The organism is Pseudomonas sp. MMS21 TM103, from assembly GCF_022132145.1.
Lineage (GTDB): Bacteria > Pseudomonadota > Gammaproteobacteria > Pseudomonadales > Pseudomonadaceae > Aquipseudomonas.
Genome location: NZ_JAJISP010000001.1, coordinates 1,428,974 through 1,485,482 on the forward strand (window position 1 = coordinate 1,428,974; position 56,509 = coordinate 1,485,482).

The window sequence follows — 56,509 nt, forward strand, 5'->3', positions numbered from 1 at the left end:
GTAAGCGCGCTTACGCAGGAAAAGGCGCAGGAAAAGGGGACTGATTTATTTTTCATATTTTTACGGCCTGGCCGCCGCTTCTGGCCGGTTGCTGCCTTCCTCCCACAAGCCATCCCCCACGATAACCGGCGACGCTCCGCTTCACGTGCCTGCTAAGGTGAAAGGCAGGATGTGCTCGTATCACCTCGGCGGCAGGAGGGCGGTAGATGGCCAAGCGCGCGGGCGGCAGTTCGGCAGCGGCCGCGGGGATTGCCCTGCAGGCCGCGGCGCTGGATATCTGGGCGCAAAAGTATTGCCTGCGCGACCGCGACGGCACGCCGCTGGATGCCGATATCGATGGCACCTGGCAGCGCATCGCGCGGGCCCTGGCCGAGGTGGAGGCGCCGCAGTTGCGCGAGCATTGGTATGCGGAGTTTCTCTGGGCGCTGCGCAATGGCGCAATTCCGGCCGGCCGGATCGTCGCCAACGCCGGCGCGGAGGCCTACAAGCCGGCCACCTCGACCATCAATTGCACGGTCTCCGCGACCATCGAGGACTCGATGGAGGACATCCTCGGCAAGCTGCTCGAGGCCGGGCTGACGCTCAAGGCCGGCTGCGGCATCGGCTACGAGTTCTCCACCCTGCGCCCGCGCGGCGCCCTGGTGTCCGGCGCCGGGGCGCAGACCAGCGGGCCGCTGTCGTTCATGGATATCTTCGACAAGATGTGTTTCACCATCAGCTCGGCCGGCGGCCGCCGGGGGGCGCAGATGGCCACCTTCGATATCGCCCACCCGGATGTGCGCGCGTTCATCGACGCCAAGCGCGAGGATGGCCGTCTGCGCCAGTTCAACCTGAGCCTGCTGGTCGGCGACGACTTCATGCAGGCGGTGGAGACCGACGCCGACTGGCCGCTGTTGTTTCCGGTGCATGCCAAGGAGCGCGCCGCGCTGGATCTCGATGACCCGGCCCAGGTGCGTTGGCGCGACTGGCCGCTGCACCAGGGCTATTGCGTGCGCGAGGACGGCCTGGTGGCCTGCAAGGTCTACGGCACGCTGCGCGCCCGCGAACTGTGGGACGCGCTGATGGCGACCACCTACGACTATGGCGAGCCGGGCTTCATCCTGATCGACCGGGTCAACCAGCAGAACAACAACTGGTGGTGCGAGGACATCCGCGCGAGTAATCCCTGCGGCGAGCAGCCCTTGCCGCCCTACGGTGCCTGCCTGCTTGGCTCGCTCAACCTGACCGCCTTCGTCGAGGCGCCGTTCGCCGCCAACGCGCGCTTCGATTGGGACAAGTTCCGCCGCGTGGTGCGCATCTTCACCCGCCTGCTGGACAACGTGGTGGAGATCAACGGCCTGCCGCTGGCGCCGCAGCGCGCGGAGATCTTCGCCAAGCGTCGGCATGGCATGGGTTTTCTCGGCCTGGGTTCGGCGCTGGTGCTGCTCAAGCTGCGCTATGGCAGCCCGCAGGCCTGTGCGTTCACCGAGGAGGTGGCGCGCGAAATGGCCCTGACCGGCTGGCAGGTGGGGCTGGAACTGGCCGAGGAAAAAGGCCCGGCACCGCTGCTGGCCGAGCAGTTCGAGGTGACCGCGGCGATGCTGCGTCGGCGCCCGGAGATGCTCGCCGACGGCCATAAGGTCGGCGACCGCCTGCCGGGCCGGGTGCTGCACGCCAAGTATTCGCGCTACATGCAGCACCTGGCCGAGCATGCGCCGCAACTGGTGGCGGCGCTGGCCGAGCGTGGCGCGCGCTTCACCCATCACAGCTCCATCGCGCCCACCGGCACCATCAGCCTGAGCCTGGCCAACAACGCCTCCAACGGCATCGAGCCGAGCTTCGCCCAGCGCTATTCGCGCAACCTGATTCGCGCCGGGCGCAAGGCCAAGGATAGGGTCGAGGTGGTCAGCTACGAGCTGCTGGCCTACCGCGCGCTGGTCAACCCGCATGCCCAGCCCGGCACTGACGACCCGGCCGAGCAGCTGCCGGACTACTTCGTCAGCAGCGAGGACATCAGCCCGACCGAGCATGTGGACATGCAGGCCGCGGCGCAGCAGTGGGTCGACTCGTCGATCTCCAAGACCGCCAACGTGCCCGCCGATTACCCCTTCGCGGGGTTCAAGGACATCTACCGGTACGCCTGGCGCCAGGGCCTCAAGGGCTGCACCACCTTTCGCTTCAACCCGGTGGCGTTCCAGGGCGTACTGGTCAAGGAGGCGGACCTGGCGCGTACCCGCTATCGCTTCGAGCTGGAGGACGGCAGCCTGGTCGATCTGGCAGGTAATGAGGAGGTCGAGTACGACGGCGAGGTGCACAGCGCCGCCAACCTGTTCGAAGCCCTGAAGGAAGGCTATTACGGCAAGTATTGAGCGCCCGGCGCGCAGGAGACGTCCATGGTGGTGAAGATCGAGCAGCGCATCACCGGCTTCCAGGTAATCGACGAGGTCGAGGCGATGCAGCGCGCGGCCGCCGCCGAAACGCCAGCGCCGGTGCAGATGGACGAAACCCTGCAGCGCCCGGAGAGCCTGTTCGGCGTCACCTACAAGATCAAGTCGCCGCTGTTCGAACATGCGCTCTACGTCACCATCAACGACATCCTGCTCAACGCCGGCACGCCCCACGAGCAGCGCCGGCCGTTCGAGATTTTCATCAACTCCAAGGGCATGGAGCATTTCCAGTGGATAGTGGCGCTGACCCGGATCATGTCGGCGGTGTTCCGCAAGGGTGGCGACTGCACCTTCCTGGTCGAGGAGCTGAAGGCGGTGTTCGATCCGCGCGGCGGCTACCTCAAGCGCGGCGGCGTCTACATGCCGTCGCTGGTGGCCGAGATCGGCGCGGTGCTGGAGCGCCACCTGATCGCCATCGGCCTGCTCGAGGGGCATGCGCTGGATGAGGCGCAGCGCCGCTTGCTGGCGGAGAAGTGGGCGGTCTACCAGGCCAGCCAGGATGCCAGCGCGGTGGACCCGGGCGAGGGCTTCCCGCCCGGCGCGCTACTGTGCAGCAAGTGCCAGACCCAGGCGCTGGTGCACCTGGAAGGTTGCGCCACCTGCCTCAACTGCGGGTATTCCCGGTGCGGCTGAGGCGCCCGCGTGATCCGGCGCAAGCGCTGGACTAGAGGGCGAAGGGCAGCGCCACCTCGACCTGCTGCCGCTGCAGCAGGCGGTGCTGGAACTCGCCCGGATCATGGATCAGCACTTCCTGGCCGGCGAAGGAGTCGGCGGCGATCAGGCGCGACAGCCAGAAGCGCACGCAGGCGATGCGCAGCATGGCCGGCCAGAGTTCGGCCTCGGCCGGGGTGAAGGGACGCAGGGCGGCATAGGCACCGAGCAGGGCCTGGGCGCGGTGCGGGTCGAGACTGCCATCGGCGTCCGAACACCAGTCATTCAGGGTAATTGCCAGGTCGTAGAGCATCGGGCCGGCGCAGGCGTTATAGAAGTCGATCACCCCGGACAGGTGATTACCGTCGAACAACACGTTGTCGCGGAACAGGTCGGCGTGCAGGTTGGCTCGCGGCAGAGCGAGGATGCGTGGCTTGAGCGCATGAATCTCGGCCAGGGCATCGCGCAGCAACGGCAATTGCGCCTCCGGCAGTTTCAGCGCCAGGCTGGGCCCCTCTTCGAGCATCCAGTCCAGTCCGCGATCACTCTTGCGTTCCAGCACGTGGGCGCGGGTGGCCAGGTGAATGTGCGCCAGCAGGCTGCCGACTTCCTGGCAGTGGTGCGGGTTGGCCAGGCTGACGTGCTTGCCCGGCAGGCGCGGCTGCAACAGCGCCGGTTTCTCCGCCAGGCTGCGCAGCGCTTCGCCGCTTTCGGTGCGCAGAGCGTAGGGCACCGGCAGACCGGCCTCATGCAGGACATCGAGCAGTTCGATAAAGAACGGCAGGTCGGCGCTGGGGCCGCGCTCGATCAGGGTCAGGACGAACTCGCCCTGCTCCAGGCTGACGAAGAAGTTGCTGTTCTCGCTGCCCGCGGCAATGCCCTGGAAATCGCGCAGGCGACCCAGGCCGTAAGGCGCGAGAAAGGCTTCCAGCTCGTGACGCTCTAAGGGGGTGAATACCGACATATCAGAACCGCCAACTTACCATTTGAAGATTTCCCAGGATGGAATCAGCATGTCCGGCGAGTCCGAGCGGACGAAGTTGCCGTCACTGCCATCGGCGCGCACCAGGAAGTAGGGCTTGCCGGTCTTGGGGGTGATTTTAATTGCATAGAGGAAGCCATTGACCCGGTATTCCTCAACGGTGCGGTCGCCTTCCTGGCGGATGGTCACATCCGGCTCGGCCGAGGGTGCATCATCGGCAAATGCCGCAAGCGGAATGACTGCCAACAGGCTGGCCAGCAACAAGCGATTGAGTGTGCGCATGGTAACCTTGTCCCTTTGTTTTCAATGGTGCGGTCATTCTAACGCCGCCCCCGCCGAAAAGGTTGATCCTGCTCATGAGCCAAGCTCCTCTCGTCCTGGTCGACGGTTCTTCGTACCTCTACCGCGCCTTCCATGCCCTGCCGCCGCTGACCACCTCCAAGGGCTTGCCCACCGGTGCGGTGAAGGGTGTGCTGAACATGCTCAAGAGCCTGCGCAAGCAGTACCCAGACAGCCCCTTCGCGGTGGTCTTCGATGCCAAGGGCGGGACCTTCCGCGATGCGCTGTTCGCCGAGTACAAAGCCAACCGGCCGTCGATGCCCGATGACCTGCGCGTGCAGGTCGAGCCGTTGCACGCCAGCGTCAGGGCGCTGGGCTTCCCGCTGCTCTGTGTCGATGACGTCGAAGCCGATGACGTGATCGGTACCCTGGCCCGCCAATGCGCCGGCGAAGGCCGCGACGTGGTGATTTCCACCGGCGACAAGGACATGGCCCAGCTGGTCTGCCCGCACGTTACGCTGGTCAACACCATGACCGGTAGCATCTATGACATCGATGGCGTGAAAGCGAAATTCGGTGTCGGTCCTGAGCTGATCATCGACTACCTGGCCCTGATGGGCGACAAGGTCGACAACATCCCGGGAGTGCCGGGGGTCGGCGAGAAAACCGCCCAAGGCCTGCTGGTCGGTATCGGTGGCGGTCTCGACGTGATCTACGCCAACCTCGACAAGGTGGCCGGGCTGCCGATTCGCGGGGCCAAGACCCTGGCGGCCAAGCTCACCGAGCACCGCGACATGGCCTACCTGTCCTACCAGCTGGCGACCATCAAGCTGGATGTGCCGCTGAACCTGGAAGTCGAGGCGCTGCATCCCGGCGCCGCCGATGTGCCCGCGTTGCTCGAGCTGTACGACGAGCTGGAATTCAAGAGCTGGCGCGATGAGTTGTTGCGCCAGAACAAGGGCCAGGTTGCCAAAAGCGCCAAGGCCGCCAGCGATGCGCCAGCGACCGATGAGCTGTTTAGCCTGACCGCCAGCGCGGTGCCGCAAGCCGAACCGGCCGTGGTGATCCCGGCCTCGCCTGGCTACCTGACGATTCTCGAGCAGGCACAGTTCGATCGCTGGCTGGAGAAGCTCAAGGGCGCCGAGCTGATCGCCTTCGACACTGAAACCACCGGCCTCGATGCACAGAAGGCGCAGCTTGTGGGCTTGTCGTTTTCGGTCACGGCTGGCGAGGCAGCCTATATTCCGCTGGCCCACTCCTATATGGGCGTGCCGGCGCAGCTCGACCGGGACCAGGTGCTGGCCGCGCTCAAGCCGATTCTCGAAGACCCGCACAAGGCCAAGGTCGGCCAGCACGCCAAGTACGACATCAATATCCTTGCCAATGCCTCGACGCCGATCGACGTGCAGGGCGTGGCCTTCGACACCATGCTCGAGTCCTATGTGCTCGACTCCACGGCCACCCGCCATGACATGGACAGCCTGGCGCTGAAGTACCTCGAGCACAGCACCATCCGTTTCGAGGACATCGCCGGCAAGGGCGCCAAGCAGCTGACCTTCGACCAGATCGCCCTGGAACTGGCCGGGCCTTACGCGGCGGAAGACGCCGATGTGACCCTGCGCCTGCACCAGTGCCTGTGGGCCAAGCTCGAAGCCGAACCGGGCCTGGCCAAGGTCTTGCGCGAGATCGAGATGCCGCTGGTGCCGGTGCTGGCGCGCATCGAGCGCCAGGGTGCGCTGGTCGACGCCAAGCTGCTCGGTGAACAGAGCGTCGAGCTGGGCGACAAGCTGGTGGCGCTGGAGCGTCAGGCCTTCGATATCGCCGGCGAGGAATTCAACCTGTCATCCCCCAAGCAGCTCGGGGTGATTCTCTACGAGAAACTCGGCCTGCCGGTCATCAGCAAAACCGCCAAGGGCCAGGCATCGACCGCCGAGGCGGTGCTCGCCGAACTGGCCGAACAGGACTACGAACTGCCCAAGGTGCTGATGCAGTACCGCAGCCTGAGCAAGCTCAAGAGCACCTACACCGACCGCCTGCCGGAGCAGATCAACCCGCGCACCGGGCGTATTCACACCTCTTATCACCAGGCGGTGGCGGCCACCGGGCGCTTGTCGTCCTCGGACCCGAACCTGCAGAACATTCCGATCCGCAGCGCCGAGGGCCGGCGCATTCGCCAGGCGTTCATCGCGCCCAAGGGCTACAAGTTGCTGGCGGCGGACTACTCGCAGATCGAGCTGCGCATCATGGCCCACCTGGCCCGGGATGAAGGGCTGCTGGAGGCCTTTCGCCATGACCTCGACGTGCACAAGGCCACCGCCGCCGAAGTGTTCGGCGTCAGCCTGGACGAGGTGAGCACGGACCAGCGGCGTAGTGCCAAGGCGATCAACTTCGGCCTGATCTACGGCATGAGCGCCTTCGGTCTGGCCAAGCAGATCGGCGTCGACCGCAAGCAGGCGCAAGCCTATATCGACGTCTACTTTGCCCGTTACCCCGGCGTGCTCGCCTACATGGAGCGCACCCGCGCGCAGGCCGCCGAGCAGGGCTATGTCGAGACCCTGTTCGGCCGTCGCCTGTACCTGCCGGAGATCCGTTCGGGTAACCCGGGCCTGCGCAAGGGCGCCGAACGCACCGCGATCAACGCGCCGATGCAGGGCACCGCCGCGGATATCATCAAGCGCGCCATGATCGCGGTGGACAACTGGCTGAGCGAGTCAGGCTTGGATGCCAAGGTGATCCTGCAGGTGCACGACGAACTGGTGCTGGAGGTGCGCGAAGACCTGGTCGAGCAGGTGCGCGAGCAGATCAAGCAACTGATGAGCGGCGCGGCCGAACTGGCTGTGCCCTTGTTGGTGGACGTGGGCGTGGGCAATAACTGGGACGAAGCACACTGATAAGGCGGCTGGCCGGGTGACTCCGGCAGCGGGCGGTAGGGGCCGCTGTCGGGGATTGTTAACTTTTAAAACCGATAGGCATTAAACCTAAGGGTTTTATGGTCAATAGATTCTAAGAAGTGGCTGAACTTTGCGTTTGCCCCGGTAGTCAGAAGTTTTGAATGGCCCAGAAAGCCTTTCAATGCTCCTTGTTGTGTTAAGTGTTGGCAGATATCTGAACCCCGCCCTAGCGGTTCAGACCTTTAAGCCCCGAGCTTCTCTCTCCCCATCTGAGGCTCGGGGATTTTTTTGTCCGCAGAAAAGTACTCGGCCGCCTCTCAGTCTTCGGTTTCCGCCTCGCTGAGCGCGAACTCACCCAGTTGCAGCCATTCGGCCAGCACCGCCTGGGCTTCTTCGATGCCCTGACGCTTGGGTGCGGAAAACAACTGAATGCTCACCCGGTCGCCCCAGCGCTGGCGGATGTCCTGCTGCACCTTGAGCAGTGTGGTCTTGGCCGCGCCGAAAGCCAGTTTGTCGGCCTTGGTCAGCAGAATGTGCATCGGCATCTCGCTGGCTGCCGACCAATCCAGCATCAAGATGTCGAACTCGGTCAGCGGCTTGCGGATATCCATCATCAACATCAGCCCGCGCAGGCACTCACGGCTGCCCAGATAGGCTTCCAGGTGCTTTTGCCAGTGCAGCTTCAGCGGGATCGGGACCTTGGCGTAGCCATAACCGGGCAGGTCGACCAGGCGTCGCTCATCGTCCAGGCGGAAGAAGTTCAGCAGCTGGGTACGCCCCGGGGTTTTCGAGGTGCGTGCCAGGCTGGCGTGGGTCAGGGTGTTCAGCGCGCTGGATTTGCCGGCGTTGGAACGGCCGGCAAAGGCCACTTCGTAGCCCAGGTCATCCGGACATTGGTCGACCTTGGCGGCGCTGATCTGGAAGGTGGCTTGTTGGCACAGGCCGATAATGGGGTTCTTAGCTTGCATCAGGGTATCCGGTGAGGGCGGGCATAATGGAAATTTCAGGCGCGCAGCCCTTGCGACATTTGCGCACATCCTGCCGGGCGCTACGCGGCGCGGCAAGCGGTGTCGTTTCCGTTTCAGTGGTGCCAGTATATAATGCCGCAGATTTTGTGTGCGCTTTGTCCCGTGCGCTGGATGATTATTGCGGGGACGAATTAGACCTTGGTGTCCATAGAGGGCGGTGCGTTGCCTTCCCTGATGAGGCTGATCTGATGAATAAAATGCTGCTTGCCGCTGCTGTGTTGGTGTTCTCCTACAACAGCCAGGCTGCCCAGGATCCACAAACGGTGTTCAATCGCGCTTGCGGGGCATGCCACAATGGGCAACTGCCAATGGCACCGAAAAAAGGCGACAAAGCTGCCTGGGAGCCACGTTTGGCTAAAGGCATGGATACGCTGGTCACCAGCGTCACCAATGGTTTTAATGCAATGCCGCCGCGTGGTCTGTGCATGGACTGCACCGCCGAGGATTACCAAGCCGTCATACAGTGGATGACCGAGTAAATCCGGCCCATAACTCTTTCTCTCTTAGCCGTAGTTGGATTAGCTGATGAACAAAATACTCGTGAGTCTGCTGTTGACCCTAAGCATCACCGGTTTGGCCCAGGCCGCCGGTGATGCTGCCGCAGGTCAGGGCAAAGTTGTCGTATGTGGCGCTTGCCACGGTGCCGATGGCAACAGTGCTGCACCGAACTTCCCGAAGTTGGCTGGTCAAGGCGAGCGCTACCTGCTCAAGCAGCTTAACGACATCAAGGCCGGCAATCGCCAGGTCGTGGAAATGACCGGCCTGCTGAATAATCTCAGCGATCAGGATCTGGCCGATATCGCCGCCTACTATGCCAGCCAGACGATGAGCGTTGGCGCTGCCGACCCGAAACTGGTCGCCCGCGGCGGAGAACTGTTCCGTGGTGGCAAGTTGAACGAAGGCATGCCAGCCTGCACCGGTTGCCACTCGCCCAACGGCGCCGGCCTCGATGCGGCAGGCTTTCCGCAAATCGGTGGCCAGCATGCGGCCTATGTGGCCAAGCAGTTGACCGATTTCCGTGAAGGCAATCGGACCAACGACGGTGACGGCAAGATCATGCGCAGCATCGCCGCCAAACTGAGCAACAAGGATATCGAAGCGGTATCCAGCTTCATCCAGGGCCTACACTGAGGCACTTGGCGGTTGTGAAAAAAACCTCTCGATACGTTCACAGCCGCTGAGCCTGGCCGCGGGGGACGTAAGAACCTGCAATGAAAAGGGTGGCCTCGGCCACCCTTTTTCGTTTGTCAGCCCGCTACAATGGTGGGAACCTGCCCTGCGGCACAGGGTCTGAATACCGACTCGCCGTTGCGCGACGCCTAACATCCAAGCAAGGAGTACCTCATGCGTAAACTGATCCTCGGCGCTGCCCTGGCCATCAGCAGCCTGTTCGCGCTGACTGTTCAGGCAGAACCCGAAGCCGGCAAGAACTATGTCGAACTCGCCAGCGCTGTGCCGATATCCAAACCCGGCCAGATTGAGGTGGTTGAATTGTTCTGGTACGGCTGTGGCCATTGCTATCAGTTCGAGTCGTCGATCAACCCGTGGATCGAGCAGTTGCCGGACGACGTCAATTTCGTCCGCATTCCGGCCTTGTTCGGTGGCCTGTGGAATGTGCATGGCCAAGGCTTCATCACCCTGGAGGCGATGAAGGTAGAGTCCAAGGTGCATACGGCCATATTTGACGCTATTCACAAGCAAGGCAAGAAGCTGGCAACGGCAGAAGAAATGGCCGAGTACCTCGCTACCCAGGGTATCGACAAGGACACCTTTCTCAAGACTTACAATTCCTTCGGCGTGAAGAGCCAGATGGAAAAGGCCAAGAAACTGGCCATGGCTTACCAGATCAGCGGTGTGCCGGTGATGGTCGTCAACGGCAAGTACCGTTTCGACATCGGCATGGCCGGCGGTGCCAAGCAGGCTCTGCAGGTGGCCGATTACCTGATCGACAAAGAGCGCGCCGCGCAGTAGGCGGCCGCCACGAGCGTCGCGCATGTTGCGTCGATGGACCAACAGCCGCCAGGTTGGCCTGTGTGATCCACAGGTCAACTCGCAGTGCACTGCTGCCGTCGATTGGCCCCGCGGCGGGCTCCTGCGTCTGCTCAGCTTCAATATCCAGGTCGGCATCACCACCCAGCGTTACCACCACTACCTGACGCGCAGCTGGCAGCACTTGCTGCCCCATATCGGCCGTGCCGGCAATCTGCAGCGCATTGGCAATCTGCTCGAAGATTACGACCTGGTTGCCCTGCAGGAAGTCGATGGCGGCAGCCTGCGTTCCGGCTACGTCAACCAGGTCGAACACCTGGCCCACCTCGGTGCCTTTCCTTACTGGTACCAGCAGCTCAATCGCAATCTTGGCCGCCTGGCCCAGCACAGTAACGGCGTGCTCAGCCGGTTGCGCCCCAGCCTGTTGGAGGATCACCCGCTACCTGGCCCGCCGGGCCGCGGTGCGATGCTGTTGCGCATCGGCGAAGGCGAGGATGCGATTGTCGTGGTGATGATGCACCTGTCGCTGGGGGCGCGTACTCGCACCCGGCAGTTGGCCTATATTCGCGAACTCATCGGTGGCTACCGGCACCAGATACTGATGGGCGACATGAATACCCACGCCAGTGACTTGCTGCTGAAATCGCCCTTGCGCGACCTCGGCCTGGTGGCGCCACAGATCGAAGCGACGTTTCCCAGTTGGCGGCCGCAGCGCTGCCTCGACCATATCCTGCTCAGCCCTGGCCTGGCGCTGGAACGCTACGAGGTGCTGGCTCTGCCGATTTCCGATCATCTGCCAGTGGCCGTGGAAATTCGCCTGCCGCAAGCATTGGGTCGCTCGTCGCTGCCTGTACTTGACCTGTCTGCCGCCGAAAACGCGCCATGAGCAACGACGTCCAGCGCTGGAAAGACAAATACCTGGCCAGCCTCGAGCAGCAGGAGGTCCTCGAACGGCGTTGGGATGCCCGCGTCGACCTGCTGCGGCGTGGTCTGGTGCGCAGCAGCCTGGCGGCTGAGGGTGCCGATAAAGGGGTCGATCAGTGCATGCAGGACCTGCGCGAGATCCTTCGTCGTGATGACATGGACGCGGGCCTTGCTGCCTTGATCCCGCGGCTGGAAAAAGCCGTTCTGGATTCCGAGCAACGCCGCCAGCAACGAGTCGGTCAGGTTTCCAGCGCTCTGGTTGCGTTGGTTGGCCAGCTGCTTGAGCTGGAGCTGCCCCGCGACGTGCGTCGGCCGCTGAAAGACTATGCCAAGCAGCTCGATAGCCGTGCCGAGCAGGTCCGTGAGTTGCCGCTGCTGCTGGCCGAGTTGAGTACCCTGCAGCAACAGGCACTGGCAGTGCTGGGGCACGAGCAGATCGAGCGACCGGGCTTGCTCAAACGGCTGTTCGCTGGCCGCGCCCCGGCCATTAGCGACATGCCCGCTGCGCTCGAGCCTGTGCCGCCGCCGATAGTGCCACTGGCCGTCGCCTCCCTGCCGGCGCAGGCGCTTGCCCACCTCGCAGTCGTGGAAGCGACGGCTGTTGCGGCTAGTCAGGCCCTCTCGGCCGATGTTCCTGCTCCCGCTCCCGCTCCCGCTCCCGCTCCCGCTCCGGTAGCCAGCGTGCTCGACAGCTTGCCACTGCCCGCTGGCTTGTTACCGCCGGCGGCGAAGCCTGGCACCCTCGAAGAGCCGGTTGAGAGCGCCGAGACGGACCCCGAGTACGCCTTGCCGCCGCCACCAGAGCCTGGTTATAGCGCCATCGCCAATCATGTCGAGAAAACCCTGCTCGGTCTGTTGGACGACTTGGTATTGCCGGAGCGCCACCAGGATCAGGCCGACTTGTTGCGCGAGCGCATTCTGGCCGGTTTGAACCTGTATGAGCTGGTGCCGGTGCTGGACGATCTGGCCGTGCTGATGCTGGCCATTTCCGATGTCGGGCAGCGCGAGTTCGAGGGTTACCTCAAACAGCTCAATGAGCGCCTGGCGACCTTTCAGGGCGGTTTGCAAGATGCCCACGATGGCTACGCAGATTCGGTCAGTGCCGCGCGTCAGCTCGACAGCGAGCTGCGCCAGCAGGTCGATGGACTGCACAACAGTGTGCAACAGGCAACGGATTTGCCGAGCCTCAAGGAATTGCTGGAAAACCGCCTGGACGGTTTGCTGGGCACCATGGAGCAATACCAACGCCAGCGTGACGAGCGTGAACAGCTGGTGGCCGGGCGCTTGCAAACCCTGGTCGAACGGGTGGCGAACATGGAGCAGGAGGCCAAGGGCTTTCGTCAGCACCTCGAAGAGCAGCGGCAGAAAGCCTTGCTCGACCCGCTGACCGGACTACCCAATCGCGCGGCCTGGAACGAGCGCCTGGATCTGGAGTTGGCGCGCTGGCAGCGCTACGGTGGCGAACTGCTGATGGCGGTGGTCGATATCGACCACTTCAAGCGGATCAACGACGAGTACGGCCACCTGGCTGGCGACAAGGTGCTGAAAATCATCGCCGGCGAACTGCACAAACGCCTGCGCAAGACCGACTTCATCGCCCGCTTCGGCGGTGAGGAGTTCGCGCTGCTGATTCCGGCGACCCCCTTGGCCGGTGGCTTGCAACTATTGGAAACCCTGCGTGCCGGCATCGAAGCCTGCCCGTTCCACTTCAGGGGCGAGCGGGTGACCATCACCCTGTCGGCCGGGATTAGTGCATTCGCCAGCGCAGAGCGCAGCGATCAGGTATTCGAGCGCGCCGACCAGGCGCTATACCAGGCCAAGCGCGGCGGCCGCAATCGTGTCGTGGCCGGCTGAGCACGGCCTCTGCGTGCGGAAGCTGGCGCTTCAACCTTGAAACCCGCCAAGCGATACCCTGGGTTGCGCCACAACGGCTCTTGCTGAGCCGACTGCAATCGGCAGTGGGTCCTGACTCCCCTACGCAAGACCGTTCAACCGCTGATGGCTCGGTGTCGCGACACCCGTCGCAGGAGTGGCCCAATGACCTCAGGCCGCCCTCGGCAGGTAGGGTCGCCAGGTCTCGGGAATCTGTTCCAGGCGCGGGTAGTTGAGCGCGTCCAGTTGCCGTTGCGAGAGCAGAAACGGCGTATGGCGTAAATGCGGCGGCACATGGCGCAATTCCGGCAGCCAAAGGCTGACATAGCGGGCGTCCGGATCGAAGTGCCGGGCCTGGCGCAGGGCGTTGAATGCCCGTTGCTGCTGCGGGTCGCAGCCGACGCCGGCCAGGTAGACCCAATTGCCCCAGTTGCTCGCCGGGTCGTAGTCGATCAGGTGTTCCTCGAACCAGGCGGCGCCATATCGCCAATCCTGTTGCAAGTCGTTGATCAGGTAACTGGCGACAACTTGCCGGCCACAGTTGGACATGAAGCCGGTGGCGGCCAGTTCGCGCATGTTGGCGTCCACCAGCGGCATGCCGGTACGGCCTTGGCACCAGCGCTCGAAGCCTCGGTCGAGCCGTTGCGGGGCATGCTCCGTGGCTTTCACACCGCCCGCCTTGAACAGGGCGCTGCCGTGACGAACCAGGGTCCAGCGAAAGAAATCGCGCCAGAGCAGTTGCAGCCACAAGCAATAGGTTGAATCGTTGCGGCCGAATTGCGCCTCATGGCGGCGCAATTCGGCCACCACCCGGCGCGCCGAGAGGCTGCCGTTGGCCAGCCAGGGCGAGAATTTCGACGAATACTCACTGCCGATCAGACCGTTGCGTGTGTCCTTGTAGTGGCGCACCCCCTGGCTGATCCACAGGTAGTCGCGCAGGCGTGCCTGGGCCGCAGTTTCGCCGCCTGAGAAGGGAAAGGCGCCGGCGGCCACGCTGAGCGGCTCACCCAGGCCCAGTCGCGACAGGCTTGGCAGCTCTTGCAGCAGCGCCTGCGCCCCGTCCGGTAAGGGTGGCAGCACCTGTGGTGCGGAGCGGGGCTGGAACACGTGCAGGCGTTCCTCGACCAGGTTCTTGAACGGGGTAAATACCTGCGGCAGTAGTTCGGCTGGGCAGCGCAGTTCCTCGGCGTGCAGCAGGTTATCGCCGGGTACCTGCTGGAGGGCGATGCCGGCAAGCGCACCTTGCACACGGGCGAGTTGCCTGCGTTCGTCCGGGGCGATTTCTTCCAGGGTCAGCACCCGGTCCAGGCCGAGCTGGCCGACCAGCCGGGGGATCACCTGCTCTGGCGTCCCCGGCAGAACCAGCAAGTGCGAGCCGCGCTGGCGCAGCGCCACATCCAGCGCCATCAGGCTCTCCAGGAGAAAGCGTGCACGGTGCACGCCCAGCCGGCGGGTGCCCAGGGCGCAGGTCTGCAGCTGCGTCGGATCGAAAACGAACACCGGCAGCAGGTACTCGGCACCCTGCGTGGCCTGCAAGGCCGGGTGATCGTCGAGGCGCAGATCCTGTTTGAACCACAGCAGTGCGCGCATGATAGGTTCCTCGAGCGTCGGCCCGACAGCGTCGCGAAAGTGGCTTGCCGCCGATTCGCCTGACGAAGGCGTTTTGCCGACAGACGCACGCCTACTAGAACATTAGACTGTCGTGACCTGTCGAGGAGTGCTGCATGGATATTTTCGGGATCGCGGTATTGATCTTTCTGGTGACCGATCCGTTCGGCAATATCGCCATCTATATCGCCGCCCTGAAGAATGTCGCACCCAAGCGCCGGCTGTGGGTGGCGGGGCGCGAGTTGCTGTGCGCGCTGATCCTGCTCCTGCTGTTCCTTACCTTCGGTGACAAAATGCTCAGCGCCCTGGGGCTGTCGCGCGAGGCCACCGCGATTGCCGGCGGGATCATCCTGTTCGTGATTGCCATGCGCCTGATCTTTCCCGGACCGCAGGGCGTGCTCGGCGATGTGCCGGATGGCGAGCCGATGCTGGTGCCACTGGCCACCCCGGCGGTGGCCGGGCCCTCGGCTCTGGCGGTGTTGATGACCCTGCGCAATACCCACGAGGGGCCGCTCTGGGAACTCTACCTGGCGGTCATCCTGGCGTGGGCGGCGACCGCTTTTATCCTGTTGCAGTCCTCGTTCCTGCAGCGTTTCCTCGGCCCTCGCGGGCTGACCGCAATAGAGCGACTGATGGGCATGCTGTTGATCATGCTCAGCGTCGATATGCTGCTGGATAACCTGCAAAGCGTGTTGCATATCCGTCCATGAGAGTTATTTGCCTTGCCCTGTTGCTCTGCCTACTGGCCGGTTGTACCGGCGGTCCGCGGATTGACAACCGCTACACGGCGATCGGCCAGAGCAGCCGTGTGCAGTACATCGTCCTGCACTACACCTCGACGAATCTGCCGAACTCTTTGCGTCTGCTGACCGAGGAGGAGGTCAGTAGCCATTACCTGATCGGTGACACGCCGGCGACCATCTACCGTCTGGTCGATGAAAACCGGCGTGCCTGGCACGCCGGGGAGAGCCAGTGGCAGGGGCGCACCTGGCTGAATGCCAGCACGATCGGCATCGAGCTGGTCAACCGTGGTTATTCCGACGGACCCAACGGGCGTCAATGGCAACCCTTTGCCCCGGCGCAGATCGATGCGCTGGTCGAGTTGCTCAAGGACATCATGCGCCGCCATGAGCTCCCCCTCGGCAGCATACTCGCCCACAGTGACGTGGCGCCGCAGCGCAAGGTCGATCCGGGGCCGCTGTTCCCCTGGCAACGCCTGGCCGATGCCGGCCTGCTGCCCTGGCCGGATGCCCACGCCGTGGCGCAGCAGCAGGCGTTATTCAGCAAGAGCCTGCCCACGGTGGCCTGGTTTCAGCAGCAACTGCAGCGCCAGGGCTATCTGGTGCCCGAGCATGGCGAGCTGGATGAGGCCACGCGCAATGTGCTGGCAGCCTTCCAGATGAAGTACCGCCAGACGCGCTACGACGGTGAGCCGGATGCCGAGACGGCGGCGCTGCTGCTGGTTTTGGCTGGCCCTGCGAGCTAGCCAACCAGCGCTCGTCGCCAGTGTCCCCTTTCGCTGTCCCCTAACCCTCTTGCGTTTGCGTGCCTGCACCGCGGCCTGTCGCGGCTGCTTGCCGGGCGTCATTGGCTCGTGTGCAACGCGCTACCGCCTGCAGCAATTACCCCGGGCCGTTATGAAAATGACGGTCAGGTACTGCTGGACAAAAATTGTATACAAAGAATAGGATGTTTATCGACACGGTTGTCTACAACCCGCATACAAGAATAATAGCGAGAACCCCAGCATGACGACTTCACCTGATACGCCGTCTTCTGCGCCGCGCCCGGAAGACGAAAATCTCGGCATCGGTGCCAGCCTTGCTTATGGCCTGCAGCATGTCCTGACTATGTACGGCGGTATCGTGGCCGTACCGCTGATAGTCGGCCAGGCCGCCGGCCTGTCGCCGGCGGATATCGGCCTGTTGATCGCCGCCTCGCTGTTCGCCGGTGGTCTGGCGACGCTGCTGCAGACCCTGGGTCTGCCGTTCTTCGGCTGCCAGTTGCCGCTGGTGCAGGGCGTCTCCTTCGCCGGTGTGGCGACCATGATTGCGATCATCAGCAGCGATGGCAGCGGTGGCTTGCCGGTCGTCTTTGGCGCGGTGATTGCCGCGGCGTTTATCGGCCTGCTGATCACCCCGGTGTTTTCGCGTATCACCAAATTCTTTCCGCCGTTGGTCAACGGCATTGTCATCACCATCATTGGTCTGACCCTGATGCCGGTGGCGGCGCGCTGGGCGATGGGCGGTAACAGCCAGGCGGCGGATTTCGGCAGCATGGCCAACATCGGCCTGGCCGCGCTAACCCTGGTAACGGTGTTGGTGCTGAGCAAGCTGGGCAACGCGAGCATCTCGCGCCTGTCGATACTGCTGGCCATGGTGATCGGGACCCTGGTAGCCGTGGCGCTGGGCATGGCAGATTTTTCCAAGGTCAGCGAAGGCCCGTTGCTGGCGTTTCCGACGCCCTTCCATTTCGGCATGCCGACTTTCCAGGTGGCAGCGATCATCTCGATGCTGATCGTGATCATCGTCACCCTGGTGGAAACCTCGGCGGACATTCTCGCGGTGGGTGACATCATCGAGACCAAGGTCGATTCCAAGCGCCTGGGCGACGGCCTGCGTGCCGACATGATCTCCAGCATGTTCGCGCCGATCTTCGGCTCGTTTACCCAGAGTGCGTTCGCCCAGAACGTCGGCCTGGTGGCGGTCACCGGGGTCAAGAGCCGTTATGTGGTGGCCAGTGCCGGGCTGATTCTGGTAACCCTGGGCCTGTTGCCGGTAATGGGGCGGCTGATTGCGGCGGTGCCGACCTCGGTGCTGGGTGGCGCCGGTGTGGTGCTGTTCGGCACGGTAGCGGCGAGCGGCATTCGCACGCTGTCCAAGGTCGATTACCGTAACAACATGAACCTGATCATCGTGGCCACCGCGATCGGTTTCGGCATGATTCCCATCGCCGCGCCGACCTTCTACCACCAGTTCCCGGCCTGGTTCGAAACCATCTTCCACTCCGGTATCAGCTCGGCGGCGATCATGGCGATCCTGCTGAACCTGGTGTTCAATCATGTCAAGACCGGTAACTCGGACCAGCAATCGGTCTTCGCTGCGGGCAGCGAACGCACCCTGTGCTACCAGGATATCGCGGCGTTGAACGATGGGGACTACTTCAAGGGCGGTAAGTTATTCGACGCCGAGGGCCGGGAGGTTCCGTTGCAGGTGGCCAGCGCGCCGGCGAGCCGCTCAGGTGGCGAGCAAGTGCTGGCCGCGGTAGCCGACAGCTAGGTCCGCGTTGCCAGCCTTCAGCGCCTGCGTTGAGCCAGTCACGAAGCGCCAGGCATCGTCTCGACAAGGGTGGCCAGCTGTTCCCGAGCGGGTTTGATGCCGGGCATCCGCCTGACTGCGCAATCAGACAGCGACATCAGCCTGGACCGGCTGCTGTCGCTAGTCGATTGCCCTCCGCGCCGCCCAGGCAGCCGCTCAGAGCGGCAGTTCCAGATAGAAGCGCGCGCCCTGGCTCGGCCGCGACTGCACGCCAATGCGGCCACCGTGCAGTTGCACGATTTCCTTGCACAGCGCCAGTCCCAGGCCTGCGCCACCGGTCTTGCGGCCGACCTGGACGAACGGCTCGAATATCCGCGCTTGCTGGCTGTAGGGAATGCCCTCGCCATCATCCTCGACGCTCACGATCACCCGCTGACCCTGGCGCCGTGCCTGCAGACGGATCTGCCCCTCGGCGTGGCTGTGGCGCAGGGCGTTACCGAGCAGGTTGTCGAGGGCGCGTTCGATCTGCAGACGATCCAGGTCGATCTCCGGCAGTGCGCCGTCGACCTCGACGCTCAGCGTGACCCCGCGTTCGGCGGCCTGGGCGGTGAACCGCTGTTGCGCCTGCTGCAGCAGTTGCTCGAGGTTGCACGGGCGCCTGTCGAGCTGTTGCAGGCCGTTCTGGTAGCGCGAGAAATTCAGCAGGTCATTGATCAGCAGGAGCAGGCGGCGCATTTCTTCGTCGACGGTGTGCAGCAGCTGGCTCTCGCGCGCCTCGTCGGGGAAGTGCAGGCGTTCCTGCAGCAGGCCGAAGGCCATGAGCATGCCGGTCACCGGGGTGCGCAACTCATGCGAGGCGCGCAGGACGAACTCACTGCGTACGCGCTCGAAGGCGCGTTGCTCGGTGACGTCGTGCAGCACCATCACCGCACCGTGAATCCGTTCGTCGCTGAGGCTGACCGGGGTCAGGCGATAGGTCAGCAGGCGAGTTTCGCCGTCGGCTTCGACTTCCAGGTCTTCCGGTACCTGTTCCAGGCCTTCGCCGCGCATGACGCGTTGCAACTGCTCTTCCAGTCCCGGGCGCTGCAGGGCCTGGCTGATGCTCACGCCGCGCGGTTGGTCGTACCAGCCGAGCTGGCGCTGGGCAACCTGATTGAAGTGATCGAGCAGACCGCTGCGGTCGAAAATCAGCAGGCCGTCGTCGATGCTGTCGAGCACCGCCTGCAAGCGCCGCTGCTCGGTGAGCAGGGTCTCGACATCGCTGTTCTTGAATTGCCTGAGCGACTCGGCCATCACCCCGAAACGCAGGCTCAAGGCAGACAGCTCGGCGACCGGGGAAGGCGGCAGGTTGACCTGGAAGTCGCCTTGGCTGATCCGCTCGGCCGCCAAGCCCAGGGCCTCCAGCGGCTGGCCCAAGCGCTGGGCGATACTGTGCGCGGTGACGAAGCCGACCAGCAGCACGGCCACACCGATCAGGCCGAGCAGTCCGACAATCAGGGTGGCGCGCTCCTGTGAGCGCTGTTCGGAGCTTTGCAGCTCGGCGAAATAGCGCAGTTGCACAGTATTGATGCGCTCGCGCAGGTCCTCCACCGTCTGGCCGAAAGTGGCGGCGCCGAGCAACTCCTGGCGCTCCGGCAAGGGCTTGGCCAGCAGCTGCTCATACAGGGCATACGCGCGCCCGATCTCGCTCACGGCCTGGCGGTCGCGGTCGTCCTGGGCGCCTGCGCGGGTCTGCTCGAGCCAGTCGTTGAAGCGCCGGCCGGAGGCCTGCAAGGCCTGGCGGTCGAGGTTTTCCGGCAGCAGCAGGACCAGTTGCTTGCCCAGTTCCAGGCGCAGGCCGAGGGTGGCGTCGAGCATGCTCAGGTTGTGGGTCATCGCCTGGCTTTGCGTCTTGGTCAGCTGCAATACGCTGAACATCCCCAGCAGCAGGCCGAGCAAGGCCACGGTGATCAGTGCGCTGCTGTTGAGGAAGAACCGGCTGCGCAGCTTCACAGGTTGAACTGCTTGCGTTTGCGGTACAGGGTCGAGGCATCGATGCCCAGGGTCTTGGCCGCCTGGTCGAGGGTTTCGCTGCTGGCCAGCACCGCGCCAATATGGGCTTTCTCCAGTGCTTCCAGGCTCATCGCGGCGCCGACTCGCGGACCGCTGCCGGGCAGCTGCCCACCGAGGCCGAGGTGGCTGACCTCGACCAGTGGCTGGGTGCAGATGATGCTGGCGCGCTCGATCACATTGCGCAGTTCGCGAATGTTGCCCGGCCACTGGTAGGCCAGCAAAGCCGCGCGTGCCGCATCACTGAAATCCCGCGCCGGACGGGCATATTCCTCGACGAAGTGGGCGAGGAAACGCTCGGCCAGGGGCAGCAGGTCTTCGCTGCGCTCGCGCAGCGGCGGCAGGTTGAGGGTGATGACGTTGAGGCGATAGAGCAGGTCTTCACGAAACTGACCGTCCTTGACCATCTCGCCGAGGATGCGATTGGTGGCGGCGAGGATGCGCACGTCGGCCTGGCGCGTCACCGGGTCGCCGATCCGCTCGTATTGCCGGTCCTGGATGAAACGCAGCAACTTGGGTTGCAGGGTCAGCGGGAAATCGCCGATCTCGTCGAGAAACAGGCTGCCGCCGTCGGCCTGGTTGACGCGGCCCAGGGTGCTTTCGCTGGCGCCGGTGAAGGCGCCGCGGCTATGGCCGAACAGTTCGCTTTCCATCAGTTCGGCGGTCAGCGAGGGGCAGTTGATGGTCACGCAGAACTTTTTCGCCCGCCGGCTCCAGCCATGGATGGCCTGCGCCAGCTCACCCTTGCCGGTGCCGGACTCGCCGAGAATCAGGATGTTGGCGTCGGTAACGGCCACCTGGCGCGCGGTTTCCAGGATTGCCATCATGGTCGGATTGTTCGAGTCGAGATCCTGTTTGCGGTTGCGCACCTGGCCTTCCAGGGCTTCCAGGCGGGTGGACAGGTAGCGAATTTCCAGTTGTTTGGTCGCTGCCATGCGCAGTTGCTCGGGGCTGCAGGGTTTGACCAGGTAATCCGCCGCGCCGGCCTGGATGGCATCCACGGCGATGTCCACTGCCGACAGCGCGGTGACGATCACTACGCGCATCCACGGCGCCTGCACGCGCATCTGCGCCAGGACGTCGAGGCCGCTGTCCTCGCCCAGGCGCAGATCGAGGAAGCACAGGTCGAACACCTGGCGTTGCAACAGCGCTTCAGCCTGATGGGCACTGCTGGCCGTGGCAACCTGATGGCCGGCGTCCTCCAGGCAGTAACGGAAGGTGCGCAAAATCGCCGCCTCGTCATCGACCAGCAGGATGCGCCCGCCGGGTTGTGCTGCGTCCATGTCCATCTCCAGAGGCTGAATGCGAGGATTAGTCCCAGCGATCTCGTGCAAGTTGCATGATGAGTATGCGGCGATCTTGCACATTGCATGCTGGGGCTTTTGGATATATTTAATAAGGTGCTGATATATATAGGATTAATTTAATCGAAAGAGCTGGCACAAGGGCTGCAAGAGTCCACCTAGATAAAGCTGCCGCAGGTAGCTCGTAAGTGGATTCAATAGGAGTTCTGCCATGCATCAGTTGAAAACTCTGGCCCTGGCCACCGCGACCGCCGGTTTGTTCGCCTTCATGCCCATGGCGGCCTACGCCGAGCAGGGCGATTTGAGCAGCCAGCTCAGTGAAGCCCGTCAGGAAGGCTCGATCTGGACCGCGTTCGCCCTCAACCGTCACCTCAGTCCGTTCAAGATCGATGTGGATGTCGAGAATGGCAGCGCACTGCTCACCGGCAGCGTGGAAACCGCTGTCGAGCACGACCTGGCCGAGCAGGTCGCGTTGGGCATCGACGGGGTGAACAAGGTCGATAACCAGCTGCAGATCGATCCGAAGATCGAACCCATAGTCAGCAGCGAACCGACCCTGGCGCAGCGTTTCGACGACGCTACCCTGGTCGCCACGGTGAAATCCAAGCTGCTGTGGAACAGCAACACCGAAGGCCTGGACATCAAGGTGACCAGCGAGAACGGGGTGGTGACCCTGACGGGCAGTTCACAGACTGCAGCGGCCAAGGAGCTGGCCGGACGCCTGGCAGCCAATACCGACGGTGTGCGCCAGGTGCATAACCAGCTGACCGTCAGCGCCGCCGATACCAATGCGGCAAAAGCCCAGCAGGCTGCGACTGATGCCAAGGCGGTGATCAGCGATAGCTGGATCACCAGCAAGGTCAAATCCAGCCTGCTCTACAGCCGCAACACCTCGGGCCTGAATATCTCGGTAGTGACCCAGGACGGACAGGTCACGCTCGGCGGCAGCGTACTGAGCCAGGCCGAGAAGCAGCTGGCGATCGAGACTGCCCGCAACATCCGCGGCGTGCGGTCGGTGAAAGCCGCAGGCCTGAAAGTCACGGGTTAAACGTTCAATGCCGGGCGCTTCCTCCGCCGGCCGTCGTGCAAAACGCCCGGCGGCCGGCACCGGATCGTGCAGGATGCCCGTATCCGTTGCCGGATTTATTTTTATCTTGTTGATTTAAAAGATTTTTTATTTTCAGTTCAGCTGGCACGACCGCTGCACTAGTTACGCTATCAGCCCCAGCGCCCGCATCCATGCCGGCCGGGCACCGGACAACCCAGGCAAGACTGGGAGGAGTTTCAGGATGAGCCGCCGTCATTTCGATCTCGCGTCAAGCGATAAGTATTTGTTGATCGGCAGCGCCTTTTTGCTGGCGCTGATCGGCTTGGTGTTGAGTCGGGATGCCGAGGTGGCAGCCTCTCATGCGGCGATGCTTGCTCCAGCCCTGCCGATAGCGGCTGCGACCGGTGGAGTGGTGATGGTTCGACGCCTGCAGCAGATCAGCAGCGATAGCCTGGCGCCAACCTGGAGCGACTCCTCGCGCAAAGTCAGTTGGGTGTTCTAGCCATGTACATGCAGCTGCAGGCGAGCAAGACGGCCCTCTGTGCGGTGGTCTTGTTGCTGGCGATTCTGCTGGCCCTGTCAGGCGTGATGTTCGGCGGCACGGTGCTGGCCGGCCAATGGCTGTGGGGCAATCATGCCGAGGAGCATGTCATGCCGTGGCAGCGATGCAACGACGGGTTAGATCGCGCCGGGAAAGTGTTTGCAATGCCCGCGCGCGGCAGCACGACTGTAAATTCGACACATATTTTGCAAGACCTCACGCACCAAGGAGAAACGCCATGTTGAGCTGGGCCATAACTTTTCTGATCATCGCCATCGTCGCAGCCGTATTGGGTTTCGGTGGTATCGCGGGCACTGCCACAGGCATTGCGAAGATCCTCTTCGTGGTGTTCCTGGTGATGTTTATCGTGTCGTTCATCATGGGCCGCCGTCCACGGCGCTAGCGCTCCGCGTCGCGGGCTGGCGCCCTGTGGTAGGAACCTGCCGGAAGCTGGCGCCCTGCTGAAGCGAAAAAGCAGGGCGCCAGCTTTCGGCCGGGCCGCGTCCAGTCACCACACAAGCTGGGCGCGGCCACCTTGAGCCGCGCTATCATCCGCCCATCGATCGGGGGTGGAAGATGCTGAACGGCTTGTGGCTGGGATTTTTCGTGGTGGCGGCAGTGGCGGGATTGTCGCGCTGGTTGCTGGGTGACGATCCGGCGGTGTTCGCCGCGATGGTCGAAAGCCTGTTCGCCATGGCCAAGCTGGCGGTCGAGGTGATGGTGGTGCTGTTCGGCACCCTGACCCTGTGGCTGGGCTTTCTGCGCATCGCCGAGAGGGCCGGCCTGGTCGACCTCCTGGGGCGTGCGCTGGGGCCGTTGTTCGCGCGGCTGATGCCCGAGGTGCCGCGCGGCCATCCGGCGCTGGGCTTCATCACCCTCAACTTCGCCGCCAACGGCCTGGGCCTGGACAACGCCGCCACGCCGATCGGCCTGAAAGCCATGCGGGCGTTGCAGGAGCTGAACCCGAGCAAGGTGGTGGCGAGCAACGCGCAGATCCTCTTCCTGGTGCTCAACACCTCCTCCCTGACCCTGCTACCGGTATCGATCTTCATGTACCGGGTACAGCAGGGCGCCGACGACCCGACCCTGGTGTTCCTGCCGATCCTCCTGGCCACCAGCGCTTCGACCCTGGCCGGCCTGCTGGCGGTGGCCCTGGTCCAGCGTCTGCGCCTGTGGGATCCGGTGGTGCTGGCCTACCTGGTTCCCGGTGCATTGCTGCTCGGCGGCTTCATGGCGCTGCTGGCCGGCCTCTCGGCCACGGCGCTGGCGGCGCTGTCCTCGCTGCTCGGCAATCTCACCCTGTTCGGCCTGATCCTGCTGTTTCTGCTGGTCGGTGCGCTGCGCCGGGTGCCGGTCTACGAGAGCTTTATCGAAGGCGCCAAGGAAGGCTTCGACGTGGCCAAGAGCCTGTTGCCCTACCTGGTCGCCATGCTCTGCGCGATTGGTGTACTGCGCGCCTCCGGTGCCCTGGACTTTGGCCTTGATGGCGTACGCGCCGTGGGGCAATGGCTGGGCTGGGACACCCGTTTCATTGATGCTCTGCCCACCGCGCTGATGAAGCCGTTCTCCGGCAGCGCGGCGCGGGCCATGCTGATCGAGACCATGCAGAGTTTCGGCGTGGACAGTTTTCCCGCCTTGTTGGCCGCCACGGTGCAGGGCAGTACCGAGACCACCTTTTATGTGCTGGCGGTGTATTTCGGCGCGGTGGGCATCCAGCGTGCCCGGCATGCCGTGGCCTGCGCGCTGTTCGCCGACCTGGCCGGGATCCTCGCCGCTATCGGCGTGTGTTACTGGTTCTTCGGCTGATCCGCTGTTTCGGCTTGGCCGCCCAGATCGGGAGCCGTGGCGGCTGCTGACTCCAGCACCTGGAAGCTCAACACGCCGATCATCTGCCCGGCCTCGGTGAGCACCTGGATCTGCCAGCGGCCAAGTGGGTCGTTCGGGAAGTTCTGCTTATGGGTCCAGGCGCGATAGCCTTCCTTGCGTCCACCGGAAATGTCCAGAGCGATCCGCTCGACTTCCTCGCCGTTGTGCCGCCAGACATGGTAGATGCGCTCGTTCAGGCCCCGCGGTGCATTGATCGCGGTGTAGGCGAACAGCCCCTGGGCACGCAATTGGGCGATGCCGAGCTGCTTGAGTCCGGCGCCTGGCGAGCGGTTGCGGTCGTTGAATTCCTGGCTAACCGCCACCTCGGTCAGCCACAGCGTTGCCGGCGGCACCCAGACCCTGGCCAGCCAGCCGGTCGCACCCAGCGCCAGGGTCAAGCCCATCAGCAGCACGCCGCGCCACCACCGCTGCATCGTGATGATCCCCATCAGGCTGGGAACCGACAGGATCACCGCGGTGACCAATGCCAACTGATAGCTCTGCGGAGTCGTCAGCTTGAAGATGATCGGCAAGGCGGTGAGCATGACCGCGAACAGCGCCAAGGTGTGATAGGCGAGGAACAGCCAGCGCCGCGGCGCCAGCCACTTGTAGTACAGCGGATCAATGATCGAGACCAGCGCCGCTATCGCCAGCACACCGCTGAACAGCGCCTGGCCGCTGTTCCAGGTGGTGGTGATGAAGAAGAACGGCAGGACGAAGAAGAGGCTTTCCTGGTGGATCATCTGGGTCGCGTAGCGCAGCAGCGGCGGCGGCAACTCGAAGCCAAACCAGCGGGCGATCTGCGCGCGCAGGGTATTTTCCAGAATCAGCCACAGCCAGCTGACCAGCATCACCGTGGCCAGCGCCTGGGCCAATTCGGCCTGGCGCTCGACCAGCAGGAAGCTTGCCAGTCCAGAGGCGAAACCGAAGATCGCCACCAGCCCGGGGTGGCGCTGGAGCAGGGCGAATAGGCTGAGCAGCTGGGTTTTCCCGCGTGCGAGTAGGGTCAAGGGTAGGCTCATGGCAATGGTCAGGGTCGGCGAATAGCGGAGAATACTCCTTGTGCGCGACGCTTGTATCCAGACCCGCCTGCCGGTCATCAGTGATTGCGCTTCTGCCCCCAGAAATGCTCGACCAGGGACTGCAGGCGCTCGGCCAGGGCCGCGACCTGGTTGGCGCTGCTGCGGCTCTGGCTGCTGGCCACGACATTGCTCTCGCTGGCCAGGCGGATACCGCTGAGGTTGCGCTGGATATCGTCGCCGACGGCGCTCTGCTGCTCCACGGCGGCGGCGATCTGCAGGTTCATGTCGCTGATCTGGCTGACTCTCTGGTTGATGCCTTCGAGTGCCTGGGCGGCTTGTAGCGCATGGGCAACGCTGGCCTCGGCCTGTTGCTGGCTACGGCTCATGGCCGCCACGGCGTTGCCGGTACCCTGCTGCAGGTTGCTGATGATGCCGTGGATTTCCGCGGTGGACTGTTGGGTGCGCGAAGCCAGGCCGCGCACCTCGTCGGCGACCACGGCGAAACCACGACCGGCCTCGCCGGCCCGCGCTGCTTCGATCGCGGCGTTGAGGGCGAGCAGGTTGGTCTGTTCGGCAATGCTCTGGATCACTTCCAGGGCGCGATTGATCTCCTGACTGTGCAACTCCAGTTGGTGGATCACCTGGCTGCTCTGCTGTACTTCGCTGGCCAGGGCGGCGATCGACTGCCGGGTGTGTTCGACCAGCTGCAGACCGCTGCCGGTTTCCAGGTCGGCGGCGCCGGCAGCGCTGGCGCTGAGCTGTGCATGCCGCGCCACCTCTTGCACGCTACTGGCCATTTGGCCGATGGCGCTGGCGACCTGATCGGTTTCGCCCTGTTGCTGCATGGTCGCCTGGCTACTGCTGTCCACCGCGGCGACCAACTGCCCGGCTTCGACACTCAGCTGCCGGGCGGAGTCTGCCATCCGGCCGACCACGGCACCGGTTTCGGCCTGCAGGCTGTGCAGGGCGAAGGCAATCTGGCCGAAACAGTCGTTGCGGCCGGTATAAACCAGCTGGCTCAGCGGGTTGTCGGCAATCGCCCGGGCCTGCTCGGTCAAGCCCGCCAGCGGCCGCAGGCCAAGGTGCAGCACACCGGCCAGCAGCCCGGCGAGCACCGCGGCGCCGCCGAGGGCGGGCAGCAGCGGCAGGGCGCCGCCGACCCCGAGCAGCGTGGCCACGATTAGCCCGGGCGCTGCGCAGAGCAGACTGAGACGTTGCGTGAGGCTCAGCCGCGGCGCTCGTAACCGTGGCGGGGTGCGTCCGGCGCGCAGTTCGCCGTACAGGCCCTCGGCGCGCTTGACCCCCGGTGCCGATGCCAGCGTGCGCACCGATTGGTATTCCACCACCTGGCCATTGCGCAGCACCGGGGTCGCATAGGCACTGACCCAGTAATGGTCGCCGTTCTTGCAGCGATTCTTCACCAGGCCCATCCATGAGCGTCCCGCCTTGAGCGTGCGCCAGAGGTCGGCGAATGCCTGCGGCGGCATGTCCGGGTGGCGCACGATGTTGTGGTTGTGGCCGAGCAACTCGGCTTCAGTGAAGCCACTGATGGCGATGAAGTCCGGATTGACGTAGGTCACCGCCCCCTTGAGGTCGGTGGTGGAAAGGATATTGGCTTGGGCGTCGACTGCGATGGCACGGCCACTGACGGGCATATTGAGTTTCATGGGGGCGGTTCTCTCGCGCGTTATTGTTATGGGAATGAGGGTGCGGGGTCGAGCTGGGGGTGCAACCGGTAGTCGAGACCTTCGAAGCAGTCCTCGCCGCTGAACAGGCGCTCCAGCCCGGCCGGTGCTCGCGGGCGGCTGAACCAGTAGCCCTGCGCCAGACGACAGCCTTCGGCGCGCAGGAAGTCGAGGTGTTCGCTGCGCTCCACGCCCTCGGCCACCACCTCCAGGCCAAGGCTCAGGCCCAGGCCGATGATGGCGCGGCTGATCAGCTGCGAGTCGCCAGTCGCGGACGTGCCGCTGATAAAGCTCTTGTCGACCTTGAGGATGTGCAGCGGAAAGCGTTTGAGGTAGCCGAGCGAGGAGTAGCCGGTGCCGAAATCGTCCAGCGCCAGCTGGATGCCCAGGCTGGCCAGTTCACGCAGGCAGGACAGGGTCTGGGCGCTGTCTTCCATTAGCTGGCTTTCGGTGATCTCCAGCACCAGGGTGGCGGGCGGCAGGCCGCTTGCGCGCAGGATATCGGCCACCCGCACGGCGAAGTCGGTCTGTTGCAGTTGCCGACTGGACAGGTTGACCGAGCAGCGCAGAGACGCCTGGCCGGCCAGTTGCCAGTGGCGCACTTGCGCACACGCCTGGCGCAGCACCCAGTCGCCGACCGCCAGTATCCCTCCGGACTCTTCCAGGCAGGGGATGAACTCCAGCGGCGAAACCGCTTGGCCCTTGTGCTGCCAGCGCAGCAGGGCTTCCACGGCCACCAGGCAGGGCTGCTCCTGATCCAGCTGGCAGATGGGTTGATAGACCAGGCTGAACTCGTCCCTGGCCAGTGCCTGACTCAGCGCGCCCTGCAGTTCCAGCTGATGCTGGGCCTGGGCCTGCATCTCGCTGCTGTAGCGGGCGAACTGCGCCTTGCCGGCGGCCTTGGCGCGGTACAGGGCGAGGTCGGCGGCTTGCAGCGAATCGAGGCCGGCGTTTTCCTCGCTCAGCGCGGCGATGCCGATGCTGATACTGACCATCAGCTGGTGTTCCTGCACTTGCAGGGGTGGCTGCAGGCTGTCCAGCATGCGTTGGGCCACCCGCTCGGCGTCGGCACTGCAGGCGAGATCGTCGAGCAAGACCACGAACTCGTCGCCGCCGAAGCGGATCAGATGATCGCCGGGGCGCAGGCAATGGCCGAGGCGGCGTGCCACTTCTACCAGTACATGGTCGCCGATGTGATGGCCGAGACTGTCGTTGATCAGCTTGAAACGGTCCAGGTCGATGAACAACAGGGCGGCTTCGCGCGCACCGGGCCGGCCCTGGCGCTGCAGGGCCAGGGTCAGCAGCTCTGTCAGGCGGTCGCGGTTGGCCAGGCCGGTGAGCGGGTCGTGACGGGCAGCATGCTGCAGTTGCTCCTGGGCGGCGCGGCGTTGGCTGATGTCGGTCTGCGAACCGGCCATGCGCCGCTGGCCCTCAGCGACCTGCTCGGCAACACCGCGCACCAGCACCCAGAGATAGCTGCCGCTCTGCCGGCGAATGCGGTACTCGTGGTGCAGCGAAGCCGTGCTGCCCTGCAGGTGCGCGTCTATGGCCCGGCGCAGGCCGCCGAGATCGTCCGGGTGGACGCGGGCAAACCAGCCGGCGCTGCCGCTGCCGAGCTGGTCGCGGTGCAGGTCGAGCATGCTCGCCCAGCGTTCGGAGAGGTACAGCTGGTCGTGGTCGACGTGCCAATCCCAGAGTCCGTCGTTGGCGCCGCGCAGGGCGCGGGCGAAACGTGCCTCGCTGCTCTCCAGGGCCTTGCGCTGTGCCGCGCTGTAGGTGTCCAGGGCCAGGCCGATGTCGAAGAACACCGCCTTCAGCAGGCTGGCGAAGCCGGCGCAGGCCGGGTGCTCGCCGAGCAGGCCATCGAGCATTTCATGCAGGTAGAGGCGGTAGGCGCCCAGGTACCACTTGAGGTCGACACCGATCTTCTGGTGGACCCAGCCGATGCGCAGGCGATTGAGTACGTAACTCTGGTCGTAAGGACCATTCCACAGGCGCTGGTAATAGTCGCTCTGGCTGTGCTTGAGGCGAGTGATGGTGGACGGGTCGTTGACGATGGCGGCGGTCGCCGGAAATTCGCCAAGGCGCTGGTAGAGCTGGTCGAGAAAATCGGAGTGGGCCGGCAGCAGCGCTGCGCTGTGCCGGCTGAGCTGCTCGACGTCGGCAGCGCTCCAGTCGAGAAAGCGCAGACGCTGGCTGATTTCTTCGTGGTCGAGACCGACATGCTGGAGCAGTTCCTGGAATTCTTGTTCGTTGCCCATGGAGAGTCCCTTACATTTCTCGGCGCAAAAAAAAGCGTCGAGGTTAGTCATCTGAAAAAATGACTAACCTCGACGCTCTGTCTTGCAGGCCCTTATGTCCTGCCCGGCAAAGCTGGTTATCGCCGAAGCGAAAACCACTACTAAAAGTGTGGTTTTACCTTATTCAGGATTTTCCGACAAGGTTTCCAGCATGCGCATCGTCCGTTTGCGTAGCTGCGCCAGTTGCGCCGACTTGAAGGCATGTCGGGTCTGCTCCAGTACCTCCACGGCATCGCGCAGCAGGGCTTGCACTTCACCGGCCTGATGCGGCGGCAGCGCCCGCAGCCAGCGACAAGACGCAGCTTGACTGCAGTCCCCCGGCTGGCCGAGTACTTCGCAACCGGGCGCCTGGTCGTGCAGTAATTGCCGGACGCGGCTGGCGCATTGCGGTTTGGGCAGGGTCACGAGCAGGCAGTTCTGGTGCATGGCAGTCACTCGATGGCGAATTGCCATCAAGGCTAGCGCGATGGGCCAGTGCTGCTATTGACCAGTGTCAGTATTGCGTGGGCTTGCACTTGGCTGGTCCATTGCGCAGCACAGACTTTGTCCGAGCGTCTGGACGTTCTTGCTGCCGGCCCTAGTCAGCAAGGTCCACGCGGCGAACAATACCTACGGGCAGCTTCAGGTTCTATACCACAGCCCACTGGCCGTGCAGACTGGCTCCCTCGATCCGCCAAAGCCAGTGGTGGGCGGCGGCATGGGCATGCGCTATATCGATCACGGGATAGAGCATCCTCATGCATGGCTCCAGCGACGGCCGGTTTATCAGTGACCGCTACAGCGCCATTGCCGTTAGCCCAGGCCAGCTACAACCTAAGGACGCGATGTGGCTGATCACGCCGGCGAAGTAGAACAGAGCTTGCTCTGGAAGCAGGAGCTCCTGGCCCCTTTGCCCATCCCCACCGGCCAGCCCGCCAGCGATCTGATGAATATCATCTGGCGCAAGAATGAGGTCTATCTGGATATCGGCAGTTTCGCCATGGCAGCGGGTTGGCGGACACTGCATATGGGTACTGTCTTAGTGGTGGCGACCTCTGCTTGGGTTGCTTCAACAGGAGACTATTGGCTAAGCCTGCGATGCTTGCTTTCATGGGGGGGTTAATGGGCACCCTCTGGTACTTCTTTATCAAACAATGGCGCAAGCCCCTGACCCCGCCGATTCGCTTCAACCGTCAACGCCGCGAGGTATGCATTACCGAGCCAGACGGCAGCTACTGGTTCGTACCCTGGGAGCGCGTATATGCCATCGCCCCCAGCGTCACCAACCTGTGTACCTATGGCGCGACCAAGCATGGCAGCCTGCTGCTGTGGTTTCCGCTCAAGGACCAGGAGCATCAAGCCTATGGTCTCGACAAGAAGGGTTGGGTGCTGATGGTCAATCCCGGCGGCGGTATCACCTCCATGGCGCAGTCGAAATGCATCCGTAGTTTTATGGAGATAGGGACGGATGCCGTGCCTGACAGCTCCCATGCGGAAAGGAGTAGCAAAGTGGAGCAGCAGGGATACCTCGGCGTTTGGCGATGTCTTTTCGGCCAATTTTTCGATGAATTGAAAGCCAAAGAGTATGGGGCAGCCTTCTCAGCCTTCACCGGGCTGACTATTTTTGGGTGCGCCTTGGATCGCCGTTCTACTGACCAAGAAACTCGCCCATATCCCCGGCCTCACCGCCCCCGAAGTCGTCGAGTGATCCAAACCTCTGCCGCCCGCGCAATGGGGCAAACGCTCACTTGAGCTAGAGCTGGCCATCACTGAGCGCGAGGCCGAACTGGCCGCGCAATAAGCCTCTGATGATCGCCACGGTTATGCGCCATAGCCCAGCTATCGCGTCTGTCAGCATGCTGCGCCAGAGTAACGATCTCTTACTGTTCGCCCCGGTAGTCTGGCTACACACCGGCGGGCGAAATCGAAACCGAGACAGTTGCCGTAGGCAGTTGATGGATGCTGCACCGCTACGGCGACTTCGTCTGCCTTGGCTTATCGGCTACTCGCCACCCACTTCCTCCGCGTGCAGCGCACCTGTCTCTCTGCTTTCCAGCACCGCATAGGCACTGCTGCAGAACAGCGAGTTGAGGCGTTTCATGTCGCCGATCAGCTCCATGTGCAGCGAGCTGGTTTCGATGCTTTGCACCACCTGGCGATGCAGGCGGCCGACGTGGGCGTGGGCCAGACGGCGCTCCTGGGCGCGGAAGCGGCGTTTCTCATGGAGCAGTTGGCGGGCGCTCTCGGAGTCGCCGGTGAGAAACACGTTGAGGCCCAGGCGCAGGTTGGCCATCAGCTGGGCATGCAGGCCGGTCAGTTCTTCCAGGCCGCTCTCGGAGAAGGCATGGCGTTGCGCGGTTTTTTCGTCCTGTACCTTGCCGAGCATGCGCTCGATGATGTTGCCGGCCTGTTCCAGGTTGACTGCCCATTCGAGAATTTCCGCCCATCGCCGGCTGTCCTGATCGCTGAGTGCCTCACGCGGCACCTGAGCCAGGTACAGCTTGACCGCGCTGTAGAGGGCGTCGACATCGTCATCCAGGCGGCGCAACTCCTTGCTCAGCGCCGGCTGGTTGCTGCGCAGGACTTCCAGCAGGTGGCTGAGCATGGTCTCGATCAGGTCGCCGATGCGCAGGGTTTCGCGCACCGCATTGGCCAGCGCCAGGCTCGGCGTGGCCAGGGCCGTGGGGTCTAGGTGGCGCGGGCGGGCGACGCCGCCGGTGTCGGCGCGATCTGGCAGCAGCCAGTTGCAGAAGCGCGCCATTGGCCCGACGCTGGGCAGCATCAGCAAGCAGCGCAGGCTGTTGTAGAGCAGGTGGAAGCCGATTACCAGCTCGGCCGGGCGCCAGTTCAGGCTGTCCAGCCAGCTCACCAGCGGATTGAGCAGGGGGATTACCAGGACCAGACCTATCAGCTTGTACAACAGGCTGCCGAGTGCCACCCGCCGCCCCGCCGGGGTCTGCAGGCTGGAGGTCAGGAAGGCCAGCAGGCCGCTGCCGATATTGGCGCCGATCACCAGGCCAATAGCCACCGGCAGGCTGATCAACCCGGCGCCGGCCAGGGTCGCGGTGAGCAGCACCGCCGCCAGGCTGGAGTAGGAAATCAGGGCGAACAAGGCGCCGATCAGGGCGTCGAGCAGCAGGTCGCCGGTCAGTGAGGCGAACAGCACCTTGATCCCGTGGGCCTGGGTGATAGGTGTGGCGGCGACCACGATCAACTCCAGCGCCAGGAGCATCAGGCCCAGCCCTATGCCGACGCGGCCCAGCTGGCCGGCGCGGGTTTGCCGGCGCGAGAGGAAGAAGATCACCCCGAGGAAAATCAGCAGCGGCGACAGCCAGCTCAGGTCGAAGGTCAGTACCCGCGCCATCAGCGCCGTGCCGACGTCGGCGCCGAGCATGATCGCCAGGGCCGGTGTCAGCGCCATCAACCCTTGGCCGACAAAGGAAGTGACCAGCAGCGCGGTGGCGTTGCTGCTCTGTACCAGGGCGGTGACGCCGATTCCGGCGGCAAACGCCAGGGGCCGCTTACTGACGTTGTGGCTGAGGACCTTGCGCAGCTGCGAGCCGTACACGCGCAGGATGCCGGTACGGACGATATGGGTCCCCCAGATCAGCAGGGCAACAGCAGAAAGCAGATTGAGCAGGGTCAGCATCGTGCATCTCCCTGACAGGGGCGCCCACGCGCGGGCAGCCAATGGCTGTGGAGCAGGTTACCCGTGACGCTGGGCCCGGGTCGATAGCGTCGGCCCAGGATCGAATAGTTTTTACCGGGCCTGCCTTAAGCTGTAGTCGGCGATTGGCCTTCGCGCCAGCCGCCGAGAGCAGCGCGGCGGCTCAGTCGGGCAGGCGTTCGGCCAGTTGTAGCAAGCTGGCGACCTGCAAATCCGGCTCGATGCCCCAGGGGTCGAATTGGGCTTGTTCGCTGCGTCTGACCCAGGCGCTGCGCAGGCCGGCGTGGTTTGCACCGAGTACGTCGAAGGGGTTGCTGGAGACCAGCCAGGTCGTTTCGGCGGCGCTGCCGGTGCGACTCAGCAGGTGCTGGTAAACCTGCGGCGCCGGCTTGAAGCTGCGGACTGCCTCGACGCTGACAATTTCGTCAAAGAAGTCCGCCAGACCGGCCTGTTCGAGCAGGGCGCTGACTGCCGCCTGGCTGCCATTGGAGAAGGCATACAGGCGAATCCCGCGTTGCTGCAGGGCGGCCAGGCCAGGGGCGCTGTCGGCGAAGGCCGGCAGGTGGCTCCAGGCATCCAGCAAGCCTTGTTGCGCCGCGGCGTCGAACGGGGCCTGGGTCTGCGCACAAACAAAAGCCAGGGCCTCACGGGTGCACTGGGCAAAATCCACATAGGCGCCCATCAGGCCGCGCCGGAAACTGTACTCCAGCTGCTTGTCGCGCCAGCTCTGGTAGAAGACCTCGGCGCGCTCACCGAGGGTCGTGCGCAGTTGCCGGGTGACGTCGCTGGGGTCGATCAGGGTGCCGTATACATCGAAGGCAAGGGTGGGCATTGCGATCTCCTCATTGGACTGCTGGGCGACAGGGTGGCAGAAGCGCTCCCTGCCGGCACTTGCACCTAAGTGGCATGGCTCGACTCAGCTGTCGCGCAATACCTTGAGCTCGCCATCCTCGGCCGCGAAGCCGCGTTGCAGCTTGACCTTGAGGCTCAGGTCAGTGCGCGAGTCGGCGAACTTGAGCGCTTCAGTCAGGGTGATCCGGCCAGTCTCGAGCAGTTGGTAGAGGTGTTGGTCGAAGGTCTGCAGACCCTGTTCCAACGCCCGTGCCGTGGCTTCGCGAAGATCGTCCAGCTGGTCGCGCTGGATCAGGTCGCGGATATAGGGGGTGGCCAGCATCAACTCCACCGCCGCCACGCGTTTCTGCGCCACGCCGGGGACCAGGCGCTGGCCGATCACCGCCTTTAAATTCTGGGCCAGGTCGGCCAGTACCTGCTTGCGCGCCTCGTCCGGAAAGAAGCGCACGATCCGCTCGATTGCATGGCTGCTGCTGGTGGCGTGCAGGGTGGCCAGGCACAGATGACCGGTTTCCGCGTAGTGCAAGGCGTGCTGCATGGTCGCTGCATCGCGGATCTCGCCGAGCATGATTACGTCCGGCGCCTCGCGCAGCACGTTGCGCAGGGCGTCAGCGAAGCTGTGAGTGTCCAGGCCGACTTCGCGCTGGTCGATGATCGACTTCTGGTGCTTGTGGAGGAACTCGATGGGGTCTTCGATGCAGACGATATGCCCGCTCTTGTGGCGGTTACGGAAATCCAGCATGGCCGCCAGGGTGGTCGACTTGCCCGAGCCGGCCGCGCCAACCATGAGGATCAGGCCGCGATCCTGCAGGCTCAGCTTCTCCAGCAGCTTGGGCAGGCCGAGCGCCGTGAAGTCGGGTATCTGGCTCTTGATCAGGCGCACCACCATGCTCACTTCGCCGCGCTGGTAGTAGACGTTGACCCGGAAGCGCCCGGCGTTCTGTACGCTGACCGCCAGGTTCATCTCCAGATCGCGTTCGAACTCCATGATCTGTTTCTGGGTCATCAACTGGTAGGCTTGCTGCTGCACCTCGCCGGCCTGCAGCGCACGTTCGCCGACCGGCTGGCTGTGGCCCTCGAGCTTCATGTGCGGCGGCGCGCCTACACTGAAGAACAGGTCCGAACCGCCGCGCTCGTAGAGCAGCTGCAGATAGGGGAATACATCCACCGCATGATCGGTCGTGTTGTCCATTGCGCCTCCTGGCCTTGTGCGCTGTCATCCTAGCACTCGGGCGACACTGGCTGTCGCCCCGCGCCGCCAGACTGGTTAACCTAGCGCTTCGCAACGGATGCAGTGCCAACCATGCTCAATCTCTATCACGCCCCTGACCTGGAAACCCTTGGTGAACTGGCGACTACGCTGCTCGCCCAGCCGCTGCAAGAGCCCTTCGCCCCGGCGTTGGTGGTGGTGCCGAGTCAGGGCATGGGCCGTTGGCTGACCCTGGAACTGGCGCGCAAGCAGGGCATTGCTATGCAGCTCGAGGTGCAGTTGCCGGCCAAGTTCGTCTGGGACCTGTCGCGCCTGGTCCTGGGGCAGTTGCCGGAGCAATCGGCGTTCTCTCCGACCACCCTGGCCTGGCGCCTGTATGACTGGTTGTGCGAGCCGGTCAACCTGGCCGAGGCCCCGCGTCTGGCGCATTACCTCGAGGGTGGCGACGAGCGCCGCCGCCTGTCGTTGGCCAGCAAGATCGCCGACGTATTCGACCAATACCTGCTGTATCGCGACGACTGGCTGGCCGCCTGGGAGCGCAACGAGCTGCTCGACCTGGGGCCTGACGAAGCCTGGCAGGCGCTGCTCTGGCGCGAACTGACCCGCGACGGCCACCCGCATCGTGCGCGCCTGCTCGAAGACCTGCTGCGCCGCCTGTACGACGAGGCGCCCATCGCCGCTCTGCCCGAACGCCTACTGGTGTTCGGTATCAGCAGCCTGCCGACCCACCACCTGCGTGTGCTCGAAGGCCTGGCGCGGCACACCGAGGTGGTGATCTTTGCCCTCAACCCCTGCCGCGAGGCCTGGGGCGAGATTCGCGATATCCGCGAGCTGGCCCGGCAACCCGAGCTGAGCCCCGATGACTGGTACCTAGACGTCGGCCATCCGCTGCTGGCGAGTCTGGGCAAGCAGGGCCGCGACTTCTTCGACAGCCTGTTCTCTCTGGCTTCCAGTGAAGGCAGCCAGGAAATCGGCCTCTATTCCGAAGATGAGGCTCTGCACGACAGCAGCCTGTTGCAGGCGCTGCAGAACGACATCCTGCGCCTGCGCACCCGGCAGACCGACGAGCGCCTGGTCTTGCGCGAGGACGACCGCTCGCTGGAGCTGCATATCGCCCATTCGCCGCTGCGCGAAGTGGAAATCCTGCACGACCAGTTGCTCGCCCGCTTTGCCGCCGAGCCCGAGCTGACCCCGGACCAGGTGGTGGTGCTGACCCCGGATATCGAGCGCTATGCGCCCTATATCGAGGCGATTTTCTCGGCTAAAACCGGCGTCCCCCGGACGGCCGGCCCCCGCATTCCCTTCAGCCTGGCCGACCGCAGCCTGCGCGCGGAAGTCCCGCTGATCGAAGCCTTCCTCAACCTGCTGGCCCTGCCCGACAGTCGCTTTGCCGCCGAGGAAATCCTCGCGTGGCTGGAGCAGCCGGCGATCGCCCGCCGCGCCGGTATCGAAGCCGAGGACCTGACGCTGCTGCGCGACTGGCTGCGCGAGGCCGGCGTGCGCTGGGGCCGCGACGGTGCGCATCGCCAGCAACTGGGTCTGCCGGCCGACAGCGCCTTTACCTGGCGCCAGGGTCTGGATCGCCTGCTGCTGGGCTTCGCCGCGCCGCCACAACTGGCCAGCGACCAGGCCCCCTTGCTTGGCGACAGCTGGCCGCTGGATGCCCTGGAAGGTGGTCGCGCGCAGTTGCTCGGGCGCCTAGTCGCCTTCGTCGAGCGCCTGGCCGCCCTGGCGCAGAGCCTGCAGCGTCCACGCAGCCTGAGCGAATGGGCCGAGACCCTGTTGCAGCTGGTCGACGACCTGTTCGACGAGCGCGAGGCCGGCGACACCCTGTTATTGCTCTCCAGAGCCTGCGCGGCGCTGCAGGATCAGGCGCTGGCATCCGGCATCGAGCGACCGCTGGAGCTGGCGCTGATCCGCCAGCAACTGACATCGGCGCTGGAGCAGGGTGGTGGCGCCTCGGGCTTTCTCACCGGCGCGGTGACCTTCTGCACCATGGTGCCGATGCGCAGCCTGCCGTTTCGCCTGGTCTGCCTGCTCGGCCTGGATGACGGCGCCCTGCCAAGGCGCACCCCGGCCGCCGGCTTCGACCTGATCGGCCAGAAACCCCGGCGTGGCGACCGCGCCCGGCGCCTCGACGATCGTTACCTGCTGCTCGAGACCCTGCTCTCGGCGCGTGGCGGCCTGTACCTCAGCTACGTCGGCCGCGACCCGCGCAGTAACGCCGAGCTGCCACCCTCGGTGCTGGTCAGCGAACTGCTGGATGTCATCGACCTCACCGCAATCTGCGCCGATCCACAGACGCAAACCGCCAGCGCGCGCATCACCCACCAGCATCCACTGCAGCCTTTCGCCGCCGGCAACTTCGCCGGTGGCGCCCAGGCCGGTTTCGCCGCGCCCTGGTTCCGCGCCGCCCAGCGCCTGAGCGAGGTGGTCGAAGCACCGCAGCCCTTCGCCAGCACCCTGGCCGCGCCAGACGGCGATCAGCTGACCCTGGAACCCAGCCAGCTGATCCACTGCTTCAAGCACCCGGCGCGCTACCTGTTGGAGCAGCGCCTTGGCCTGCGCCTGGCGCAAAGCGAGGAAGCCCTGGCCGGCGACGAACCCTTCAGCGTCGAATGGACCAGTCAGCACGGCCTGCGCCAACTGGCGCTGCGGGCCGTCGAGCAAGGCTGGAGCGAACGGGAGGAACGCAGCGTGGCCGCCGCCTCCGGCTGGTTGCCGGTGGGCGAATTGGGCCAGGCCCACTGGGGGCAGATTCGCGGCCCGATCCGCGCCTTCGCCCCGACCCTGTTCGACGAGCGCCCGAGTGATGCGCCGCAACCGCTGCTGGTGGATATCCAGCTGGCCGGTGTGCGCATCCACGGCTGGCTCGACGGCGTCAGCGCCAGCGGCCTGTTCGACTACCGCCTGCGCGACCTCGGCGCCTGGGAGCTGGCGCCGTTCTGGCTGCGCCACCTGCTGCTCAACTGCGCCGCCACCCCCGGCATCGCCCGCGACAGCCGCCTGCTGTCGCCGAAAAGCGAATGGCGCCTGGGCCCGCTGGCCAATCCGCTGCAACTGCTCGAACCCTGGCTCGAGGCCTACAAGAGCGCACTGTGCGAACCGCTGCCGGTGCTGGCCAAGTGCAGTTATGGCTTCGCCAGCAAATGGCGCAAGCCCGGACGCAAGGAGCCGCTCGACGCCGCGCGCAGCGAAGCGCGGGTGATGTGGCAAGGCAACGACTACATGAGCGGCGAAGGCCTGGACCCCTGGAATGCCCTGGCTTTCCGCGACCGCGAGCCGCTGGACGAGCGCTTCGAAGCCCTGGCCGAACAACTCTATGGCCCGGCCCTGGATGCCCTGCGCGGCAGTGACGAGGATGAGGCATGAAGAGCGCACCGCTGGACCTGCTGCACAACAGCTTCGCCGGTCGCTCGCTGATCGAGGCCAGTGCCGGCACCGGCAAGACCTGGACCCTCACCGCGCTGTACGCCCGCCTGCTGCTGGAGAAGCGCCTCAACGTCAGCCAGATCCTAGTGGTGACCTTCACCACCGCGGCCACCGCCGAATTGCGCGAGCGCATTCGCCTGCGCCTGGCCGAGTTGCTGGCGGTCTATGACAACGGCCCCGGCAGCGATGACCTGCTCAATCGCCTGTACGCCGAGTACCCGGACGCGGCCAGTCATCGGCGCCTGCTGTTGGCGGTGCACGGCTTCGATGAGGCGGCGATCTTCACCATCCACGGCTTCTGCCAGCGTGCGCTGCAGGACGCCGCGTTCGAGGCCGGCGGTGACTTCGACAACGAGCTGACCCACGACGACCGCGAGATTCTCGACGCCCTGCTCGCCGACCTCTGGCGCCATGAACTGGCCGCCGCCGAGCCGGAGTGGGCGGCCTTTCTGGTGCAGCACAAATTGACCCCGCAGGGCCTGCGCCAGCGCCTGCGCAACCACCTGGGCAAGCCCTACCTGCGCATCGAGCCGCAGCCCGGGGCCAGCAGCGAGATGAGCGCCCTGCGCAATGCCTGGCAGCACGCCCGGGACTGCTGGCAGCGTGACAGTGGCGCCTGGCTGGAACAGCTCAAGGCGTTCGACGGCTTCAAGAGCAATATGTGCAACCCGCTCAAACTGAGCGCCTGGCAAGCCGAGCTGGACGGCTACTTCAGCGATGCCGCCGCGCTGTTCAGCAAGACCGAGGCGCACCAGCGCCTGGCCCGTGACGGCCTGGCCAAGGCCAGCAAGAAGGGCAGCAGTGCGCCGGACAGTGCGCTGGCCGATGCCCTGCAAGGCCTGTGCGAGGCCCTGCAGACCGCGCAGCCCGAAGCCGAGCAGCGCCTGATCGACCTGCAGGTACGCCTGATCGCCCAGCTCAACGAACAACTGCCGCAGCGCAAGGCCGCCCAGCGCCTGCTGGCCTTCGACGACCTGCTCAACAAGCTGCAGCAGGGCCTCTACGGCGAGGGCGGCGAGCACCTGGCCGGCACCCTGCGCGAGCAGTACCCGGTGGCGCTGATCGACGAGTTCCAGGACACCGATCCGGTGCAATACCAGGTGTTCCGGCGGATCTACGAAAACCAGGGCGACCTGTGTTTCGTCGGTGATCCCAAGCAGGCGATCTATGCCTTTCGCGGCGCCGATCTGGCCACCTACCTCAAGGCTCGCGAAGAAGCGGCGCGCCAGTACAGCCTGGCCACCAACCACCGTTCCACCCCCGAGCTGATCGCCGCGCTCAACCAGTTGTTCGACCGCCCCATGCCCTTCGCCGAACCGGGCCTGAGCTATCCGCAAGTCGGTGCCAGCTCGCGGGCGCGGGCGCAATTGGTGCTGCCGGTTGTCGATGCCGAACAGGACGCGCCATTGGCCCTGGTCTGGCTGGATGACGATTACCTCGGCAAGGGCGAAGCCGGCAGCCTGGTCGCCCGCGATACGGCCCGGCGCATCGCCGCCTTGCTGGCGGCGAGTAGCCGCGGTGAGGCCTATTTCGAGGCGCAGGACGAACGTACCGCGCTGAAAGGCGGCGATATCGCTGTTCTGGTCGCCAGCCACCGCCAGGCCGGGGAAGTCGCCGCTGAGCTGGCCGCCCGCGGGGTGCCCAGCGTACGCCGCGGCAAGGAAAACGTCTGGCACAGCGAAGAGGCCGGTGAGCTAGCCGCAGTGCTGGCCGCCTATGCCGAACCGGGTCGCGAAGGTGCGCTGCGCTATGCCCTGGCCAGCCGTCTGCTCGGGCGCAGCGCCGCCGATCTGGCCGCCTGCCAGGACGACGCCCAGGCCTGGGATGCCGAGCGCGAAGCTGCCGAGCGCTACCACCAACTCTGGCAGCAACAGGGTTTCATGCGCGCCTTCCGCGCCTGGCTGGACGAGCAGCAGGTGGCGCCGCGGCTGCTCGCCCTGGTCGATGGCGAACGCCGGCTGACCAACCTGCTGCACCTGGCCGAACTGCTGCAAGCCGAGAGCCTGCAACGCCCGGGGCTGGAGCAACTGCTGAGCTGGTTCAACGCCCAGCGCAGCGCCGAGGCCCACGGCGAAGAAGCCCTGCTGCGTTTGGAAAGCGATGCCGAGCGGGTGCAGATCGTCACCATCCACACCTCCAAGGGTTTGGAATACCCGCTGGTGTTCTGCCCCTACCTGTGGGACGGCGCCTTGCTGCGCCAGAGCGAAGACATCACCTGCCACGCCGACGACGGTGCGCCGTTGCTCGATCTGGGGGGCGAAGACTTCGATACGCATCGCGAGCGCGCCCGCCATGAGCGTTTTGCCGAGCGCCTGCGCCTGACCTATGTGGCCCTGACTCGTGCCCGCGACCGTCTCTGGTTGCACTGGGGTCCGGTGGACTGCAAGCCGAAGAAGGACGGCACGCTCAGCGAGGCCGGCTTGCACAGTAGTGCCCTGGCCTGGCTGCTGCACGGTCGCCATTTGCAGGGCGCGGATGCCCTGGGCGAGCTCGCCGGCCATCTGCAAGCGCTCAACCCCAGCGGCCTGCGCGGCGAAATCGACCAGCTGGTGGGCGCAAGCCACGGTCATATGGCCGTGCAAGTGCTGCGCGAGAGCGAAGCCAGCGCCGCCGGTGAACGCCGCGCGCCGGCGCCCCGGCAGCTGGACAGCATGAACCGCAGCCTGCACAGCGCCTGGCGCATCGGCAGCTTCTCCGGCCTGGCTTCCGGCATGCACATGGAAGCGCCGGACCGCGACAGCCTGGTGCTGCCCGCCGCCAGCGAGCCGGGTAGCGGCTTCTTCGCCTTCCCCCGCGGCGCCCGCGCCGGCACCTGCCTGCACGCGATCCTGGAAGACTGGGCGCGCGGCAAGGCGCCGTTGGCCGAGCTGATCGAGCCGGCCCTGCGCGGTCATGGCATCAGCAGCGACTGGAGCGAGGTGGCGCTGAGTCAGTTGCAGCAGGTGATCGACAGCGATCTCGACGGCGCCGGCCTGACCCTGGGCAGCCTGCAGTCGGCGTGGCGCCTGCCGGAGCTGGGCTTCACCTTCCCGGTGGCCAACCTCGACCTGCAGCGCCTGCGGGCGATCCTCACCGATCCGGCCTTTGGGCTGGCTGCGCCGATGCGCGAAGCGGCCGCCCGTTTGGAGTTCGACAGCCTCAAGGGTTTCCTCAAGGGCTTCATCGACCTGACCTTCGAACACGACGGCCGCTGGTACATCGCCGACTACAAATCCAACTGGCTCGGCCCGGACGCCAGCTACTACGGCGGCGAACGCCTGCTCCAGGCCCTGGCCGGTGAGCACTACTACCTGCAATACCTGATCTACCTGGTGGCGCTGCGGCGCTTCCTGCGTCAGCGTCTGGCCGACTTCGACGGCAGCCAGCTGGGCGGGGCCTACTACCTGTTCCTGCGCGGCATGCCCGGCGCCGGGGTGTACTTTTCGCGTCCGCAGGATGGCTTGCTGGATGCACTGGACCGGCTGTTCGAGGAGGGCAAGTGATGGCGTATGCAGGATGGGTTGAGCGCGTGCTACCCATCAAGTTGCAGGCTGCAGCTCTCTTGGCTCTCGCCTCGCTCAACCCAACCTACGGGAGTGCCCCATGAACCTCGCCGACCTGCCCTTCGGCCCCCTCGAGCGCGCCTTGGTCGACAGCCTGCGGCGTCTCGATCCGGCCGCCGAGCCGCTGGTGCTGGTCTCGGCGGCGCTGCTCTGCGCGGCGCTGGATAACGGCGACGTCTGTCTGCCGCTGGCGCGTCGCGCCGGGCAGCGACCCTGGGCGGACCATGCGTTCTGTCTGCCGGCCCTGGCCGAGTGGCAGGCGCAACTGCAGGCCTCCTCGCTGGTCGGTGGCGACGGCGACTTCAGCCCGCTGATCCTGGATCATGGGCGGCTCTATCTGGCGCGCTACCAGGCCTACGAGCGCCAGCTTGCCGAGCAGCTACTCAGCCGTGCGGCCGATCTGCCGACGGTCGACGAGGCCCAGCTAGGCGCAAGCCTGACCCGGCTGTTCGCCTTCAATTCGCAACAGCCCGACTGGCAGCGCCTGGCCGCGGCCCAGGCGGTAAGGCGCAAGCTGGCGGTGATCTCCGGCGGCCCGGGCACCGGCAAGACCACCACAGTGGTGCGCCTGCTCGCCGCGCTACTCGAACAACCCGGCGCCGAGCGAATGGCCATCGGCCTGGCCGCGCCCACTGGCAAGGCGGCGGCGCGCATGGCCGAGGCGATCCGCAATGCCAAGTCGGCACTGCCGGTCAGCGCGGCGGTCAAGGCGGCGCTGCCGGAAGAGGCGCGCACCCTGCACCGCCTGCTCGGCAGCCGTGGCGACAGCCCGCAGGTGCGCCACAACGCGGCCAATCCACTGGCCCTGGACGTGCTGGTGGTCGACGAAGCCTCGATGGTCGACCTGGCGCTGATGGCCAAGCTGGTCGAGGCCCTGCCGCCCAGCGCACGGCTGATCCTGCTCGGCGACAAGGACCAGCTCTGTGCGGTGGAAGCCGGCGCGGTGTTCGCCGAGCTGTGCGAGGGCCGCGGCTTCGACGGCCAGGCGGCCGCCGAGCTGCAACGCATCACCGGCCAGCAGGTAGCGGTCGCCCAGCCGACATCACGTCTGGGCGATGCCGTGGTGCTGCTGACGCACAGCCACCGTTTTGCCGGCGACAGCGGCATCGGCGAGCTGGCGCGGCGGATCAACGGCGGCGACGTCAGCGGCACCCTGAAGTTGCTCAAAGAACAGCGCAGCGATCTGGCTTGGAATGCCCAGCCGACCCCGGCCGATTTGCTCGAGCGGCTGGACCGGGGCTATGCACCCTTTCTCGCCGCGGCGAAAAGCGCCGACCCACAGGCGGCCTTCGCCGCCTTCAACGACTTCCGTGCCCTCTGCGCCCAGCGCGAAGGCGCCTGGGGCGTGGCCGGGATCAACGAAGCGCTGGAAGCGCGGGTAAAAAGGCGCAGCCAGGTCGCCAGCCGCGAACGCTGGTACGTCGGTCGCCCGGTGATGGTGCGGCAGAACGACTACGCCCTCGGCCTGTTCAACGGCGATATCGGCATCTGCCTGCACAGCGAACACGGCCTGCGGGTGTTCTTCGAAAGCGAAGAGGGTTTCCGTCCCTTCGCCCCGGCACGCCTGCCCAGCCATGACAGCGCCTTCGCCATGACCGTGCACAAGAGCCAGGGCTCGGAGTTCAGCGAAGTGCTGCTGGTGCTGCCCGAGCAACCCAGCCCACTGCTGAGCCGCAGCCTGTTCTACACCGGCATCACCCGGGCCAAGCACAAGGTGGAGATCTGGGGCCTGCCGGCACGCCTAAGTGAGGCGGTGGCAACCCGCGCCGAGCGCGCGGCGGGGCTGGCCGAGCGCCTGGCGATAGGGCCTTTGCCGGCATCGGCGGCGGGTAAGGATGTCGGTCAACTGGCGTTGTTCGACTGAGAGGCGGTGAGAAAACGCTCGCCTGCAGCGACCGCCGCTACCTTCCCCTAGATGGCTCGCAGGAGAACAGGCAGGATGCCCTGTTCTCCGATACCCGCCCGCCTGGCGCCGAAGCTCGGCCGCCAAGCACCGTGTACTAGCGCTGGTTAGCCGCCGTCTGCGCCACGCGCTGGCGGCAGGCCGCGCCGAAGGCCTGGAAGATTTTTACCGAGTCGGGGTTTGCGCTGGTTTGCCATTCCGGGTGCCATTGCACCGCGAGGGTGAATTGCGCCAGTGCTGGTGCGTGGATGGCTTCGATCAGACCGTCTTCGGCGTAGGCCAGTGCTTCAAGGCCTTCGCCCAGGGTGGCGATACCCTGGCCGTGCAGCGAGTTGATGGTGATCTCATCCTTGGCCAGCAAGTCGGCCAGCCAGCTGCCGGGGACCAGGCGCACGTTATGGCTTTCGCCATACTGCACCTCCACCGGGTCGTTGGAGTCCTCGCGGTGGTCGTCGAAGCCACCGACGGCATAGAGTTTCTGGTGGATGTCACCACCCAGGGCCACGTTGATTTCCTGCATGCCGCGGCAGATGCCGAAGATTGGCAGGCCGCGCGCAATGGCGGCGCGGATCAGCGGCAGGTCGAACAGGTCGCGATCGCGATCCTGGGCCTTGTCCGGTGTCAGGTTTTCCTGGTTGTAGAGCGCCGGGTCGATGTTGCTGCCGGCCCCGGTGAGGTACACGCCGTCGACCATGTCGAGGTATTGCTCGAGGTCATCGGTGCCGAAGCAGGTCGGTGCCAGCAACGGTACGCAAGCGGAGAACTCGACGAGGGGGGCGATGTATTTGTGGGTCATCACCTGATAGGCATGGCCTTTACGTTCCTGGGTGCCCATGGACATGAGGACCACGGGCTTGCGTATGGTGCTGGGGGTAGTACCGCTGTTGTTGTTGGACATAGATCACCTTGGGGCAGGGAGAACCTGCCGTTGCTGTGCAGGAAGGGCCATCGCTGCGGCACTGCTTCCTGTTTTTGTTGCCGGTGACGACGGGCGCCTGCGCTGGCGCAGCAGGCTGGCAGAGGCTTGCCGGGAGGGTGGCGGTTGAGCCTGTTCTCGCTGCTCTCTGGCCGTCGAAACACCGGCTCAGTCTGCCAAAGCCGTAAAATATGTCAAACGAATGGTGCGTTATTTGTGCGAGTGACCAGTCGGCCGGTATGCTGATTATCGATAAAAACCATCTTATATCGTTGTTTTTAAACAGAATTAATATATTTTCAGCATCTATGGCAGTCCAATATATTTAACGCCTGGCGGGTCAGCCCTTCAGCCCACCACCAGTATCAGCAGCAAGGGCAGGCTAGCGGCTGCCAGCAGCGTCTGCAGGGTGATGATGCCGGCCATCAGGTGGCTGTCGCCGCCCAGTTGGCGGGTCAGCACATAGGCGGTCGGTGCCGTCGGCAGGGCGAAGAACAGCACCAGCACGCTGCTTTCCAATACGGGCAATCGCAGGCCATAGGCCACGGTCCAGGCCAGCAGCGGCATGGCCAGCAGGCGCAGGCCGCTGTTCCAGGCCAGGGCGGGAATCTCGCCGCCGAGTTGCTCGGGCTTGAGCGCGGCGCCGACGCAGAGCAGGCCAAGCGGCAGGCTGGCGGCGGCGAGCAGGCCGAGCAGGCGCGCGCTGCCGCCGGGCAGGCCGAGTCCGCTGAGGTTGATCAGGGCGCCGCCGAGGCAGGCGAGGATCAGCGGGTTCTTGAGGATCGGCAGGAGCAGGCTGCGCGCACTGACGCCGCGTTCGGCAGTCAGCGACCAGACCGAGAGCACGTTGACCGTGGGCACCATCAGGGCCAGCATCAAGGCGGCCAGGGTCAGGCCTTGCTGGCCATACAGGCTGCCCACCGCGGCCAGGCCCAGGTAGGTGTTGAAGCGCAGCGCGCCCTGGCTGAAGGCGCCGAAACGTCCGGCCGGCCAGCCGCGCAGGCGTCGCAAAAGGAGCAGCGCCAGCCAGGCGATGCCCAGGCCGAGCAGCACCGCCAAGGCCAGGTGTGGCAGCGCCGGGTTGTCCAGCGGCGCGCTGGCCAGGCTGCTGAACAGCAGGGCGGGGAACAGGATGAAGTAGTTCAGCCGCTCGGCACCGGGCCAGAAGGCTTCGCTGGGGAAGTCCAGGCGGCGTAGCGCGTAGCCGGCGACGATCAAGGCGAACAATGGCCACAAGGCCAGCAACAACTCCAGCACGGCAACCCCCGCCATCGGATCAGCGGCCATCTTGGAGAGCGCGGCACAGCGGCGCAAGGGCGTTAACGCTATTAGGCTGAGGCTAGTGCAGACCGAGGAGAGCTCATGAGCGACGTTCACAGCGGTGGTTGTCAGTGCGGCGCCTTGCGCTACCAGTTCCGCGCACCCTTGCGCGACATCGCCCATTGTCACTGCTCGGTCTGCCGCCGCAGTACCGGCGGCATCCTCACCACCTGGATCACGGTGCCGCTGACAAGCTTTGCGTGGTTGGCCGGTACACCGACCGAGTTCGCCTCGTCGGCCAGTTGCACGCGCAGTTTCTGTCCGAGCTGCGGGGCCCACCTGACCCTGTTCACCACGCTCAGCCCAGAGACCCTGGATATCACCGTTGCCACCCTGGATCAGCCGGAGCGGGCGCCGGCGGACCGGCATATCTGGGTGCAGAACCGGTTGCCCTGGCTGCATGTGGACGAGCAGTTGCCGCAAGAGCAGCAGGAACATATCCCTTAGGGCGGACATGGCGAAGCCTTGGCCGCCCCTCTCTTGCACGCCCTACGGCAGCATTAGACCGCCGCTGGCCTTGTGCAGCCTGCGCAGGTGTTCGCCGAGCTGCACCAGGTTGACTTCGTTGGCCTCCAGCTCCGCCAGGCGCGCCGGTTCCAGCAAGTTGCGCACTTCCTGGTCGAGGTCGTCGCTGAGCCGTCGCAGTTGCTGCTGGCGGCTGCGGCTCTCGGCTTCCAGGTGTTGCCATTCGGCGCGTTGCGGCAGGCCGTAACCGCCCTCGAGCAGCTCCGCCGGCCGGCTGAGAAAACCGCTGTTGGCGAGGATCTGTTCCAGGGCGCCGCCAGCTTTATTCAGGCTCGGATCCTTGGCCGCGCGACCGCTGAGGTAGCGGCGCTTCAGTTCGTCCTGGGCCAGCAGCAATTGACGGCGTAACGCGGCTTGCTCGAGCAGCAAGAGTGCGGCGCTGGCCCGCAGGTCGGCCTTGGCGAACCAGGGCCGGCGGACCTTGGCGCTCTGCTCCAGCCAGTCCTCGACGCTGGTCTGGGCGATCGGCAGGCGCTGCTGCAGCACGGTGAACATGGCCTGGTAGCGGTCGCGGAAGGAGTCGAAGCGATAGCCCAGGCGCAGTGCTTCGCGCGGTTCATCGAGCACGCTGCGATCGGCCAGGTCACGGGCCACCAGGGTGTCGAGCAAACCGTTGGGCAGGATGCTGTCGAGCGCCTGCAGGCGCGGGTGCTGGCTGCCGCTACGCAGCAGCTTGAGGGTTTCCACCGCGCAGTTATTGGAGATGAAGTAGTAGTCGCCGTCGTAGCTCCAGTGCTGTTCGGCGGCACGGGTGACCAAGTCCTCCAGCTGCACGCGGTCGAGTTTCAGCGGTACCGAGGCCAGGCTGCGCAGTTCCACCTTGGTGTATTCCTCAATCACCTGGGCCAGCGGCAGGACGAACAGTCGCGATGGGTAGGCGCCGGTCAGGCCGCCCCAGCTGGACAGCTGCAGATCACCGACGAAGGCGCGGTAGGACAGCACCAGGTGCTCGTCCAGGTCGAGGCGGCAATCCGGCCCGCGCGGCCGACCGGGGGCGCAGATCACCAGGCGCAGCATGCTGTGGCCCCAGCGGCTGGCCCATTGCTGGTTGGCCTCGGCGAGCAGGTAGTCGACCTGGTAGATCCGCGCGGGGTCGAGCGTGCCCAGCGGTTGGCGGGCGAAATCGCGGCCGGCGTTGAGGTAGGCGTAGCCGTCGGTGCAGGGCTGCTGGTGGGCCGGTGTCCAGCCGGCGAAATGCTCGCGGAAATGGCGTGCCAGTGAGGGCCGGCGACAGGCGTAGCTGGGGTCGAGGAGGAAGTACTCGAGGTTCACCGCGACGAATTCGCGCGGGTTGCTCAGCTCGTAGACATCCGGGCTGCGCGCCACCTGGCCGTTGGCCTGCGCGCGCGCGCCGCGTCGGCCGACCCGTTGCGGCCAGCCAGCCAGGTCGAGCAGGTGCGGGTCATCGCTGAGGGTGAAGCGCCTTTGGGTCTGGCCACGGCAGGCATCGGGCAAGCCGATTGGGCCGAGGCTGGCGAGGCGCTGTCGGCAGCGTTGCAGCAGGCCTTTTTCGTCCTGCGGCCAGAGCCGTGCACGATCATAGAGGTGGGTCAGTTCGTGCAGTACGGTGGCCAGCAGCTCGCGGCGCACAGTGCCATGCGGGCGCTGGGTTGGCGTAGTGGCGGCGCTGCCATCGCTGAGTGAAGGCAGCAGCTGGCGGTTCAGTTCGATACCGCTGAAGCGTCCGGCGCGGCCGTACACCTCGGCCGGCAGCGGTCGCCAGCGCACCTGGACGCGCCGGTCCAGACGTTGCTGGAAGAGTGCAGGCAGGGCCGCCAGCGCTTCGCTCAACAGCGCCTGGCTGGCCTGCTGTTCGCGCTGGCTGAGGGCGTCGCGCTCAAGGCTCAGGCGTAACCCGGCATGGCCGCTGGTGCTGGCCAGCAGGGCAAGTACCAGCAGCCAGGCACGGGTCAGGTTCACCTGGCGAGAATGGCTTCGGCCAGCACCTGATCGGAGGCCTGCTGCGCTTCCGGCACGCGGCTGCGAATGGTGCTGAGCGCTGCTTCCAGCTGCGCGCCGCGAATGGCGCCCTGGGAGGCGACGAAACTGGCCGCATCGTCACGTGCGGCGAGGACGATTTTCGAGTCGCGCACCGAGGTGGTGGTGTCCGAGGTGAAGTCGAACGTACGGTCAAGCGCGCGCACGATGATATTGCTGGTGGCAACCAGGGTTTGCGCCTGGGCACTGCCGACGGACAAGGCAAGCAGGGCGACAGCGACGAGCAAGGGACGATGCATGGCAATCTCCGAGACGCTAATGGTTAGGGTTGGACGACTATGCGCACAGGCAGTTCCTGAGCATCGCACTTAAGTGAGTGTATGAATATGGCGCGCGTGCCGCCACGCCTGGCATTACTGGGCCTGAGTAAGCCAGGCCGGCCAATCACCTGCCGGCCTGTGGGTGCCTCAGCGGCTGAGGATTGCCTGCGCCAGTTGCTCATCGTCGGCTGCCAGGTCAGGCGCCTGCTGGCGGATATGCTGCAGCGCCGCCTCCAGTCGCACGCCACGGATGGCGCCTTGGCTGGCGATGAAGCTGGCCGCGTCGCTGCGGGCGGCCAGCACGATTTTGTCGTCACGCAGTGAAGAACTGGCATCGGACATCGCGTCCGAGGTGCCCATGAGGGCGCCGCCCAGGGTATCGGTGGTGGCGACAAAGCTGGACGCCGAGGCGCTGGTGGCCAGCACCCATAAAACGGAAAAACCGAGTGTACGCAAGGCGATCATCCTGAAACTCCTGAGCCATCTAGCCAAGGCGTGGCATTCGGCCACGCCAGATTGTTGCCAGCCTAGCTCAGGTGCCAGTCGACACACCATGCTGGCTTAACGCCAGAATGGTTTTTCCAGTTCTGCCAGGCGTTCGCCGGGGCTGATACCGGCGTCGGCCAGCAGGTGGGGATCCAGTCGGGCCAGTTGGCGGCGGGTGCGAATATTGAGCTGCCAGCGTTTGATGGTGCCGCGCAGGCGGGCGAGCGAGACGTTGTATGGCTGCTCGAAGGGGGCTGGGCTGTCGCTGAGAATACGCTCCATGGCAATTATCCTTCCCGTGCAGGGCGGGCGTGGCGGTATGGGTATCCATAGTCGCGCGACGCTGGCCAGCCTGGCAGTCACAGTCAGGCAAAAGTGTACTGGGTCAGTTACTGGTTTTATAAAACTGTTCTGCCGGTGAGCGCGGCAGCTGTGCTGTTTGCCCGGGGGCATAACGACAAAACCCGCCAACGCTGGGCGTGGGCGGGTTTGTCAGTGCGTGCTGAGCGGCTTGCGCCGCCAGGCTTAACGCCAGAACGGCTTGCTCAACTCGGCGTGGCGCTGGGCCTCGCTGATGCCGGCATCGGCCAGCAGACGGGCATCCAGGCGCGCCAGTTGGCGACGGCTGGTCATGCGGCGCTGCCAGGTGAACAGGGCGGCAACCATGCGCAGCGGCAGACCGCTGGTGGCGTTGGAGGAGTTGGTTTCAAATACAAAGTCGGAACTGAGTGTACGTTCCATGGTGTCATCCTTCCGCTTGTGGCGGGTCTAGAGAGTGTTTTGCCTGGTGCCCATATTCCGCTTCTTGCAAGCAGTGCAATAGTCACAGCTGGGTTATATTGTTGAGCTATTAGATAGTGTGCTTGGTAACTGTTTTGCTGTTTTCTGCGATTACTGTACTGGTGATAAGTGAATTGCCGTGCGTTTGCGCATGGAGCAGGTCTTTATCTCGCTCCTGAATAGAAAGGCAGTGGTTGTCTATAGGTACAGTTGCAGATTGATTGCTTGACACTGCTGATCTCTGGATCAGTTTTTTAGTCAATCCTGTTGCGGTTCGGCGGCAATCTGTATCGCTGATGAGCCACCTGCAGAGAGGTCGCCGAGCGAGAAGGCGGTTCCTGCGCGCATAAAAAACCCGGCACGCAGTGGCCGGGTTTTTTATGCGCTGCAGCGGTCAGTCGACGGCTTTGACCATGTCTTCGATGACCTTCTTGGCATCGCCGAAGACCATCATGGTCTTGTCCAGGTAGAACAGTTCGTTGTCCAGGCCGGCGTAGCCGCTGGCCATCGAGCGCTTGTTGACGATCACGGTCTTGGCCTTGTAGGCCTCGAGGATCGGCATGCCGGCGATCGGCGACTTCGGATCGTTCTTCGCCGCCGGGTTGACCACGTCGTTGGCGCCGAGCACCAGCACCACGTCGGCCTGGCCGAACTCGGAGTTGATGTCGTCCATCTCGAACACCTGCTCGTACGGCACTTCGGCCTCGGCCAGCAGCACGTTCATGTGCCCGGGCATGCGCCCGGCTACCGGGTGGATCGCGTACTTCACGGTGACGCCACGGTGGCCCAGCTTCTCCGCCAGCTCCATCAGGGCGTGCTGGGCGCGGGCCACCGCCAGGCCGTAGCCGGGCACGATGATCACGGTGTCGGCATTGGTCAGGAGGAAGGCGGCGTCGTCGGCCGAACCGGATTTCACCGGGCGGGCTTCCTTGTCAGTGGCCGGGCCGGTGACGTCGGTCGCACCGCCGAAGCCGCCGAGGATGACGTTGAAGAACGAACGGTTCATCGCCTTGCACATGATGTACGAGAGGATCGCACCGCTGGAGCCGACCAGCGAACCGGCGATGATCAGCATCGAGTTGTTCAGCGAGAAGCCGATACCGGCCGCCGCCCAGCCCGAGTAGCTGTTGAGCATCGACACCACCACCGGCATGTCGGCGCCGCCGATCGGGATGATGATCAGCACGCCGATGACGAACGCCAGGGCCAGCAGCAGGGCGAAGGCGCCGAGGTTGCCGGTCAGGGTGAACACCAGGCCGAGGCCGAGAATCGCCAGGCCGATCGCCAGGTTGAGCTTGTGCTGGCCGGCGAACTGTACCGGTGCGCCCTGGAACAGGCGGAACTTGTACTTGCCCGACAGCTTGCCGAAGGCAATCACCGAACCGGAGAAGGTGATGGCGCCGATGGCTGCACCGAGAAACAGCTCCAGGCGGTTGCCGGCCGGGATCGCGTCACCGAGGCTGGCCACGATGCCCAGCGACTGCGGTTCGACCACCGCGGCAATGGCGATGAACACCGCTGCCAGGCCGATCATGCTGTGCATGAAAGCGACCAGTTCGGGCATCTTGGTCATTTCCACGCGCTTGGCCATCAGGGTGCCCACGCTGCCGCCGACCAGCAGGCCGAGGATGACGAAGCCGAGGCCCTGGGTGGCCAGTTCGCTGCCGAGCTTGTACACCAGGCCGACGGTGGTGAGGATGGCCAGGCCCATGCCGAGCATGCCGAACAGGTTGCCGCGCCGCGACGAGGTCGGGTGCGACAGGCCCTTGAGCGCCTGGATAAAGCAGATCGAGGCGACGAGGTAGAGAACAGTGATCAGGTTCATGCTCATGGTCAGTGCTTCTCCACGGTCGCGCTGCTGCTTGCGGCAGGGCGTACCTTCTTCTTGAACATTTCCAGCATGCGCCGGGTTACCAGGAAACCACCGAAAACGTTGACCGCGGCCAGGGCCACGGCCAGGGTGCCCATGGTCTTGCCCAGCGGGGTGACGGTCAGCGCCGCGGCCAGCATGGCGCCGACGATGACGATCGCGGAAATCGCGTTGGTCACCGCCATCAGTGGGGTGTGCAGGGCCGGGGTGACGTTCCACACCACGTGGTAGCCGACGTAAATCGCCAGCGCGAAGATGATCAGGTTGTACATGCCATCGGAAATCATATCCATGTCCCTACTCCTTAGCCGTTGGTCCGGACGACTTGGCCGCCCGTGCACATCAGGCACGCGGCGACGATGTCGTCTTCGAGGTTGAGGTGGAACTGAGCATCCTTGTCGATGACCAGCTTGAGGAAATCCAGCAGGTTGCGCGCATACAGCGCCGAGGCATCGGCCGGCACCAGGGCCGCGAGGTTGCTGTAGCCGACGATGGTCACGCCGTGCTGAATCACCACCTGCTCGGCGACCGTCAGCGGGCAGTTGCCGCCTTGCGCCGCCGCCAGGTCGATGATCACCGAGCCCGGCTTCATCTCCGCCACGGTGGCCTCATGCAGCAGGGTCGGCGCCTTGCGCCCCGGGATCAGCGCGGTGGTGATGACGATGTCGGCCTGCTTGGCGCGTTCGTGCACCGCCTTGGCCTGGCGTTCCATCCACGAGGCCGGCATCGGCCGCGCGTAGCCACCGACACCTTCGGCACACTCGCGCTCTTCATCGGTCTCGCAGGGCACGTCGACGAACTTGGCGCCGAGCGACTCGATCTGCTCCTTGACCGCCGGACGCACGTCCGAGGCTTCGATCACCGCACCCAGGCGCCTGGCCGTGGCAATCGCCTGCAGGCCGGCGACGCCGGCACCGAGGACCAGCACGCGGGCGGCCTTCACCGTACCGGCAGCAGTCATCAGCATGGGCATGAAGCGCGGGTAATGGTGGGCGCCCAGCAGCACGGCCTTGTAGCCGGCGATGTTGGCCTGCGACGAGAGCACGTCGAGACTCTGCGCACGCGAGGTACGCGGCGCGGCCTCGAGGGCGAAGGCGGTGATGCCGCGGGCGTTCAGCCGCGCGATGGTCTCGTTGCTGAACGGATTGAGCATGCCGACCAGCACCGCGCCGGCCTTCATATGACTCAGCTCGGCATCGCTCGGGGCCACTACCTTGAGCACCAGGTCGGCAGCGAAGGCGGCGGCGTCGCTGCCGATGGAGGCACCGACGGCGGCGTAGGCGCTGTCGGGAATGCTGGCGCTGACGCCGGCTCCGCTCTGCACGGTGACCTGATGGCCTTGGCCGATCAGTTTCTTGATGGTTTCTGGCGTGGCGGCTACTCGCGTTTCGCCGACATGGGTTTCGAGAGGAACACCGATGTGCACGTCAAATCTCCTGCGTGATCTTTTTTAGTGAACCGGCACACTGCGGATGGCACGCCGGCGAAGGGAGGATCAGCACAAATCACCCTAGCAGAAGCTATGTTGCGGGCGGGGGGCGGCATTTTGCAGGCGCAGCATAAGTCCTTCAAGGCGTTATGGAGTAAAACCTTGCGACAACTACAAGTCACTCTGCGACCTGCTAACCATTATTTCCGGCAAAGGCTTGCTGTGCCTGGCCGCCAAGGCCATTGAGGGGTGTTTTACGCGCCGTCGGCATGTGCGCCATGAATAATCACTCATCAAATGACTGCGGTACTGACGGGTCGGGCACCCAAGGCAGGTATTCAGGGCGTTATGCCGGCTCTGCTGTGCAATAAATTGGACGTCAGCGTGCGATGGCTGGCAGCAGAATGTAGCCATGATAAATACTGACTACGGGGTCAGCTTGCTCAGGGTTGTGCATGCTGAAAGCGGCTTTGCGCCGCTGGCGGACAAGCGGAAGGTCCTGCTTGGCCGCGTGAAGCCGGCGCAATTACTTCGCATGCTGTCGTTTATTCCAGATCACTCGCCCGGGCATAATCGCGCGCCTGCTCAACCAGCCAGTCGCGAAAGCTTTGTAGCGCCGCAGACTCCACTTTGCGTTCGGGAATCATCAGGTAATAAGCCTTGTCGCTGCTGTAGGCATGTTCCAGCGCCAGCACCAGGCGGCCCTCGGCCAGTTCCCGTTGAATCAGAAAGGGCGGAATCAAGGCCACGCCCATCTCATGCATGGCGGCCTGGGCGAGCATGGAGAACAGTTCATAACGCGCCCCGCTCATGTCCCGGGCAATAGTCAGGCCCAGCGAGCCGAACCACTGGCGCCAGGCATAGGGCCGGGTGGTTTGCTGCAACAGCGGCAAGCCGGCGATCTGCTCGGCGCTGAGGCTGCTTTGCCCGGCCAGGAGCGCCGGGCTGCACACCGGCATGGGGTTTTCGCGCATCAGCAGGTGCGAGGCGGTGCCTGACCAGTCGGCGTCACCGAAGTACACCGCGGCATCGAACTGGGTATCGGCGAACAGGAACGGCCGGGTGCGGTTGGTCAGGTTGACCGTGACCTGCGGGTGCAGGCGCTGGAATTCCTTCAGGCGCGGCAGCAGCCACTGGGTGCCGAAGGTCGGCACCACCGCCAGTTCGATGCTCATGGCGCCTTGCTGGCCCATCACCGCCAGGGTGTCGCGCTCCACCGCGTCGAGTTGCGCGGCCACCCGCCTGGCGTAGGACAAGCCGGCCTCGGTCAGCTTGACTCCGCGCCGCGAACGGCGGAACAGTTCGACGTTGAGAAACTCCTCCAGCCCGGCGATCTGCCGGCAGATCGCGCTCTGGGTCAGGGCCAGTTCCTCGGCCGCCCGGGTAAAGCTCTGGTGACGGGCCGCCGATTCGAAGGCGATCAGGGCCGTGGTGCTGGGGATTTTGCGACGCATCTGTGCGGCACTCTCACTCTGAACTGAATTAAATAGCGTTCAAAGCTACCTCGGAGTGCGCAAAGAGCACAACAGCATGCGAAATTCTCGTTTGCCCCGCCTGCGCATGCGGCCTAGGATCATTCCCATGCACCCAGTCGACGCGGCCCAGGCCGCGATGATTATTCCCCTCTTATCTCGAGGTTTTCGCAATGGCCAAGGCAAGCTTCAACTGGATCGACCCGCTGCTGCTCGATCAGCAACTGAGCGAAGAAGAGCGCATGGTGCGCGACAGCGCCCAGCAGTTCGCCGCCGACAAACTGGCGCCGCGCGTGATCGAAGCCTTCCGCCACGAGCAGACCGACCCGGCGATCTTCCGCGAGATGGGCGACACCGGCCTGCTCGGCGCGACCATCCCGGAAGCCTACGGCGGCAGCGGCCTCAACTACGTGTGCTACGGCCTGATCGCCCGCGAAGTGGAGCGGGTCGATTCCGGCTACCGTTCGATGATGAGCGTGCAGTCCTCCCTGGTGATGGTGCCGATCTTCGAGTTCGGCAACGAAGCCACCCGGCAGAAATACCTGCCCAAGCTGGCCAGCGGCGAATACATCGGCTGCTTCGGCCTCACCGAGCCGGACCATGGCTCCGACCCGGGTTCGATGATCACCCGGGCGAAAAAGGTCGACGGCGGTTACCGCCTGACCGGCGCGAAGATGTGGATCACCAACTCGCCGATCGCCGACGTGTTCGTGGTCTGGGCCAAGGACGATGCCGGCGAGATCCGCGGCTTTGTCCTGGAAAAAGGCTGGCAGGGCCTGAGCACCCCGGCGATTCACGGCAAGGTCGGCCTGCGCGCCTCGATCACCGGCGAAATCGTCATGGACAACGTGTTCTGCCCGGAAGAAAACGCCTTCCCCGACGTGCGTGGCTTGAAAGGCCCGTTCACCTGCCTCAACTCTGCCCGTTACGGCATCAGCTGGGGCGCGCTGGGCGCCGCCGAAGACTGCTGGCATACCGCGCGGCAGTATTGCCTGGATCGCAAGCAATTCGGCCGCCCGCTGGCCGCCAATCAGCTGATCCAGAAGAAGCTGGCCGACATGCAGACCGAAATCACCCTGGCCCTGCAAGGCTGCCTGCGCCTGGGCCGGATGAAGGACGAGGGCACCGCCGCGGTGGAAATCACCT

The 56,509-nt window shown here is 64.8% G+C and carries 47 protein-coding genes and 1 pseudogene (1 of these 48 only partly in view); 23 read left to right on the forward strand and 25 right to left on the reverse strand.

Translation table 11 applies throughout. From position 1 onward, the window contains the following. Positions 1–206 precede the first annotated feature (206 nt). Together LJY18_RS06585 and LJY18_RS06590 are read left to right on the forward strand one after the other, a co-directional pair. Positions 207–2,348 (forward strand): adenosylcobalamin-dependent ribonucleoside-diphosphate reductase, encoded by a 2,142-nt coding sequence (locus LJY18_RS06585; protein WP_238040976.1) that lies wholly within the window; start codon positions 207–209, stop codon positions 2,346–2,348. A 24-nt stretch (positions 2,349–2,372) separates the two neighbouring features. Next, a complete protein-coding gene (locus LJY18_RS06590) occupies positions 2,373–3,059 on the forward strand; it encodes a TSCPD domain-containing protein (protein ID WP_238040977.1) in 687 nt (228 codons plus the stop codon). Positions 3,060–3,090: 31 nt separating this feature from the next. Here LJY18_RS06590 and LJY18_RS06595 read toward each other — a convergent pair whose 3' ends face one another. Next, positions 3,091–4,041: a homoserine kinase gene (locus LJY18_RS06595; RefSeq protein ID WP_238040978.1), complete on the reverse strand. Its 951-nt coding sequence runs from the start codon at positions 4,039–4,041 to the stop codon at positions 3,091–3,093. A 15-nt stretch (positions 4,042–4,056) separates the two neighbouring features. Next, positions 4,057–4,341 carry a DUF2782 domain-containing protein gene (locus LJY18_RS06600; RefSeq protein WP_238040979.1) on the reverse strand — a complete coding sequence of 95 codons (285 nt, stop codon included), beginning with the start codon at positions 4,339–4,341 and terminating at the stop codon, positions 4,057–4,059. Positions 4,342–4,415: 74 nt separating this feature from the next. Here LJY18_RS06600 and polA point away from each other — a divergent pair, with 74 nt between their 5' ends. Further along, a complete protein-coding gene (gene polA / locus LJY18_RS06605) occupies positions 4,416–7,229 on the forward strand; it encodes a DNA polymerase I (RefSeq protein ID WP_238040980.1) in 2,814 nt (937 codons plus the stop codon). A 317-nt stretch (positions 7,230–7,546) separates the two neighbouring features. On the opposite strand, the gene yihA is transcribed toward polA, so the two are convergent. Then, the gene (gene yihA / locus LJY18_RS06610; protein WP_238040981.1) at positions 7,547–8,197 is read right to left on the reverse strand and encodes a ribosome biogenesis GTP-binding protein YihA/YsxC; all 651 of its coding nucleotides are present in this window, start codon (positions 8,195–8,197) and stop codon (positions 7,547–7,549) included. A gap of 248 nt (positions 8,198–8,445) precedes the next feature. Here yihA and LJY18_RS06615 point away from each other — a divergent pair, with 248 nt between their 5' ends. The 5 genes from LJY18_RS06615 to LJY18_RS06635 all read left to right on the forward strand — a co-directional run bounded on the left by LJY18_RS06615 (position 8,446) and on the right by LJY18_RS06635 (position 13,024). Beyond that, complete coding sequence (locus tag LJY18_RS06615) at positions 8,446–8,736, forward strand: c-type cytochrome (RefSeq protein ID WP_238041125.1); 291 nt, start codon at positions 8,446–8,448, stop codon at positions 8,734–8,736. A gap of 46 nt (positions 8,737–8,782) precedes the next feature. Next, a complete protein-coding gene (locus LJY18_RS06620) occupies positions 8,783–9,388 on the forward strand; it encodes a c-type cytochrome (RefSeq protein WP_238040982.1) in 606 nt (201 codons plus the stop codon). 213 nt (positions 9,389–9,601) lie between these two features. Further along, a complete protein-coding gene (locus tag LJY18_RS06625) occupies positions 9,602–10,228 on the forward strand; it encodes a thiol:disulfide interchange protein DsbA/DsbL (RefSeq protein WP_238040983.1) in 627 nt (208 codons plus the stop codon). Between the two features lie 22 nt (positions 10,229–10,250). After that, positions 10,251–11,132, forward strand: coding sequence for an endonuclease/exonuclease/phosphatase family protein (locus tag LJY18_RS06630; RefSeq protein WP_238040984.1), 882 nt, complete (start codon positions 10,251–10,253; stop codon positions 11,130–11,132). Further along, positions 11,129–13,024 carry a GGDEF domain-containing protein gene (locus LJY18_RS06635; protein WP_238040985.1) on the forward strand — a complete coding sequence of 632 codons (1,896 nt, stop codon included), beginning with the start codon at positions 11,129–11,131 and terminating at the stop codon, positions 13,022–13,024. Before LJY18_RS06630 ends, LJY18_RS06635 begins: the two co-directional genes overlap by 4 nt. Positions 13,025–13,213: 189 nt before the next feature. Here LJY18_RS06635 and LJY18_RS06640 read toward each other — a convergent pair whose 3' ends face one another. Further along, entirely contained in the window at positions 13,214–14,632 is a 1,419-nt protein-coding gene (locus LJY18_RS06640; protein ID WP_238040986.1) for a DASH family cryptochrome, read from the reverse strand. Between the two features lie 134 nt (positions 14,633–14,766). On the opposite strand from LJY18_RS06640, the gene LJY18_RS06645 reads away from it, so the two are divergent. From LJY18_RS06645 to LJY18_RS06655, 3 genes are all read left to right on the forward strand, one after another. Continuing rightward, positions 14,767–15,360, forward strand: a complete 594-nt coding sequence (locus LJY18_RS06645) for a MarC family protein (RefSeq protein WP_238040987.1) — start codon at positions 14,767–14,769, stop codon at positions 15,358–15,360. Beyond that, positions 15,357–16,136, forward strand: coding sequence for an N-acetylmuramoyl-L-alanine amidase (locus LJY18_RS06650; RefSeq protein ID WP_238040988.1), 780 nt, complete (start codon positions 15,357–15,359; stop codon positions 16,134–16,136). Before LJY18_RS06645 ends, LJY18_RS06650 begins: the two co-directional genes overlap by 4 nt. 262 nt (positions 16,137–16,398) lie before the next feature. Then, a complete protein-coding gene (locus tag LJY18_RS06655; RefSeq protein WP_238040989.1) occupies positions 16,399–17,928 on the forward strand; it encodes a nucleobase:cation symporter-2 family protein in 1,530 nt (509 codons plus the stop codon). Positions 17,929–18,123: 195 nt separating this feature from the next. Here the strand turns inward: LJY18_RS06655 and LJY18_RS06660 are convergent, their stop codons facing one another. Together LJY18_RS06660 and algB are read right to left on the reverse strand one after the other, a co-directional pair. Continuing rightward, the gene (locus tag LJY18_RS06660; protein WP_238040990.1) at positions 18,124–19,899 is read right to left on the reverse strand and encodes an ATP-binding protein; all 1,776 of its coding nucleotides are present in this window, start codon (positions 19,897–19,899) and stop codon (positions 18,124–18,126) included. Continuing rightward, positions 19,896–21,239, reverse strand: a complete 1,344-nt coding sequence (gene algB / locus LJY18_RS06665; RefSeq protein ID WP_238040991.1) for a sigma-54-dependent response regulator transcription factor AlgB — start codon at positions 21,237–21,239, stop codon at positions 19,896–19,898. The genes LJY18_RS06660 and algB overlap by 4 nt, the downstream gene beginning before the upstream one ends. Before the next feature lie 232 nt (positions 21,240–21,471). Here algB and LJY18_RS06670 point away from each other — a divergent pair, with 232 nt between their 5' ends. The 5 genes from LJY18_RS06670 (at position 21,472) to LJY18_RS06690 (ending at position 24,655) form a co-directional block, all read left to right on the forward strand. After that, a complete protein-coding gene (locus tag LJY18_RS06670) occupies positions 21,472–22,308 on the forward strand; it encodes a BON domain-containing protein (RefSeq protein WP_238040992.1) in 837 nt (278 codons plus the stop codon). A gap of 241 nt (positions 22,309–22,549) precedes the next feature. Then, on the forward strand, positions 22,550–22,810 hold the full coding sequence (locus LJY18_RS06675) for a hypothetical protein (RefSeq protein ID WP_238040993.1): 261 nt from the start codon (positions 22,550–22,552) through the stop codon (positions 22,808–22,810). 2 nt (positions 22,811–22,812) lie between these two features. Beyond that, the gene (locus LJY18_RS06680; RefSeq protein ID WP_238040994.1) at positions 22,813–23,094 is read left to right on the forward strand and encodes a hypothetical protein; all 282 of its coding nucleotides are present in this window, start codon (positions 22,813–22,815) and stop codon (positions 23,092–23,094) included. Continuing rightward, complete coding sequence (locus tag LJY18_RS06685; protein WP_238040995.1) at positions 23,088–23,252, forward strand: DUF1328 domain-containing protein; 165 nt, start codon at positions 23,088–23,090, stop codon at positions 23,250–23,252. Before LJY18_RS06680 ends, LJY18_RS06685 begins: the two co-directional genes overlap by 7 nt. Positions 23,253–23,425: 173 nt before the next feature. Continuing rightward, on the forward strand, positions 23,426–24,655 hold the full coding sequence (locus tag LJY18_RS06690) for a nucleoside recognition domain-containing protein (RefSeq protein WP_238040996.1): 1,230 nt from the start codon (positions 23,426–23,428) through the stop codon (positions 24,653–24,655). Here the strand turns inward: LJY18_RS06690 and LJY18_RS06695 are convergent. The 5 genes and pseudogenes from LJY18_RS06695 to LJY18_RS06710 form a co-directional block, all read right to left on the reverse strand. Beyond that, positions 24,637–25,725, reverse strand: a complete 1,089-nt coding sequence (locus LJY18_RS06695) for a DUF5924 family protein (RefSeq protein ID WP_238040997.1) — start codon at positions 25,723–25,725, stop codon at positions 24,637–24,639. The two genes, LJY18_RS06690 and LJY18_RS06695, sit on opposite strands and share 19 nt — an antisense overlap. 89 nt (positions 25,726–25,814) lie before the next feature. Further along, positions 25,815–26,660 (reverse strand): methyl-accepting chemotaxis protein, encoded by an 846-nt coding sequence (locus tag LJY18_RS22655; RefSeq protein WP_442964474.1) that lies wholly within the window; start codon positions 26,658–26,660, stop codon positions 25,815–25,817. 36 nt (positions 26,661–26,696) lie between these two features. After that, positions 26,697–27,404 (reverse strand): annotated as a pseudogene (locus LJY18_RS22660) (PAS domain-containing protein); the annotation flags it as partial. Between the two features lie 26 nt (positions 27,405–27,430). Continuing rightward, entirely contained in the window at positions 27,431–29,683 is a 2,253-nt protein-coding gene (locus LJY18_RS06705; protein WP_238040999.1) for an EAL domain-containing protein, read from the reverse strand. Positions 29,684–29,842: 159 nt separating this feature from the next. Beyond that, a complete protein-coding gene (locus LJY18_RS06710) occupies positions 29,843–30,148 on the reverse strand; it encodes a hypothetical protein (RefSeq protein WP_238041000.1) in 306 nt (101 codons plus the stop codon). A gap of 400 nt (positions 30,149–30,548) precedes the next feature. Here LJY18_RS06710 and LJY18_RS06715 point away from each other — a divergent pair, with 400 nt between their 5' ends. Together LJY18_RS06715 and LJY18_RS06720 are read left to right on the forward strand one after the other, a co-directional pair. Further along, a complete protein-coding gene (locus LJY18_RS06715; protein WP_238041001.1) occupies positions 30,549–30,824 on the forward strand; it encodes a hypothetical protein in 276 nt (91 codons plus the stop codon). After that, on the forward strand, positions 30,824–31,453 hold the full coding sequence (locus tag LJY18_RS06720) for a hypothetical protein (protein ID WP_238041002.1): 630 nt from the start codon (positions 30,824–30,826) through the stop codon (positions 31,451–31,453). Before LJY18_RS06715 ends, LJY18_RS06720 begins: the two co-directional genes overlap by 1 nt. A gap of 250 nt (positions 31,454–31,703) precedes the next feature. On the opposite strand, the gene LJY18_RS06725 is transcribed toward LJY18_RS06720, so the two are convergent. The 3 genes from LJY18_RS06725 to LJY18_RS06735 form a co-directional block, all read right to left on the reverse strand. Next, on the reverse strand, positions 31,704–33,350 hold the full coding sequence (locus LJY18_RS06725; protein ID WP_238041003.1) for a Na/Pi cotransporter family protein: 1,647 nt from the start codon (positions 33,348–33,350) through the stop codon (positions 31,704–31,706). Between the two features lie 181 nt (positions 33,351–33,531). Then, positions 33,532–34,200, reverse strand: a complete 669-nt coding sequence (locus tag LJY18_RS06730; RefSeq protein WP_238041004.1) for a haloacid dehalogenase type II — start codon at positions 34,198–34,200, stop codon at positions 33,532–33,534. An 84-nt stretch (positions 34,201–34,284) separates the two neighbouring features. Continuing rightward, on the reverse strand, positions 34,285–35,412 hold the full coding sequence (locus LJY18_RS06735; protein WP_238041005.1) for a PilT/PilU family type 4a pilus ATPase: 1,128 nt from the start codon (positions 35,410–35,412) through the stop codon (positions 34,285–34,287). 111 nt (positions 35,413–35,523) lie between these two features. On the opposite strand from LJY18_RS06735, the gene recC reads away from it, so the two are divergent. The 3 genes from recC (at position 35,524) to recD (ending at position 44,268) form a co-directional block, all read left to right on the forward strand. Then, positions 35,524–38,802: an exodeoxyribonuclease V subunit gamma gene (gene recC, locus LJY18_RS06740; RefSeq protein ID WP_238041006.1), complete on the forward strand. Its 3,279-nt coding sequence runs from the start codon at positions 35,524–35,526 to the stop codon at positions 38,800–38,802. Continuing rightward, positions 38,799–42,344 (forward strand): exodeoxyribonuclease V subunit beta, encoded by a 3,546-nt coding sequence (recB, locus tag LJY18_RS06745; RefSeq protein WP_238041007.1) that lies wholly within the window; start codon positions 38,799–38,801, stop codon positions 42,342–42,344. Before recC ends, recB begins: the two co-directional genes overlap by 4 nt. 100 nt (positions 42,345–42,444) lie before the next feature. Continuing rightward, on the forward strand, positions 42,445–44,268 hold the full coding sequence (gene recD / locus LJY18_RS06750; protein WP_238041008.1) for an exodeoxyribonuclease V subunit alpha: 1,824 nt from the start codon (positions 42,445–42,447) through the stop codon (positions 44,266–44,268). A gap of 136 nt (positions 44,269–44,404) precedes the next feature. Here recD and LJY18_RS06755 read toward each other — a convergent pair whose 3' ends face one another. Further along, positions 44,405–45,205: a gamma-glutamyl-gamma-aminobutyrate hydrolase family protein gene (locus LJY18_RS06755; protein ID WP_238041009.1), complete on the reverse strand. Its 801-nt coding sequence runs from the start codon at positions 45,203–45,205 to the stop codon at positions 44,405–44,407. Positions 45,206–45,571: 366 nt separating this feature from the next. Continuing rightward, entirely contained in the window at positions 45,572–46,510 is a 939-nt protein-coding gene (locus tag LJY18_RS06760) for an AEC family transporter (protein WP_238041010.1), read from the reverse strand. 75 nt (positions 46,511–46,585) lie between these two features. Between LJY18_RS06760 and LJY18_RS06765 the strand changes: the two genes are divergently transcribed. Continuing rightward, positions 46,586–46,990: a GFA family protein gene (locus LJY18_RS06765; protein WP_238041011.1), complete on the forward strand. Its 405-nt coding sequence runs from the start codon at positions 46,586–46,588 to the stop codon at positions 46,988–46,990. A 42-nt stretch (positions 46,991–47,032) separates the two neighbouring features. On the opposite strand, the gene LJY18_RS06770 is transcribed toward LJY18_RS06765, so the two are convergent. The 9 genes from LJY18_RS06770 to LJY18_RS06810 all read right to left on the reverse strand — a co-directional run bounded on the left by LJY18_RS06770 (position 47,033) and on the right by LJY18_RS06810 (position 55,345). Then, on the reverse strand, positions 47,033–48,988 hold the full coding sequence (locus tag LJY18_RS06770; RefSeq protein WP_238041012.1) for a DUF7844 domain-containing protein: 1,956 nt from the start codon (positions 48,986–48,988) through the stop codon (positions 47,033–47,035). Beyond that, positions 48,985–49,305 (reverse strand): DUF2388 domain-containing protein, encoded by a 321-nt coding sequence (locus LJY18_RS06775; RefSeq protein WP_238041013.1) that lies wholly within the window; start codon positions 49,303–49,305, stop codon positions 48,985–48,987. The genes LJY18_RS06770 and LJY18_RS06775 overlap by 4 nt, the downstream gene beginning before the upstream one ends. Before the next feature lie 168 nt (positions 49,306–49,473). Beyond that, on the reverse strand, positions 49,474–49,791 hold the full coding sequence (locus LJY18_RS06780; RefSeq protein ID WP_238041014.1) for a DUF2388 domain-containing protein: 318 nt from the start codon (positions 49,789–49,791) through the stop codon (positions 49,474–49,476). A 96-nt stretch (positions 49,792–49,887) separates the two neighbouring features. Continuing rightward, positions 49,888–50,094 (reverse strand): DUF1127 domain-containing protein, encoded by a 207-nt coding sequence (locus LJY18_RS06785; RefSeq protein ID WP_238041015.1) that lies wholly within the window; start codon positions 50,092–50,094, stop codon positions 49,888–49,890. 243 nt (positions 50,095–50,337) lie between these two features. Continuing rightward, positions 50,338–50,553, reverse strand: a complete 216-nt coding sequence (locus LJY18_RS06790) for a DUF1127 domain-containing protein (RefSeq protein WP_238041016.1) — start codon at positions 50,551–50,553, stop codon at positions 50,338–50,340. Between the two features lie 433 nt (positions 50,554–50,986). After that, a complete protein-coding gene (locus tag LJY18_RS06795) occupies positions 50,987–52,423 on the reverse strand; it encodes an NAD(P)(+) transhydrogenase (Re/Si-specific) subunit beta (protein ID WP_238041017.1) in 1,437 nt (478 codons plus the stop codon). Between the two features lie 2 nt (positions 52,424–52,425). Further along, positions 52,426–52,755 (reverse strand): NAD(P) transhydrogenase subunit alpha, encoded by a 330-nt coding sequence (locus tag LJY18_RS06800; protein WP_238041018.1) that lies wholly within the window; start codon positions 52,753–52,755, stop codon positions 52,426–52,428. Between the two features lie 11 nt (positions 52,756–52,766). Further along, on the reverse strand, positions 52,767–53,888 hold the full coding sequence (locus LJY18_RS06805) for a Re/Si-specific NAD(P)(+) transhydrogenase subunit alpha (protein ID WP_238041019.1): 1,122 nt from the start codon (positions 53,886–53,888) through the stop codon (positions 52,767–52,769). Between the two features lie 548 nt (positions 53,889–54,436). Next, the gene (locus tag LJY18_RS06810; protein WP_238041020.1) at positions 54,437–55,345 is read right to left on the reverse strand and encodes a LysR family transcriptional regulator; all 909 of its coding nucleotides are present in this window, start codon (positions 55,343–55,345) and stop codon (positions 54,437–54,439) included. A 191-nt stretch (positions 55,346–55,536) separates the two neighbouring features. Between LJY18_RS06810 and LJY18_RS06815 the strand changes: the two genes are divergently transcribed. Further along, on the forward strand, positions 55,537–56,509 hold the 5' portion of the coding sequence (locus LJY18_RS06815; protein ID WP_238041021.1) for an acyl-CoA dehydrogenase. 206 nt of this gene lie beyond the right edge of the window; only the first 973 of its 1,179 coding nucleotides appear in the window; its start codon is at positions 55,537–55,539; the stop codon falls past the right edge of the window.

Bases quoted from the DNA above. Each gene is read 5' to 3' on its own strand.
- LJY18_RS06585 (WP_238040976.1), top strand. From the start codon at position 207: ATGGCCAAGCGCGCGGGCGGCAGTTCGGCAGCGGCCGCGGGGATTGCC.
- LJY18_RS06590 (WP_238040977.1), top strand. From the start codon at position 2,373: ATGGTGGTGAAGATCGAGCAGCGCATCACCGGCTTCCAGGTAATCGAC.
- LJY18_RS06595 (WP_238040978.1), bottom strand. From the start codon at position 4,041: ATGTCGGTATTCACCCCCTTAGAGCGTCACGAGCTGGAAGCCTTTCTC.
- LJY18_RS06600 (WP_238040979.1), bottom strand. From the start codon at position 4,341: ATGCGCACACTCAATCGCTTGTTGCTGGCCAGCCTGTTGGCAGTCATT.
- polA (WP_238040980.1), top strand. From the start codon at position 4,416: ATGAGCCAAGCTCCTCTCGTCCTGGTCGACGGTTCTTCGTACCTCTAC.
- yihA (WP_238040981.1), bottom strand. From the start codon at position 8,197: ATGCAAGCTAAGAACCCCATTATCGGCCTGTGCCAACAAGCCACCTTC.
- LJY18_RS06615 (WP_238041125.1), top strand. From the start codon at position 8,446: ATGAATAAAATGCTGCTTGCCGCTGCTGTGTTGGTGTTCTCCTACAAC.
- LJY18_RS06620 (WP_238040982.1), top strand. From the start codon at position 8,783: ATGAACAAAATACTCGTGAGTCTGCTGTTGACCCTAAGCATCACCGGT.
- LJY18_RS06625 (WP_238040983.1), top strand. From the start codon at position 9,602: ATGCGTAAACTGATCCTCGGCGCTGCCCTGGCCATCAGCAGCCTGTTC.
- LJY18_RS06630 (WP_238040984.1), top strand. From the start codon at position 10,251: ATGTTGCGTCGATGGACCAACAGCCGCCAGGTTGGCCTGTGTGATCCA.
- LJY18_RS06635 (WP_238040985.1), top strand. From the start codon at position 11,129: ATGAGCAACGACGTCCAGCGCTGGAAAGACAAATACCTGGCCAGCCTC.
- LJY18_RS06640 (WP_238040986.1), bottom strand. From the start codon at position 14,632: ATGCGCGCACTGCTGTGGTTCAAACAGGATCTGCGCCTCGACGATCAC.
- LJY18_RS06645 (WP_238040987.1), top strand. From the start codon at position 14,767: ATGGATATTTTCGGGATCGCGGTATTGATCTTTCTGGTGACCGATCCG.
- LJY18_RS06650 (WP_238040988.1), top strand. From the start codon at position 15,357: ATGAGAGTTATTTGCCTTGCCCTGTTGCTCTGCCTACTGGCCGGTTGT.
- LJY18_RS06655 (WP_238040989.1), top strand. From the start codon at position 16,399: ATGACGACTTCACCTGATACGCCGTCTTCTGCGCCGCGCCCGGAAGAC.
- algB (WP_238040991.1), bottom strand. From the start codon at position 21,239: ATGGACGCAGCACAACCCGGCGGGCGCATCCTGCTGGTCGATGACGAG.
- LJY18_RS06670 (WP_238040992.1), top strand. From the start codon at position 21,472: ATGCATCAGTTGAAAACTCTGGCCCTGGCCACCGCGACCGCCGGTTTG.
- LJY18_RS06675 (WP_238040993.1), top strand. From the start codon at position 22,550: ATGAGCCGCCGTCATTTCGATCTCGCGTCAAGCGATAAGTATTTGTTG.
- LJY18_RS06680 (WP_238040994.1), top strand. From the start codon at position 22,813: ATGTACATGCAGCTGCAGGCGAGCAAGACGGCCCTCTGTGCGGTGGTC.
- LJY18_RS06685 (WP_238040995.1), top strand. From the start codon at position 23,088: ATGTTGAGCTGGGCCATAACTTTTCTGATCATCGCCATCGTCGCAGCC.
- LJY18_RS06690 (WP_238040996.1), top strand. From the start codon at position 23,426: ATGCTGAACGGCTTGTGGCTGGGATTTTTCGTGGTGGCGGCAGTGGCG.
- LJY18_RS22655 (WP_442964474.1), bottom strand. From the start codon at position 26,660: ATGGCAGACTCCGCCCGGCAGCTGAGTGTCGAAGCCGGGCAGTTGGTC.
- LJY18_RS06705 (WP_238040999.1), bottom strand. From the start codon at position 29,683: ATGGGCAACGAACAAGAATTCCAGGAACTGCTCCAGCATGTCGGTCTC.
- LJY18_RS06710 (WP_238041000.1), bottom strand. From the start codon at position 30,148: ATGCACCAGAACTGCCTGCTCGTGACCCTGCCCAAACCGCAATGCGCC.
- LJY18_RS06720 (WP_238041002.1), top strand. From the start codon at position 30,824: ATGGGCACCCTCTGGTACTTCTTTATCAAACAATGGCGCAAGCCCCTG.
- LJY18_RS06725 (WP_238041003.1), bottom strand. From the start codon at position 33,350: ATGCTGACCCTGCTCAATCTGCTTTCTGCTGTTGCCCTGCTGATCTGG.
- LJY18_RS06730 (WP_238041004.1), bottom strand. From the start codon at position 34,200: ATGCCCACCCTTGCCTTCGATGTATACGGCACCCTGATCGACCCCAGC.
- LJY18_RS06735 (WP_238041005.1), bottom strand. From the start codon at position 35,412: ATGGACAACACGACCGATCATGCGGTGGATGTATTCCCCTATCTGCAG.
- recC (WP_238041006.1), top strand. From the start codon at position 35,524: ATGCTCAATCTCTATCACGCCCCTGACCTGGAAACCCTTGGTGAACTG.
- recB (WP_238041007.1), top strand. From the start codon at position 38,799: ATGAAGAGCGCACCGCTGGACCTGCTGCACAACAGCTTCGCCGGTCGC.
- recD (WP_238041008.1), top strand. From the start codon at position 42,445: ATGAACCTCGCCGACCTGCCCTTCGGCCCCCTCGAGCGCGCCTTGGTC.
- LJY18_RS06755 (WP_238041009.1), bottom strand. From the start codon at position 45,205: ATGTCCAACAACAACAGCGGTACTACCCCCAGCACCATACGCAAGCCC.
- LJY18_RS06760 (WP_238041010.1), bottom strand. From the start codon at position 46,510: ATGGCCGCTGATCCGATGGCGGGGGTTGCCGTGCTGGAGTTGTTGCTG.
- LJY18_RS06765 (WP_238041011.1), top strand. From the start codon at position 46,586: ATGAGCGACGTTCACAGCGGTGGTTGTCAGTGCGGCGCCTTGCGCTAC.
- LJY18_RS06775 (WP_238041013.1), bottom strand. From the start codon at position 49,305: ATGCATCGTCCCTTGCTCGTCGCTGTCGCCCTGCTTGCCTTGTCCGTC.
- LJY18_RS06780 (WP_238041014.1), bottom strand. From the start codon at position 49,791: ATGATCGCCTTGCGTACACTCGGTTTTTCCGTTTTATGGGTGCTGGCC.
- LJY18_RS06785 (WP_238041015.1), bottom strand. From the start codon at position 50,094: ATGGAGCGTATTCTCAGCGACAGCCCAGCCCCCTTCGAGCAGCCATAC.
- LJY18_RS06790 (WP_238041016.1), bottom strand. From the start codon at position 50,553: ATGGAACGTACACTCAGTTCCGACTTTGTATTTGAAACCAACTCCTCC.
- LJY18_RS06795 (WP_238041017.1), bottom strand. From the start codon at position 52,423: ATGAGCATGAACCTGATCACTGTTCTCTACCTCGTCGCCTCGATCTGC.
- LJY18_RS06800 (WP_238041018.1), bottom strand. From the start codon at position 52,755: ATGGATATGATTTCCGATGGCATGTACAACCTGATCATCTTCGCGCTG.
- LJY18_RS06810 (WP_238041020.1), bottom strand. From the start codon at position 55,345: ATGCGTCGCAAAATCCCCAGCACCACGGCCCTGATCGCCTTCGAATCG.